General features: G+C 55.0%; 53 protein-coding genes, 1 tRNA gene and 2 pseudogenes (2 of these 56 running past the window's edge). 12 read left to right on the top strand and 44 right to left on the bottom strand.

Features of this window, described 5'->3' with window-relative positions:
* A protein-coding gene (gene pgl / locus H7R73_RS07345; RefSeq protein WP_103260499.1) for a 6-phosphogluconolactonase crosses the window boundary here: on the top strand, positions 1 to 517 show its 3' portion. The gene continues 482 nt to the left of window position 1, outside the view; only the last 517 of its 999 coding nucleotides appear in the window; the start codon falls outside the window, past its left edge; it ends in the stop codon at positions 515 to 517.
* Positions 518 to 580: 63 nt separating this feature from the next.
* Here the strand turns inward: pgl and H7R73_RS07340 are convergent, their stop codons facing one another.
* The 9 genes from H7R73_RS07340 to hemA all read right to left on the bottom strand — a co-directional run bounded on the left by H7R73_RS07340 (position 581) and on the right by hemA (position 9,704).
* The gene (locus H7R73_RS07340) at positions 581 to 1,321 is read right to left on the bottom strand and encodes a dienelactone hydrolase family protein (protein WP_103260500.1); all 741 of its coding nucleotides are present in this window, start codon (positions 1,319 to 1,321) and stop codon (positions 581 to 583) included.
* Between the two features lie 144 nt (positions 1,322 to 1,465).
* Complete coding sequence (locus tag H7R73_RS07335; protein ID WP_041213272.1) at positions 1,466 to 2,704, bottom strand: uracil-xanthine permease family protein; 1,239 nt, start codon at positions 2,702 to 2,704, stop codon at positions 1,466 to 1,468.
* A gap of 71 nt (positions 2,705 to 2,775) precedes the next feature.
* A complete protein-coding gene (locus H7R73_RS07330) occupies positions 2,776 to 4,050 on the bottom strand; it encodes an IS4-like element ISApu2 family transposase (protein WP_011191341.1) in 1,275 nt (424 codons plus the stop codon).
* A gap of 318 nt (positions 4,051 to 4,368) precedes the next feature.
* Positions 4,369 to 5,223, bottom strand: coding sequence for a 3-deoxy-8-phosphooctulonate synthase (kdsA, locus tag H7R73_RS07325; RefSeq protein WP_039039605.1), 855 nt, complete (start codon positions 5,221 to 5,223; stop codon positions 4,369 to 4,371).
* A gap of 11 nt (positions 5,224 to 5,234) precedes the next feature.
* Positions 5,235 to 6,035, bottom strand: a complete 801-nt coding sequence (locus H7R73_RS07320) for a SirB1 family protein (protein WP_103259730.1) — start codon at positions 6,033 to 6,035, stop codon at positions 5,235 to 5,237.
* Between the two features lie 11 nt (positions 6,036 to 6,046).
* Positions 6,047 to 6,430 carry a SirB2 family protein gene (locus H7R73_RS07315; protein ID WP_039039603.1) on the bottom strand — a complete coding sequence of 128 codons (384 nt, stop codon included), beginning with the start codon at positions 6,428 to 6,430 and terminating at the stop codon, positions 6,047 to 6,049.
* A gap of 42 nt (positions 6,431 to 6,472) precedes the next feature.
* Positions 6,473 to 7,306, bottom strand: coding sequence for a peptide chain release factor N(5)-glutamine methyltransferase (gene prmC, locus H7R73_RS07310; protein WP_103259729.1), 834 nt, complete (start codon positions 7,304 to 7,306; stop codon positions 6,473 to 6,475).
* Positions 7,306 to 8,394, bottom strand: a complete 1,089-nt coding sequence (gene prfA / locus H7R73_RS07305; RefSeq protein WP_039039601.1) for a peptide chain release factor 1 — start codon at positions 8,392 to 8,394, stop codon at positions 7,306 to 7,308. The genes prmC and prfA overlap by 1 nt, the downstream gene beginning before the upstream one ends.
* 50 nt (positions 8,395 to 8,444) lie before the next feature.
* Positions 8,445 to 9,704 (bottom strand): glutamyl-tRNA reductase, encoded by a 1,260-nt coding sequence (gene hemA, locus H7R73_RS07300; RefSeq protein ID WP_041212583.1) that lies wholly within the window; start codon positions 9,702 to 9,704, stop codon positions 8,445 to 8,447.
* Between the two features lie 125 nt (positions 9,705 to 9,829).
* On the opposite strand from hemA, the gene lolB reads away from it, so the two are divergent.
* From lolB to H7R73_RS07260, 8 genes are all read left to right on the top strand, one after another.
* Positions 9,830 to 10,408, top strand: coding sequence for a lipoprotein insertase outer membrane protein LolB (gene lolB, locus H7R73_RS07295; protein ID WP_042015579.1), 579 nt, complete (start codon positions 9,830 to 9,832; stop codon positions 10,406 to 10,408).
* A complete protein-coding gene (gene ispE / locus H7R73_RS07290; RefSeq protein ID WP_182951728.1) occupies positions 10,408 to 11,286 on the top strand; it encodes a 4-(cytidine 5'-diphospho)-2-C-methyl-D-erythritol kinase in 879 nt (292 codons plus the stop codon). Before lolB ends, ispE begins: the two co-directional genes overlap by 1 nt.
* A tRNA-Gln gene (locus H7R73_RS07285) sits at positions 11,266 to 11,340 on the top strand. Before ispE ends, H7R73_RS07285 begins: the two co-directional genes overlap by 21 nt.
* 239 nt (positions 11,341 to 11,579) lie before the next feature.
* Positions 11,580 to 12,527: a ribose-phosphate pyrophosphokinase gene (locus H7R73_RS07280; protein WP_010673845.1), complete on the top strand. Its 948-nt coding sequence runs from the start codon at positions 11,580 to 11,582 to the stop codon at positions 12,525 to 12,527.
* A gap of 248 nt (positions 12,528 to 12,775) precedes the next feature.
* Positions 12,776 to 13,372: an aminoacyl-tRNA hydrolase gene (pth, locus tag H7R73_RS07275; RefSeq protein WP_048207164.1), complete on the top strand. Its 597-nt coding sequence runs from the start codon at positions 12,776 to 12,778 to the stop codon at positions 13,370 to 13,372.
* A gap of 132 nt (positions 13,373 to 13,504) precedes the next feature.
* Positions 13,505 to 14,596, top strand: coding sequence for a redox-regulated ATPase YchF (gene ychF, locus H7R73_RS07270; RefSeq protein ID WP_010673843.1), 1,092 nt, complete (start codon positions 13,505 to 13,507; stop codon positions 14,594 to 14,596).
* A gap of 163 nt (positions 14,597 to 14,759) precedes the next feature.
* A complete protein-coding gene (locus tag H7R73_RS07265) occupies positions 14,760 to 16,013 on the top strand; it encodes a tyrosine-type recombinase/integrase (RefSeq protein ID WP_332107469.1) in 1,254 nt (417 codons plus the stop codon).
* Complete coding sequence (locus tag H7R73_RS07260) at positions 16,000 to 16,677, top strand: hypothetical protein (protein WP_171765854.1); 678 nt, start codon at positions 16,000 to 16,002, stop codon at positions 16,675 to 16,677. Before H7R73_RS07265 ends, H7R73_RS07260 begins: the two co-directional genes overlap by 14 nt.
* Before the next feature lie 170 nt (positions 16,678 to 16,847).
* On the opposite strand, the gene H7R73_RS07255 is transcribed toward H7R73_RS07260, so the two are convergent.
* The 10 genes from H7R73_RS07255 to H7R73_RS07210 all read right to left on the bottom strand — a co-directional run bounded on the left by H7R73_RS07255 (position 16,848) and on the right by H7R73_RS07210 (position 31,538).
* Positions 16,848 to 18,016, bottom strand: a protein-coding gene (locus tag H7R73_RS07255) for an IS3 family transposase (RefSeq protein ID WP_096106356.1) whose coding sequence is annotated in 2 segments (ribosomal slippage) — positions 16,848 to 17,755 and positions 17,755 to 18,016 — 1,170 coding nt in all. Because the reading frame shifts where the segments join, the coding sequence is not laid out codon by codon here.
* 148 nt (positions 18,017 to 18,164) lie between these two features.
* Positions 18,165 to 18,809, bottom strand: coding sequence for a hypothetical protein (locus H7R73_RS07250; protein WP_096106357.1), 645 nt, complete (start codon positions 18,807 to 18,809; stop codon positions 18,165 to 18,167).
* A 31-nt stretch (positions 18,810 to 18,840) separates the two neighbouring features.
* Positions 18,841 to 20,763 (bottom strand): hypothetical protein, encoded by a 1,923-nt coding sequence (locus H7R73_RS07245; RefSeq protein WP_197971177.1) that lies wholly within the window; start codon positions 20,761 to 20,763, stop codon positions 18,841 to 18,843.
* Between the two features lie 119 nt (positions 20,764 to 20,882).
* Positions 20,883 to 22,448 (bottom strand): peptidoglycan-binding domain-containing protein, encoded by a 1,566-nt coding sequence (locus H7R73_RS07240; RefSeq protein ID WP_197971176.1) that lies wholly within the window; start codon positions 22,446 to 22,448, stop codon positions 20,883 to 20,885.
* 11 nt (positions 22,449 to 22,459) lie between these two features.
* Positions 22,460 to 23,896: an ATP-binding protein gene (locus H7R73_RS07235; RefSeq protein WP_182951593.1), complete on the bottom strand. Its 1,437-nt coding sequence runs from the start codon at positions 23,894 to 23,896 to the stop codon at positions 22,460 to 22,462.
* Between the two features lie 3 nt (positions 23,897 to 23,899).
* Positions 23,900 to 26,392, bottom strand: coding sequence for an Hsp70 family protein (locus H7R73_RS07230; RefSeq protein WP_096106359.1), 2,493 nt, complete (start codon positions 26,390 to 26,392; stop codon positions 23,900 to 23,902).
* Positions 26,389 to 26,760 carry a hypothetical protein gene (locus H7R73_RS07225; RefSeq protein ID WP_042047760.1) on the bottom strand — a complete coding sequence of 124 codons (372 nt, stop codon included), beginning with the start codon at positions 26,758 to 26,760 and terminating at the stop codon, positions 26,389 to 26,391. Before H7R73_RS07225 ends, H7R73_RS07230 begins: the two co-directional genes overlap by 4 nt.
* Positions 26,761 to 26,820: 60 nt before the next feature.
* Positions 26,821 to 26,982: a helix-turn-helix domain-containing protein gene (locus H7R73_RS07220; protein WP_096106360.1), complete on the bottom strand. Its 162-nt coding sequence runs from the start codon at positions 26,980 to 26,982 to the stop codon at positions 26,821 to 26,823.
* A 269-nt stretch (positions 26,983 to 27,251) separates the two neighbouring features.
* Complete coding sequence (locus H7R73_RS07215; RefSeq protein ID WP_197971175.1) at positions 27,252 to 30,173, bottom strand: type I restriction endonuclease subunit R; 2,922 nt, start codon at positions 30,171 to 30,173, stop codon at positions 27,252 to 27,254.
* Positions 30,174 to 30,800: 627 nt separating this feature from the next.
* Positions 30,801 to 31,538 carry a hypothetical protein gene (locus tag H7R73_RS07210; RefSeq protein WP_059936899.1) on the bottom strand — a complete coding sequence of 246 codons (738 nt, stop codon included), beginning with the start codon at positions 31,536 to 31,538 and terminating at the stop codon, positions 30,801 to 30,803.
* Between the two features lie 129 nt (positions 31,539 to 31,667).
* Between H7R73_RS07210 and H7R73_RS07205 the strand changes: the two genes are divergently transcribed.
* A complete protein-coding gene (locus H7R73_RS07205; RefSeq protein ID WP_096106361.1) occupies positions 31,668 to 33,242 on the top strand; it encodes an AAA family ATPase in 1,575 nt (524 codons plus the stop codon).
* Between the two features lie 6 nt (positions 33,243 to 33,248).
* On the opposite strand, the gene H7R73_RS07200 is transcribed toward H7R73_RS07205, so the two are convergent.
* The 5 genes from H7R73_RS07200 to H7R73_RS07180 are packed head-to-tail and all read right to left on the bottom strand — an operon-like array spanning position 33,249 to position 35,709.
* Positions 33,249 to 33,518, bottom strand: coding sequence for a hypothetical protein (locus tag H7R73_RS07200; RefSeq protein WP_017936950.1), 270 nt, complete (start codon positions 33,516 to 33,518; stop codon positions 33,249 to 33,251).
* Positions 33,505 to 33,981, bottom strand: a complete 477-nt coding sequence (locus tag H7R73_RS07195; protein ID WP_096106362.1) for a putative molybdenum carrier protein — start codon at positions 33,979 to 33,981, stop codon at positions 33,505 to 33,507. Before H7R73_RS07195 ends, H7R73_RS07200 begins: the two co-directional genes overlap by 14 nt.
* Positions 33,978 to 34,394, bottom strand: a complete 417-nt coding sequence (locus tag H7R73_RS07190) for a hypothetical protein (RefSeq protein ID WP_059936908.1) — start codon at positions 34,392 to 34,394, stop codon at positions 33,978 to 33,980. Before H7R73_RS07190 ends, H7R73_RS07195 begins: the two co-directional genes overlap by 4 nt.
* Positions 34,391 to 35,035, bottom strand: a complete 645-nt coding sequence (locus H7R73_RS07185; protein WP_069953369.1) for a hypothetical protein — start codon at positions 35,033 to 35,035, stop codon at positions 34,391 to 34,393. Before H7R73_RS07185 ends, H7R73_RS07190 begins: the two co-directional genes overlap by 4 nt.
* Before the next feature lie 17 nt (positions 35,036 to 35,052).
* A complete protein-coding gene (locus tag H7R73_RS07180; RefSeq protein ID WP_096106363.1) occupies positions 35,053 to 35,709 on the bottom strand; it encodes a hypothetical protein in 657 nt (218 codons plus the stop codon).
* Between the two features lie 144 nt (positions 35,710 to 35,853).
* Here H7R73_RS07180 and H7R73_RS07175 point away from each other — a divergent pair, with 144 nt between their 5' ends.
* The gene (locus H7R73_RS07175; RefSeq protein ID WP_096106364.1) at positions 35,854 to 36,093 is read left to right on the top strand and encodes a helix-turn-helix domain-containing protein; all 240 of its coding nucleotides are present in this window, start codon (positions 35,854 to 35,856) and stop codon (positions 36,091 to 36,093) included.
* Between the two features lie 140 nt (positions 36,094 to 36,233).
* On the opposite strand, the gene tnpC is transcribed toward H7R73_RS07175, so the two are convergent.
* The 6 genes and pseudogenes from tnpC to H7R73_RS07145 all read right to left on the bottom strand — a co-directional run.
* Positions 36,234 to 37,868, bottom strand: a complete 1,635-nt coding sequence (tnpC, locus tag H7R73_RS07170; RefSeq protein ID WP_096106365.1) for an IS66 family transposase — start codon at positions 37,866 to 37,868, stop codon at positions 36,234 to 36,236.
* A 48-nt stretch (positions 37,869 to 37,916) separates the two neighbouring features.
* Positions 37,917 to 38,282 carry an IS66 family insertion sequence element accessory protein TnpB gene (tnpB, locus tag H7R73_RS07165; RefSeq protein WP_041205730.1) on the bottom strand — a complete coding sequence of 122 codons (366 nt, stop codon included), beginning with the start codon at positions 38,280 to 38,282 and terminating at the stop codon, positions 37,917 to 37,919.
* On the bottom strand, positions 38,282 to 38,584 hold the full coding sequence (gene tnpA / locus H7R73_RS07160) for an IS66 family insertion sequence element accessory protein TnpA (protein ID WP_048228294.1): 303 nt from the start codon (positions 38,582 to 38,584) through the stop codon (positions 38,282 to 38,284). Before tnpA ends, tnpB begins: the two co-directional genes overlap by 1 nt.
* 427 nt (positions 38,585 to 39,011) lie before the next feature.
* A complete protein-coding gene (locus tag H7R73_RS07155; protein ID WP_197971174.1) occupies positions 39,012 to 40,133 on the bottom strand; it encodes a replication protein RepA in 1,122 nt (373 codons plus the stop codon).
* Positions 40,073 to 40,285: a helix-turn-helix transcriptional regulator gene (locus H7R73_RS07150; protein WP_017245590.1), complete on the bottom strand. Its 213-nt coding sequence runs from the start codon at positions 40,283 to 40,285 to the stop codon at positions 40,073 to 40,075. Before H7R73_RS07150 ends, H7R73_RS07155 begins: the two co-directional genes overlap by 61 nt.
* Positions 40,286 to 40,734: 449 nt before the next feature.
* Positions 40,735 to 41,406, bottom strand: a pseudogene (locus H7R73_RS07145) (polysaccharide biosynthesis protein); the annotation flags it as partial.
* Positions 41,407 to 41,510: 104 nt separating this feature from the next.
* Here H7R73_RS07145 and H7R73_RS07140 point away from each other — a divergent pair.
* Positions 41,511 to 42,932: an IS66-like element ISKpn15 family transposase gene (locus H7R73_RS07140; RefSeq protein WP_043155065.1), complete on the top strand. Its 1,422-nt coding sequence runs from the start codon at positions 41,511 to 41,513 to the stop codon at positions 42,930 to 42,932.
* Positions 42,933 to 42,939: 7 nt separating this feature from the next.
* Here H7R73_RS07140 and H7R73_RS07135 read toward each other — a convergent pair.
* The 14 genes and pseudogenes from H7R73_RS07135 to rfbB all read right to left on the bottom strand — a co-directional run.
* Positions 42,940 to 44,224, bottom strand: a pseudogene (locus tag H7R73_RS07135) (polysaccharide biosynthesis protein); the annotation flags it as partial.
* Positions 44,225 to 44,259: 35 nt separating this feature from the next.
* Positions 44,260 to 45,285, bottom strand: a complete 1,026-nt coding sequence (locus tag H7R73_RS07130) for an MraY family glycosyltransferase (RefSeq protein ID WP_096106367.1) — start codon at positions 45,283 to 45,285, stop codon at positions 44,260 to 44,262.
* On the bottom strand, positions 45,285 to 46,241 hold the full coding sequence (locus tag H7R73_RS07125; protein ID WP_096106368.1) for a UDP-glucose 4-epimerase family protein: 957 nt from the start codon (positions 46,239 to 46,241) through the stop codon (positions 45,285 to 45,287). The genes H7R73_RS07130 and H7R73_RS07125 overlap by 1 nt, the downstream gene beginning before the upstream one ends.
* Entirely contained in the window at positions 46,241 to 47,035 is a 795-nt protein-coding gene (locus tag H7R73_RS07120; RefSeq protein WP_213092095.1) for a glycosyltransferase, read from the bottom strand. The genes H7R73_RS07125 and H7R73_RS07120 overlap by 1 nt, the downstream gene beginning before the upstream one ends.
* Before the next feature lie 5 nt (positions 47,036 to 47,040).
* On the bottom strand, positions 47,041 to 48,126 hold the full coding sequence (locus tag H7R73_RS07115) for a glycosyl transferase (RefSeq protein ID WP_197971173.1): 1,086 nt from the start codon (positions 48,124 to 48,126) through the stop codon (positions 47,041 to 47,043).
* Entirely contained in the window at positions 48,123 to 49,232 is a 1,110-nt protein-coding gene (wecB, locus tag H7R73_RS07110; RefSeq protein ID WP_096106370.1) for a non-hydrolyzing UDP-N-acetylglucosamine 2-epimerase, read from the bottom strand. Before wecB ends, H7R73_RS07115 begins: the two co-directional genes overlap by 4 nt.
* A gap of 11 nt (positions 49,233 to 49,243) precedes the next feature.
* Positions 49,244 to 50,320: a glycosyltransferase family 4 protein gene (locus H7R73_RS07105; RefSeq protein ID WP_096106371.1), complete on the bottom strand. Its 1,077-nt coding sequence runs from the start codon at positions 50,318 to 50,320 to the stop codon at positions 49,244 to 49,246.
* Positions 50,307 to 53,009 (bottom strand): glycosyltransferase family 4 protein, encoded by a 2,703-nt coding sequence (locus H7R73_RS07100; RefSeq protein WP_096106372.1) that lies wholly within the window; start codon positions 53,007 to 53,009, stop codon positions 50,307 to 50,309. The genes H7R73_RS07105 and H7R73_RS07100 overlap by 14 nt, the downstream gene beginning before the upstream one ends.
* A 12-nt stretch (positions 53,010 to 53,021) precedes the next feature.
* Entirely contained in the window at positions 53,022 to 54,326 is a 1,305-nt protein-coding gene (locus tag H7R73_RS07095) for an ABC transporter ATP-binding protein (RefSeq protein WP_096106373.1), read from the bottom strand.
* On the bottom strand, positions 54,316 to 55,125 hold the full coding sequence (locus H7R73_RS07090) for an ABC transporter permease (protein ID WP_080756316.1): 810 nt from the start codon (positions 55,123 to 55,125) through the stop codon (positions 54,316 to 54,318). Before H7R73_RS07090 ends, H7R73_RS07095 begins: the two co-directional genes overlap by 11 nt.
* A gap of 1 nt (position 55,126) precedes the next feature.
* Positions 55,127 to 55,666: a dTDP-4-dehydrorhamnose 3,5-epimerase gene (rfbC, locus tag H7R73_RS07085; protein WP_096106374.1), complete on the bottom strand. Its 540-nt coding sequence runs from the start codon at positions 55,664 to 55,666 to the stop codon at positions 55,127 to 55,129.
* Between the two features lie 62 nt (positions 55,667 to 55,728).
* Positions 55,729 to 56,607, bottom strand: coding sequence for a glucose-1-phosphate thymidylyltransferase RfbA (gene rfbA / locus H7R73_RS07080; protein ID WP_096106375.1), 879 nt, complete (start codon positions 56,605 to 56,607; stop codon positions 55,729 to 55,731).
* Positions 56,608 to 56,718: 111 nt separating this feature from the next.
* Positions 56,719 to 57,606 (bottom strand): dTDP-4-dehydrorhamnose reductase, encoded by an 888-nt coding sequence (rfbD, locus tag H7R73_RS07075; protein WP_096106376.1) that lies wholly within the window; start codon positions 57,604 to 57,606, stop codon positions 56,719 to 56,721.
* A protein-coding gene (gene rfbB / locus H7R73_RS07070; protein WP_096106377.1) for a dTDP-glucose 4,6-dehydratase crosses the window boundary here: on the bottom strand, positions 57,606 to 57,671 show its end. The gene runs 1,020 nt beyond the window's last position; 66 of the gene's 1,086 nt are visible here — the last part of the coding sequence; its start codon lies off the right edge, out of view; the stop codon is at positions 57,606 to 57,608. Before rfbB ends, rfbD begins: the two co-directional genes overlap by 1 nt.

The raw sequence follows: 57,671 nt of genomic DNA, 5'->3' as shown, positions 1-57,671 counted from the left end.
GAGGCTGGTTCCCCATCCCTTGGGGGACATTCACACCGCCCCCGGCGCCGGGCCCCGCCATCTGGCACTGCACCCGGACAACGGCGATCTCTATTGCCTCAACGAACTCGACGCCACCCTCAATCGCTACCACAGGGAGGCGGACGGACAGATAGTGGCGCGCGAGAGCCTGGACATGCTGCCCCCAGGCTATGAGGGGGAGCGCTGGGGCGCCGACCTGCACCTGACCCCGGATGGACGCTTTCTCTACACCAGCGAACGGGCCAGCAGCCTGCTCACCCTGTTCGGCGTCTCCCCCCAGGATGGCGCCCTCACCCCCCTCGGCCACTTCCCGACCGAGGCCTGTCCCCGGGGCTTTGCCATCGACCACAGCGGCCACTGGCTCATCGCGACCGGGCAGCAATCCCACGAGGTGGCGCTGCATGCCATCGACCCCGAAAGCGGTCTGCTCACCCCGGGCCCACGGAGCGAGGTGGGCAAGGGGGCCATGTGGGTGAGGGTGCTCGCCCTCCCCTGAGATGGCGAAAAACGGGCATAAAAAAAGCCATGGCACTGCCATGGCCTGCGTGAACCGGCCCCCTCAGGAGCCGGTCACCTCCTTCAGGAAACCGGTGAAACGCTGCCAGGACTTGGCATCGGCATCGGCGCGGTAGTTGTCCGAGCCAAAGACGCTGAACGCGTGGGGAGCGCCGCTGTAGCTGGTCGCCTCGTGCTTCACCCCGGCGCTCTCCAGCTCGGCCACCAGCGCCGCAAACTGACCCAGAGAGATCGCCTCGTCGGCGCTGCCGTGCTGGACAAGCAACTCTCCCTTCACCTCTTTGTAGTCCTGCCCGGCCGGGGTCTCCAGCCCGCCGTGTACGCTCACCACCCCCTTGAGATCCGCCCCGCTGCGGGCCAGCTCCAGCACGGCGGCGCCGCCGAAGCAGTAACCGAGGGCCACCGCATTGTCGAGCCGCCCCCCCTGCCTGCCCGCCTCCGCCAATCCTCCTTGCAGCAGGGAGCGCATCCTGGTCCTGTCCTGATAAAGGGCCCCGGTGAGGCGCTTCTTGTCTTCCACCGTGCTCGGCCTGACCCCGGCACCGAACAAATCTACGGCAAAGACACTGTAGCCCAGGGCCACCAGCATCTCGGCCCGCTTGATCTCGTAACCGTTGAGCCCGTCCCAGTCGTGCACCAGCACCACCAGAGGGGCCTGCTTGTCGGTACCCGCCAGGTAATAGCCCTCGAACGGCTTGCCTTCGACCTCGTAGCGCACCGCACCGGCCTCGGCCGCGCCGCTCCCCATCAGCCCCAGCAGGGCCAGGATCCATGCCCTCTTCATCCTTTCGTCCTCTCCCGTCAATGGTGCCCCTGAGTGTAGCCGCTTCACATGGGAGGCCGGGTTCAGTGGTACGCAGGCAAAGAAAGAGAGGCCACCTGAAGGTGGCCTCTTTTTCATCATCTCAACGTACAGCAAGCCAGGCGCTTAATCCTTGGCGCTCTCCATGGCACCCGTTTCGGAGTGCTGGGGCAGGATGAGGTTCAGCAGGATGGCCGCCACCGAGGCCAGCCCCACGCCCGCCAGGGCGAAGTCACCGATCTTCATCTCCAGGGCGCCGACACCCACGGTCAGGGTCACCGCCACGATGGCGATGTTGCGGGACAGCCCCAGATCCACCTTGGACTCCACCAGGGTCTTGAGACCGATGGCGGCGATGGATCCGAACAGCAGCAGCATGATGCCGCCCATCACCGGCATGGGGATGGAGGTGAGCAGGGCGTTGAACTTGCCGAAGAAGGCCAGAATGATGGCGAACACCGCCGCCCAGGTCATGGTGACCGGGTTGAAGTTGCGGGTGATCATCACGGCGCCGGTCACTTCCGCATAGGTGGTGACGGGGGGACCACCGATGAAACCGGCGAAGCAGACGCCGATGCCGTCACCGGCCAGGGTGCGGTGCAGGCCGGGATCCTTGGTGTAGTCCTTGCCGGTCACGCCGCCGATGGCCAGCACGCCGCCGATGTGCTCGATGCAGGGGGCGATGGCCACCGGCAGCATGAAGAGGGCCGCGGCCCAGTTGATCTCCGGGGTCTCGAAGTGGGGCAGCGCCAGCCAGGGGGCGTTGACCATGCCGTCGAAACTCACCTGGCCCATCAGCACAGCAGAGACATAACCGGCGATGACACCGCACAGGATGGGGATGAGCTTGATCCAGCCCTTGCAGAACACGGCGGCAATCAGGGTGACCGCCAGCGAGATCCCCGCCAGAGTCAGCGCCGTGGTGGCAGGCACCACCTGCTCACCGCCGGCACGGCCCATGGCCATGTTGCAGGCTACCTGGGCCACCGACAGGCCGATCACCATGATGACGGGACCGATGACCACGGGGGGCAGCAGCTTGTGCACGAAGCCCATGCCACGAGCGCGGATGATGGCCGCCAGGATGAAATACATGAAGCCCGCGGCAAACAGACCGAACATGGTGGAGGGCAGGCCCCAGGTCTGGGTGGCATAGATGATGGGGGCGATGAAGGCGAAGCTGGAGCCGAGGAAGATCGGCACCTGACGACGGGTGCAGAGCTGGAACAGCAGGGTGCCTACACCGGCGCCAAGCAGGGCCATGGAGGGGTTCAGACCGGTGAGCAGGGGCACCAGCACCATGGCACCGAAGGCGACAAACAGAATTTGCAGCCCGGCGACGCTTTGCTTGACCAAGGAAAACATGGGTATCCTTAATTTTTTGATAACTGACAGGGATATTTGACACTTTTCAGTCATCACACATGTACAGAACCTTAAGCGGCAAGCGAATTAATAATACCGTCTAACGTGTTGTTTTGCTTGGATTTTCTCTGCCTACTCTTTTTGCCGTTTTTGGATAAATACACCATTGCCCACTCCAACTTCTCTGTTATTTCCTGCCACGCACCATGGATGATGCTCGCCAATATCGGCATTAACCAAAGCGCGCTGTTTTTGGCAATCTTCAGCATCGATAACTCCGCGCTGCCAATCAGCGTCAGCGCCAGCCGACGTTTGACCAGCAAGGCCAGCAAACTAGCCCAGATCAAGCCTTCCGCTATCGCTTTTTGTCGTGTCGCGAACGCCTTCAACCGGTTATGTGATTTCAGCTCTTTGAACAACAGTTCGATCTGCCAACGGCAACGATACAATGCCATCACCTTCTCGGCTGGCCATCGCTCACGCGGAAGATTGGTCATCCATATACAGAACCGTTTTTCCTCTGCAAACCAACGTCTTATGAGTCGATATTTATACTTTCCCGAACTCACATCCAGATCCAGAACCTCGGCTCTGCAGCTTCTCCGATCGATATCCTTGAGCTTTTTTCCGAGTAACTTGGGCATTTCCCTGCCGTCCTGTCGGTAAGCTGCCTGTACTTTGGGATTGAGATTTTGACTCCCTCTGACCAGATAGCTTCCTTTGGCTTTGGTCACATCAGCAAAGTACTCGCGGCTGATGTAACCGGCATCCGCCAATAACAGTTTGTTATTTAACGAATTTGCGGCCGGAAGATGCTTGCGCTCCGATTCGGTATCCGCCGTGATACTCATCGATATCGGCGACTGGTCCAGCAAGGACATGGTCATATGACACTCTACCGCAGCGGGGCTGTGCTTATTGAATCGGCCCGGGAAATGTTCTGCCAATTGCGGATGTAACGCGAATGACGACCCGTCCTGCAGCAGTACCTGCTCAAAGCCTGCCAGTCCGTGGGCGTCCGGTAGACACTCCTTGAGGCGTAAGGCGATGGCTCGTTCAACCAGTGCGCGCATGAACAAGGGAAAACCCTGCTTGCGTAACTGGTTGTGAAAGGGTTTATACGCTATTTGGTCAGTATCATGGAGCTGCAACGCATTGAAATGGCGATGCAAACCAGCAATACCATCCACCTTGTCGCAACCAAGCCCTGAGAGCAGAGCCGGGAGTAGTCTCGCAGGCTGGATATCCCGGAGTCGCTGACAAAAACCGGTAAATTTACCGATCCGGTTGAGTTCAGAAGAGCTAAGAAGTTGCTTGAGGTACTGGGTTGCATTGATAATAGTCATGGCTTCGGGCGTGTCGGTTTTTTTTTGCGATTAAATCAGATCACAAACGAAGCCTTTTTTCTATCTATTTCAATTGGTTGTAGCTAAAGATCCTGTACATGAGGGTTATCTCACCCGCTTCATACCTTTTTTCCATCCTGACGGTCGCTACTTTTGCATGTCATAAGAAGCAAATAAGAGACATCAATCACGCAACATATTTAACATCATTAACACCACGAAAACATGGTCGCAATGGGCGCCGAAGAGCACCAAATGAAAATGACGGAAATAAAAATGCCCCGCATGGCGGGGCATTTTTGATAGTAAAAATCGCGATCAGGCGGAGGTATCGAGGGGCTCGAAGCCCTTGACGAGATCGTCGATGGCCTTCATCTGCTTGAGGAAGCCTTCCAGCTTCTCCAGCGGCAGAGCGCTCGGGCCGTCGCAGCGGGCAATTTTCGGATCCGGGTGGGATTCGATAAAGAGACCGGCGAGGCCCACCGCCATGCCGGCACGGGCCAGCTCGGTCACCTGCTCGCGGCGACCGCCGGAGGCCGCTCCCAGGGGATCACGGCACTGCAGGGAGTGGGTGACGTCAAAGATGACCGGATAGCCGCCGGTGCTCTTCTTCATGACGCCCAGGCCCAGCATGTCCACCACCAGGTTGTCATAGCCGAAGTTGGCACCGCGCTCGCAGAGGATCAGGCGATCGTTGCCACACTCCTCGAACTTGTCGGTGATGTTCTTCATCTGGCTTGGGCTCAGGAATTGCGGCTTCTTGATGTTGATGACGTTGCCGGTGCGGGCCATGGCCTCTACCAGATCGGTCTGGCGCGCCAGGAAGGCGGGCAGCTGGATGACGTCGACCACCTCGGCGACCGGTTTGGCCTGATGGGGCTCATGCAGATCGGAGATCACCGGCATGCCGAAGGTCGCTTTCAGCTCCTGGAAGATCTTCATCCCCTCTTCCAGACCCGGGCCGCGATAGGAGTGGATGGAGGAGCGGTTGGCCTTGTCCCAGCTCGCCTTGAACACGAACGGGATGCCGAGCTTGCTGGTCACTTCCACGTACTTCTCGCACACCGCCATCGCCATGTCGCGGGATTCCAGCACGTTCATGCCGCCGAACAGCACGAAAGGTTTGTCGTTGGCGACGTCGATCTGGTTGACCTTGATATTCTTCTGTTCCATCTCAGGGATCCTTAATGGAGGGGCTTGGGACTGAGGTCCAGGGTGGCCAGCTGGGTTTTCAGCACATCGGCCACGGGATCATCAGGGCATTGTTCAATAAAGTATTCGAAATCGTCGGCGGCAAAGCGCGGGCAATCGAGTTGCTCATAGATGAAACCCCGATCCCGCGTCTCCAGCGGATCGCCGGGCTTCATGCGCAGCAGCAGCTCGCTGCAGCGCAGCGCCTCCGTCATGCGCTCCTCGCGCAGCAGGGCGCCCTTGCTGACATTGAGCAAGCGCTCGATGATCTCCCACTGCCCCGATGGCTGCAGATGATCATCGCTCAGACTCGCCAGGTTCCCGAGGGCACCGCGCAGCAGCAGTTCGATGCGGTGCCGGCTCAGTTCATCACCGTTGAAGGGGTCCACATAGACCTCCCCGTCCAGACCGGCAAAACTCAGGAGGAAATGGCCGGGGAAGCAGATCCCCTCCACATCCAGCCCTATCTTGCGACCCAGCTGGATGAGGAGGATGCCGAGACTGACCGGGATCCCCTTGCGCCTTGCCAGCACCTGGTCCAGATCGCAGTTGGCGGACGAGAAGTAATCCTGCCAGTCGCCACGAAAGCCCAGGGTCTGGTAGAAACCCTGCAACAGCTGACGGCGCACCTCGTCGCAGTCTCCCTCGGCAATCGTCTCGTCCAGCCAGGCATCGAGGCGGGCAAGCTCGGCCTCTCCCGTGCCGCCATGGCCCCGGATCTCGTCGCTCACCGACAGCGCCAGCTCGGCCAGATCGTGAGCCTCGAAGTCGGTCCACTCATCCACATGTATCATCGTCATCCTTCCTAGCCGAACAGGCTGGCCTGCTTTTGCACCGCAAGCTTGGCGATAAAGAAGATCCACCCCAGTGCGCCCAGGAAGGCAAACCAGCGGATGCCGTTGCTGCGGGCCAGACGCAGCGCCATCATGGCCAGAAACGCCACCACCAGGATGGACGTCAGCTTCTCGGCCAGCCAGGGAATGGCGTTGTTGAGGGGGTTGAGACCCAGCACCATGCAGAGCAGCACACCGGAGAGCACCACCAGGCCGTTGAGCCAGCCGCTGATCTTGAGGGTGCGGGCGCCCCCTGCCAGCGCGGAGCCGGTCTGCAACCAGTAAAAGCGCAGGATAAACATCAGCACGGCCCCGGCAATCAGGGTGAGGTGCAGATGCTTGAGAACAACATACATAAGATTTCCTTGAACAGGGGCAGACCGGGCCCGCCCGTCATATCACTGAGCCAGGCGCCCCAGGGTCACCCGCTCGTTATCGCCGTAATCGCGCACGGTTTCCACCTGGACGTAGCCTTGTTGCAGCAGGAGTTGACGCACCGCCTCCCCCTGATCCCAGCCGTGTTCCAGCAACAGCCAGCCACCTGGCACCAGATGGGCGGGCGCCTGGGTGACGATGAGGCGGATATCCGCCAGCCCCTGCTCCTCCGCCACCAGGGCGGAGCGCGGCTCGAAGCGCACGTCCCCCTCGTGAAGATGGGGATCCGTCCCGTCGATGTAAGGCGGGTTGGAGACGATCATCGCAAAGCTCGGTGCATCCGAGAGCGGCGCAAACCAGCTGCCGTCGCGCACCTCGATGGGCAACCCCAGGGCGGCGCTGTTGGTGCGGGCCAACGCGGCCGCGGCCGGCATCCTGTCCACCGCCCATACATCGGCATCCGGTCGCTCAGACTTGAGCGCAAGGGCGATGGCACCGGTGCCCGTGCCCAGATCCAGCAGGGCGCAGGGGCCGCCCGGCAGGCGGGCCAGCGCCTGTTCCACCAGCACCTCGGTATCGGGGCGCGGGATCAGGGTGGCCGGGCTCACTTTCAGCGGCAGCGACCAGAACTCCCGCTCACCGATGAGGTGGGCAATGGGCTCACCATTGAGGCGACGGGCAAGCCAGCCCGCCAGGGTCGCCTGCTGGGCGGCATCGAGCTCGTGCTCCGGCCAGGTCATCAGATAGCTGCGCCGGCAATCCAGCAGATGACAGAGCAGGGCATCGGCGTCGGCACGGGGGGATTCCCCAGAGGCCAGGGTCGCCATGATATGGGCACGGGCCTGCTGGATCTGCATCAGTTGCTCTCGGCCAGGGAGGCGAGCTGATCCGCCTGATACTCCTGCACCAGGGGGGTGATCACGCAGTCCAGATCCCCTTCCAGGATGTCGCCCAGACGATACAGGGTGAGGTTGATCCGGTGCTCGGAGAGACGCCCCTGGGGATAGTTGTAGGTGCGGATGCGCTCGGAGCGATCTCCCGATCCCACCAGGTTGCGGCGGGTGCTCTGCTCGGCGGCGCGGTGGCGCTCATCCTCGGCCGCCTGCAGACGGGCGGAAAGCACCGACATCGCCTTGGCGCGGTTCTTGTGCTGGGAGCGCTCGTCTTGGCACTCCACCACCAGCCCGGTGGGCAGGTGGGTGATGCGGATGGCGGAGTCGGTCTTGTTGACGTGCTGGCCGCCGGCACCGGAAGCGCGGAAGGTGTCGATCTTCAGCTCGGAGGGGTTGATCTCCACCTGCTCGGCTTCCGGCACTTCCGGCAGCACGGCCACGGTACAGGCGGAGGTGTGCACCCGGCCCTGGGATTCGGTCTCGGGGACTCGCTGCACCCGGTGGCCGCCGGACTCGAACTTGAGGCGGCCGTAGACGTGCTCGCCGTCCACCTTGGCGATCACCTCCTTGTAGCCGCCGTGTTCGCCGTCATTGCAGCTGACGATGGAGACACGCCACCCCTGACGCTCGGCGTAGCGGGAGTACATGCGGAACAGATCCCCCGCGAAAATGGCCGCCTCGTCGCCACCGGCACCGGCACGGATCTCCAGATAGCAGTTGTTGTCATCCTTGGGGTCGCGCGGCAACAGCATCACCTGAAGCGCCTGCTCCTGCTCCTCGAAGGTCGCCTTGGCGAGCGGCAGTTCCTCCTGCGCCATCTCCCGCAGCTCGGCATCCTCTTCCTCCAGCATCAGCCGGGTGGTGTCGAGGTTCTCTTCGGCCTGGCGGAAACGCTGGAAGGCGTGAACGATATCTTCCAGCTGGGCGTATTCCCGGGTCAGGGCGCGGTATCTGTCCTGATCCGAGGCGACACCGGGCTCCCCGAGCAGGGCCTGTACTTCTTCATGGCGCTCGATGAGGCCTTCCAGCTTTCTGATCAATGAGGGGTTCATGACTCTTGGATTCTCGATGGAGGACGGGACGGCAAAGGGCCGTCCCAACACTATGATTCTTGTGACAATCCCAGCACCTGACGCAGTTGGGCCAGCTTGTGGCTATCCCCCTGAGCGGCGGCCTGGCGCAGGGCCTGGGTCGGTGCGTGGATCAGCTTGTTGGTGAGGCGATGGGCCATGGCCTTGAGCGCCTGCTCGGCATTTTCACCCTGTTGCAGGGCCAGCAAGGCCCGCTGCAACTCTTCGTCGGCGACCTGCTGTGACTGATGGCGATAATCGCGAATGAGATCCACCGAGTGCTGGCTGCGATACCAGCCCATGAACTCGTCGCGCTCTTCCTGCACGATGAGTTCCGCCTCGGCGGCCGCCCGTTTGCGGGTCTCCAGGTTCTGCTCGATGATGCCCTGCAGATCGTCCACCGTGTAGAGATAGGCATCGGAGAGCTCGTCCACCTCGGCTTCGATGTCGCGGGGCACGGCGATGTCCACCAGGAACATGGGCTTGAAACGACGCGCCTTGAGCGCCCGCTCCACCATGCCCTTGCCGATGATGGGCAGGGGGCTTGCCGTGGAGCTGATGACGATGTCCGCCTCGTGCAGGTAGTCCGGGATCTCTTCGAGCGTCATTACCTGGGCACCGAACTCCTCTGCCAGCAACTGGGCCCGTTGCAGGGTCCGGTTCGCCACCATCATCCGGGTCACGCTCTGCTCGCGCAGGTGGCGGGCCACCAGTTCGATGGTTTCGCCGGCGCCCACCAGCAGCACCTTGGTCTGGGAGAGATCGGAGAAGATACGGCGGGCCAGGCTCACGGCGGCGAAGGCCACCGACACCGCGCTGGCGCCGATCTCGGTGTCAGTGCGCACCCGTTTGGCCACCGAGAAGGATTTCTGGAACAGGCGCTCCAGGGATCCTTTCACCGCATCCGCCTGCTGGGCGTGGGCGTAGGATTGCTTGATCTGCCCCAGGATCTGCGGCTCCCCGAGCACCAGGGAGTCGAGGCCGCAGGCCACCCGCATCAGGTGGCGCACAGCTTCCTCGTCCTGATGCCGGTAGATGGCGGAGAGCACCTCGCTCGCCTCCAGCGCGTGGAACCGCTGCAACCAGTTCAGCACCTGCTCCCCCTGCCCCTGCTCCAGACTGCAATAGAGCTCGGTGCGGTTGCAGGTGGAGACAATCACCGCCTCGCTGACGCCAGGCTGCTCCACCAGCTCACGCAGGGCGCGATCGATGCGGTCCGGGCCAAAGGCGACCCGCTCCCGCAAGGCGACACTGGCGGTGTTGTGGTTGATTCCGAGGGCAAGCAGACTCATGGGTGGGTGATGATCGTTTCATGCACAGGGTGTAGAGGCCGACAATTGTACGAGAAAGGGTAAGTCTTTAAAAGCAATACGGCCGCCCCTTATACTGTCGCAAACCTCATCTGCGGAGCTCCACCTTGTTGTTGCGTATCTTCTCCCTCGCCTGCCTGCTGGTGCTGGCGGGCTGTACCACCACCCAACCCCAGCGGGATCAGGTCAACTGGCAGCAGGAGCGCGCCCGCCTCGAACGCCTCACACACTGGCAGTTGTCGGGCAAAATGGCCATCATCACCGCCCGCCAGAAGGGCAGCGCTCGCCTCAACTGGCAGCAAAACGGCGACGACTATCGCCTCAACCTCACCAGCCTCATCGGCACCCATATTCTGGAACTCTCCCGCACCGGCGGCGAGGTGACTCTGCTCGACAACGACGGAAAACAGCACCAGAGCCAGGATGCCGAGCTCCTGGTCTATCAGCTCACCGGCTGGCACATTCCGGTGGCCGGGCTGCCTGAGTGGATCAAGGGATTGCCGGGGCAGGCCGAATTCGAGCTCAACCCCGATGCCAGCCTCGCCAGCGTGCGCGACGGCCAGTGGCAGATCGTCTACGGGGACTATCGGGATCAGGACGGCTATCGCCTGCCCCACCTGCTCACCATGACCGGGCAGGAGAGCCGTCTCAAGCTGCAGATCAACGAGTGGACCCTGACACCATGATGCACGACCAGACGCCGATCCGCTGGCCCGCCCCGGCCAAGCTCAACCTCTTCCTGCACGTCAACGGCCGCCGCCCCGATGGCTACCACGAACTGCAGACCCTCTTCATCTTCCTCAACCACGGCGACTGGCTCGAATTCGAGCCGATCCCCGGCAGCGACCAGCTCACCTTGAGCCCGGCCATTCCCGGCGTGCCCGATGAACAAAACCTCATCATCCGGGCTGCGCGACTGTTGCAGAGCCGGTTGGCCAGTCCGCAGGGAGCCCATATCCGGCTGGAGAAGGTACTGCCCATGGGCGGTGGCATCGGGGGCGGCTCGTCGGACGCGGCCACCACCCTCGTGGCCATGAACCACCTCTGGCAAGCAGGCTTGAGTGAAGAGGAGCTGGCCGAGCTCGGTGTGCTGCTGGGCGCCGACGTGCCGGTGTTCGTGCGGGGCAAGGCCGCCTTCGCCGAGGGCGTGGGGGAGCGGTTGCAACCGGTCGAGGTGCCGGATGCCTGGTACCTGGTACTCAAGCCCGATTGCCATGTGGCCACCGCCGCCGTGTTCCAGGATCCTGACCTGCCCCGCAACACCCCCAAGATGACCCTGGACAATCTGCTGGCAGGAGAGTGGAAAAACGATTGCGAACTGCTGGTGAAAAAGCGCCACCCCGAGGTTGCCAATGCGCTCGGCTGGTTGCTAGAATACGCGCCGTCAAGAATGACGGGCACTGGCGCCTGCGTCTTTGCTCGATTTGAAGACGAAATGGCTGCTCGGAAGGTGTTGGCAAGAGTGCCGGAAGGCTGGGATGGGTTTGTCGCCAAGGGCGAGAACATATCACCACTCTTCGTCACTTTGCAACAAGTGAGTGATTGGGGTATCGCCAAGCGGTAAGGCAGCGGGTTTTGATCTCGCCATTCCTAGGTTCGAATCCTAGTACCCCAGCCAACTCTCTCCTTGTTGAGGCCGCATCGGGAGGTGTTGACCTCGTCGATGTGTCTTGGGCCAATCTGACGCGATGACGCTCAAGGTGGATTCCCGTCCACCCACCCTGCGGGTGATGAGACGCCATCCTCGACATCGCCCAGAGACCTTGTCCGTCATCTTGCTAAATCGTTTGCCCCCAAACGATACGGGTCTAAAATCAGACTCCCCACATACTGGATGCAACCCCGAGGTTTCAAACCGTGCCTGACATGAAGCTGTTTGCTGGTAACGCAACGCCGGAACTAGCCCAGAAGATCGCAGATCGCCTGTTTATCAAACTCGGCAATGCTGCCGTAGGTCGCTTTAGCGACGGCGAGATCAGCGTACAGATCAACGAGAATGTACGCGGTGGCGATATCTTCATCATTCAATCCACCTGTGCCCCGACCAACGACAATTTGATGGAATTGATCGTCATGGTGGATGCACTGCGTCGTGCTTCAGCTGGCCGTATCACTGCCGTTATCCCCTACTTTGGTTATGCCCGTCAGGACCGCCGCGTCCGCTCCGCCCGTGTGCCCATCACCGCCAAGGTCGTCGCAGACTTCCTCTCCAGCGTGGGTGTGGACCGTGTGCTGACCGTTGACCTGCATGCCGAGCAGATCCAGGGCTTCTTCGACGTCCCCGTCGACAACGTGTTCGGCAGCCCGGTGCTGCTGGAAGACATGAAGGCCAAGAACCTCGAATCCCCCGTGGTCGTGTCACCGGACATCGGTGGCGTGGTCCGTGCCCGTGCCATCGCCAAGCTGCTGGACGACACCGACATCGCCATCATCGACAAGCGTCGTCCCCGTCCGAACGTCTCCCAGGTCATGCACCTGATCGGCGACGTGGCCGGTCGTGACTGCGTCATCGTCGACGACATGATCGACACCGGCGGCACCCTGTGCAAGGCGGCCGAAGCGCTGAAAGAGCGTGGTGCCAAGCGCGTGTTCGCCTATGCGACCCACCCTGTCTTCTCCGGCACCGCCGTTGAAAACATCAAGAATTCGGTCATCGACGAGCTGATCATCACCGACTCCATCCCGCTCACCCCGGAGATGAAGGCAGTCGGCAAGGTCAAGCAGCTGACCCTCTCCTCCGTGCTGGCCGAAGCGATTCGCCGCATCAGCAACGAAGAGTCCATCTCTGCCATGTTCGAGCATTGATAGACCCTGTCGTGACAAAAACCGCCGAATGGCGGTTTTTGTTTTTTGGGTGCCTGGCGCCAGCCCCCAACCTCCACTCGGCAAGAGACGAAAACCTCGGACGAGCCACCCCACCCGAGCCCTTCTGTCCGGCTTTTCCCCGACCTTGCCGCGCTTTGGTTGAGTGATCGCCACTCGACGGCTAGAATATTGCGTCCCATTGCCCCGGGTCATCCGCCCATGGCAAGTAGCGAGTGAAGACATCAAGCGTGACAAGTCAAATCAAACTGATTGTCGGGCTGGGTAATCCCGGCCCCGAATATGCCAAGACCCGCCACAATGCGGGGGCCTGGTATGTGGAGCAACTGGCACGCTGGCACAATGTCAGCCTGCGCGAAGAGCCCAAGTTCTTCGGCCACACCGCCCGCTTCCTGGTAGACGGGCAGGATGTGCGGCTGCTCATCCCGAACACCTACATGAATCTCTCCGGCAAGGCCGTGGCGGCGCTCGCGCGCTTCTACCAGATCGCCCCGGAAGAGATCCTGGTGGCCCACGACGAGCTGGACCTGCCTCCCGGCATCGCCAAGTTCAAGCAAGGGGGCGGTCACGGCGGCCATAACGGCCTCAAGGACATCATCGCCAGACTGGGCAACAACAATAACTTCTTCCGGCTGCGCCTTGGCATCGGCCATCCGGGCGCCAAGGAGCTGGTCGCCGGCTTCGTGCTAACCAAGGCGCCCAGCAGTGAGCAGAGTCTGATCGAGGCCGCGCTGGACGAATCCCTGCGCGCCACCGACATCCTGTTCAAGCAGGACATGACCAAGGCCATGAATCGCCTGCACAGTTTCAAGGCCGAGAAAGTCTAGGCCTTCAGCCTGCATCGCCAGGCAGTTCAAGATGACCGGCCCCCTGGCGAGATCCCTCGCCTCGGGGTCAAGCAACACGACACGGGCCGCCCGCGCGGCCCCTTGAAGCATCCATCAACAAGGTAACAATCCATGGGTTTTAAATGCGGTATCGTGGGCCTGCCCAATGTAGGCAAATCCACCCTGTTCAATGCGCTGACCAAGGCCGGCATCGAAGCCGCCAACTTCCCGTTCTGCACCATTGAGCCGAACACGGGTGTGGTCCCCATGCCGGATCCCCGCCTCGACCAGCTGGCGGCCATCATCAATCCGCAGCGTGTCGTGCCGACCACCATGGAGTTCGTGGACATCGCTGGCCTGGTGGCCGGTGCCTCCAAGGGCGAAGGCCTTGGCAACCAGTTCCTGGCCAACATCCGTGAAACCGAAGCCATCGGTCACGTGGTGCGCTGCTTCGAGGACGAGAACATCGTCCACGTGGCGGGCAAGGTCTCCCCGGCCGACGACATCGAGGTCATCAACACCGAGCTGGCCCTCTCCGACCTGGATGCCTGCGAGCGCGCCATCAATCGCCAGTCCAAGCGTGCCAAGGGCGGCGACAAGGATGCCAAGCTGGAAGTGGAAGTGCTGGAGAAGATCAAGGTTGCCCTGGAAAACGGCCAGATGATCCGCGGCATGAAGCTGGACAAGGATGAGCTGGACGCCGTCAGCCACCTCAACTTCCTGACCCTCAAACCCACCATGTACATCGCCAACGTGGCGGAAGATGGCTTCGAGAACAACCCCTACCTGGATCAGGTCCGTGAGATAGCCGCCGCCGAAAACGCCGTTGTCGTGGTCGTCTGCTGCGCCATCGAGGCGGACATCGCCGAGCTGGACGACGAAGACCGTGCCGAGTTCATGGCGGATCTCGGCATCGAGGAACCGGGCCTGAACCGGGTGATCCGTTCCGGATACGAGCTGCTCAAGTTGCAGACCTACTTCACCGCCGGTGTGAAAGAAGTGCGCGCCTGGACCATTCCGGTAGGCGCCACCGCCCCGCAGGCCGCAGGCAAGATCCACACCGACTTCGAAAAAGGCTTTATTCGCGCCCAGACCATCGCCTTCGACGACTTTATCACCTACAAGGGTGAGCAAGGCGCCAAGGAAGCAGGCAAGATGCGCGCGGAAGGGAAAGACTACATCGTCAAGGATGGCGATATCATGAACTTCCTGTTCAACGTCTGAGTCAAATAAGCCATTTCACAAGATTTCATCAGATTACTCTGAAGTCCTAAAATAGCGTAAAAACCCCGGAATACCGGGGTTTTTACTTTCTAGAGATTGCATAAGGCTACTCTACCTTACCATCTCAAAGTGACTACATTGGTGTATACAAACATTGAACTGAATGACGAATGGTGTATATGATAATCCTATCATTCATCTTCTCAGATCCCGTAATACCATGCTGACAGATGCCCACTGCCGTGCTGCTAAGCCAAAGGAGCAGCTTTACCGCTTGAACGACCTACGTGGCCTCTACCTTGAAGTGAAGCCCAACGGAGTGAAAGCTTGGCGTTACCGCTTCAAGCTCGCGGGCAAGGGCTCATGGTTTGCACTCGGCGATTACCCTCTCGTCAGCTTGGCCGAGGCACGTGCCAAGTGCGATGAGGCACGTAAGCTGGTCAAACAAGGGATCAATCCCGTTCAGAACCGGCAGCTGGAGCGCCTAAAACGCGAGCACGATTCCGCCAATACCTTTGAGGCAATAGCTAAAGAGTGGCTAGCTCTGCGGGACTGGGAGGAGGTCACCAAGAAGCGTCGCCTGGATATGCTGGAGCGGGTTGTTTTCCCCAGCATCGGTAAGCTACCGGTAAGAGACATAACACCAGCTCACGTTCTCGATATCCTAACTAGGACAGTGAAGCGTGGCGCACCGACAGTTGCAGCCGAAGCAAAGCGCACCATGTCCGGCATTTTCGAGCTGGCGGTTGCAACCCTACGAGCAGATACCGATCCGGTATGGCCTGTCCGGAAGGCACTACCTGCCAACAAGACGCAGCATAAAACCGCACTGACTACTACGCAGATCGGCAAGCTGCTCAATGACTTCGACAACCACCGCTGCGGCTATCAGGTGAACTTCTGCATCCAGTTGATGTGGTGGACACTGGCGCGTCCCAGCGAAGCGGCAGAAGCGGAATGGGCTGAATTTGATCTCGATGCCGCGCTTTGGACGATCCCAGCCCGGCGCATGAAAGCCCGCCGCGAGCATTTGGTGCCGCTGCCGAAGCAAGCCGTGGATATGCTGCGCCGCCTGCACGCCATCAGCGGCGAGCGGACGCACCTATTTCCCGGCAGGGATGACCGCAACAGGCCGATGTCGGTGCACTCGATCCGGCAGGCGCTCAAGGTGCTGGGCTGGAGCGGCACCTACAGCCCGCACGGCACCAGAACCACGGGCAGCACCCGTCTGAACGAGATGGGCTACCGCGCCGACGCCATCGAAGCGCAGCTTGCCCATGCGGAACCCAACTCGGTACGCCGCACCTACAACCATGCCACCTACCTCGAAGAGCGGCGAGACATGATGCAGGCATGGGCAGACAAGCTCGAAATCTGGAAGCGGGAGAGCACAGGTGAAGTCAGTGGAACACAGTGAGTACCTGCCCGACACGGAGGCAGGACGCTCACTATTCAGGGAGCGCCTGATTGCAAAAATTCAGCAACATCGCGATTTCAAGGCGCTGCCACACCAAATTCGGTCGGGCTTCTTTGAGGAGTTAGCTGAACTCACCCTCTTCGGCACCAACAACTGTTCGGTGGAGACACATAGCCCTAGGATACGCAAGCTCGAAAAACTGGCCGACAGTTATCGCCGGGTTGCCAATAGCATTGCACTGCTTTCGAAAATAGATGAGCTGCTGCTCGATGATGCCTTTCAACACAGCATGCCTTTGCAACAGCAAGAGAAACTGATGCGACTGCTGGCTACCCAAGTTGATGGCCTGATAGGCGGGATGCGGCAGACGTCTACCAGCACGTCTGAGCGGCTTTTGCTACGACTGCAGGGCGCGAGCTTGCTGAGGCAATTAGACAAGCTGGGAGTCGCCTGCAAGATCAACAATGACTTTCAGAAAATCGACCAAGATGATGTGGCGCACCGCGAGGAAAGCGAGGGCGTGCAACGCTTTCTGCCGGATCTTTCGCAAGGTATGACTCTCGCCATGCTCTGCGCCATGCTGATTCTCTTCAATAACGGCCAGATCGTTGAATGGAGCTATTGCCGCAGACTGCTGTTGGAAGGGAAAAGTGCTTCCAGGTAAGCGTAGATTGGATCAATCCCCAGCGTCAGTGGCTCAAAGCATTCGCCGCTGCCGCGCCATGACGAACAATGACGTGCCCGGTGATGCGCGCGCGAGACTGAACCACCTTGTCGACCGGCGGCGGGACCGGGCCGAAGCGGCTAACACACGTACGATCGTGTCTGTAGTGGTCAAAAATTCCCGGACACAGAATTGAGTTTTTCTTCCGCAACCGCCGGCGGTACGAAGCCGTTGTGCTGATGCGGCCTTATCCAGTTGTACCGCTGCATGAGGTAGCGGCCGATGTCCTGCTCGGCCAACGCTGTCGTGATGTAACCCACTGTCGGCACCCACTCCGTTTTCAGGCTACGAAACAGCCGCTCCATGGGCGAATTGTCGTAACAATTTCCCCTTCGGCTCATGCTCTGAATCATCCGATAGCGCCAGAGCCGTTGGCGGAAACCCCGGCTGCCATATTGGCTGCCCTGGTCGCTGTGAAACAGCACGCCTTGTGGTCTGCCACGCATCTCGTAAGCCCTGTCGAGCGCTTTGACGACCAGTTCCGCATCAGGCTTGGCGGACATCGCCCAACCCACCACTCTGCGGCTGTACAAGTCCAAGACCACCGCCAGATAGCTCCATCGACCCTCTGCCCAGATATACGTGATGTCGCCACACCAGACCTTGTTTGGCGCAGCCACGGTGAACTTGCGATCAAGCACATTGGGAATATCGGGGCGCTCGACCGTGGCCTTCTTGTACGCATGAGAACCGGGCTGTTTGCTGATCAGTCCTTGTTCCTTCATCAATCTTCTGACTCTGAAACGCCCGACGTTAACGCCTTCATCCCTCAGCATGGCAACCAGACTGCGACTGCCCGCTGAGCCACGACTTTGGTTGAACAGCTCGTTGACACGACTGCGTAGGTTCACTCGGCGGACATCGATATGACGCCGCCGGGCCAAGTGGGCGTAATAACAAGACCGGGGTAGCTCGAAGACTGAACACAACAGTTGAACAGGGTAGTGCTTTACCAACTGCCGAATCGACTTCAACGTCTGCGCCCGTGTTCCTCGGCCATCAAGAGCGCAGTGGCCTCCTTTAATATTTTCTTCTCAAGCTCCAGCCGGTTGATACGGGCCTGAAGCTCCTGAATGGTCTGCTGCTCCGGTGTGAGCGCCTTGGCAGTGGGCGTAACGCCCCCGCGCTCCAGCTGCAACTGGGTAACCCAGCGGCGCAATAAGCTCTCACCTACATCGAGAGATCTGGCGGCCTCGGGACAACTGTAGCCTTGGTCGAGCACCAGGCTGGCAGCCTCTCGCTTGAAAGTCGGGGTGAAGGTACGTCGTTGTCTGCTCATCGAACACCTCTGTATGGCGAGCATTCTCGCCCTAAATGGGTGTCCGGGGTTAGTAGACCACTACATAGTTTTCAGCCAGAACTGGCCCGGCCTGAAGGGTGATCAATGCGGCAAGCGTGGCCAGCAGGGTCTTCTTCATTACCACCGCCTATTGGGTCTGGAAGCTCGACAAGCGGCTTTTCACGAGGTCGAGCTTGGCCTTGTGGGCCAATGGCCTGTTGAAAACACGATTCTGGATTTGGTCAGACACCTTGCTGATGGCGATGTACGCCATGCTCAAGCCAGACTCCCGCTCAGACGCCTTCTTCTCGACGAAATCGTATGGGAAATTCTCGCAGAACTTGTGGAAGCCGGAGAACTGCGCGACATCCTTCGTGAATCGGAAGCCGTCTGGGGTAAGGCGCGAGCGCCGTGGATGGTAGAGGTCAACGAAAAAGATGAACCATCCGCTTCCGTCGAATGTCACGGCCTCGAACACGTCCACTTTATCGATGGCCCCGAGGCGATGAAAAAGGATGCGCTGCCCCGACTGCGTTTCGAGTCTGGACAGATATGCCAGTTGACCGATAGGCCCGTTAACCGGGATCGGGTTCGTCTCAGTAAAGCCAAATGGCCCAGAGCCGTTTGGGTCCTTGTCGTAGGCAGGCGCAGATTCCAGCATCGCCTTCATCATTGGATGAGCGAGCTCCAACTGGAACTTTTCGTCATCCAGGATGCGATGGATGTGCGCAAGCGCCTCTCGTAACGCCTTGTCTTCTTTGTTGCCCCCGAAGAGGTTTGATAAAAATCCCATATAAGCTGCCCCCAAAGTCGAATGGATTACGTCATTGCAGCAGTTCGCTCAGTCGGCGCAGTCCGGGCTTCTTGAAAGCCATGCGAATGAGCTGCTCCATGATGTGCGTGTTTGCGACGTGAATGTAGGAAATGCCGACATTGGTTTTCTTGTCGTCCTTGGACCCGATGCAGAACGATCCATCAGCATTCCATATCTGCACCTGCCCCCACGTGCACCGCACCCTTTCATTGGCACCCAGGAATTTGTGCTTCACCAAGGTGATGCCATCGTCGTGAAGGAGTGCGTCGCCGAAGTACAGGTCCCGCCCATCCTTCAGCGCTTCCAGCATCTCACCCAGCAGGCGGACGCACACGGCTCGCCAGAGCTTGTCAATGAACTTGCTGTAGATGTCCTCTTTCTTTAGCTCGACAACCGCCTCGGAGCGTTTGTCTCCGAAGGCAATGGTGTAGGTCGTCCCTGTCGGCACGCCGTTGACGGAGTGGCGCACGCCACCCCAGCGAACTCGGGTGATCGAGTCCAGAGAAAAACTCTGTCCTTTCCACGAGATGCCATCGGGCGAAATGCTCAGGGTGTCCTTGAACATCACACCAATTTCAGCGCGGTAGGTGATCTCACGCGCCCATTCGTCTCTGCGTGCTACCGCTTGCTTCCGCTCATGGAAGATGTCGGCAAGCGCATCCGCATCTTGCGCAACGCGCTCAGATACTTCAGGTAGCTCGGCAAACAACTCTTGAAGCAGGCCAGTCAGCCGTTGGGCCTGCATCAACATGTCATGCGTGTTGAATAGGTCGATGGCGAGGCTACGTATCTCGTAGGCCAGGTCACGGCTTGCTTCATGATCGATGCCGCGCGCTTTGGCACTCAGCTGGATAGGCTGTGCGACCTTGTCCCAATTACGTGCCACGGCATCAAGCTTGTCCACATACGGCTTGACGGCTGCTTCACCCGAGTTCGCCGAGTCACGGGCGGCTTTGATCAGCTTGTGGACGTTCTCAGCTTCCTTCTGCAGAAAGCCCTGGGTTTCCACTTCGTAGCTATCGACGAGGTCATCGATCAGTTCGGGCGCGTGATCCTCGCCGCCCAACGTAACCCCCTCCACTGTGTCCGTCATGACCTGGACGAGCGTCGTAGGTGGCAACCTGTCGAGGGCGTCCTTGATGGCGTTGCGATAGTACCGTTTACGTTCCGCCAGTTCGGCTTCGATCTGGTCGAGCGCGCGCACTTCCGGAAAGCCGGACACAGCCCGATCTTCATTGATGTCGCGCAGCACCTCCTCGGGGTTCAGTTCCTCGGCGAGGTAGGCAGCCTCCACAATGAACTCGGCCAGATCTTCCGCATCGTGTTCGCCATCCACCGCCTCGAAGGCGGCGGCGAGCAAATTCAAGTGTGCAAGCGTGGGCAGGCCAGACTCCTCCCTGACCGCCATAGGATCATGGAGCAGGTTTTCAACGAGCTGGGATGCCTTTCGCGGAGAAACGCCGGGAAGCCATGCGATCTCCGCGCTCAACCTGGTGCGTGGATTCGTTAGATCAGAGCGTGCCTTCTGACAGACATCGTGGTCCAGCTCCAGTGACTTCTCTTCTGCCAACTCAACGATTCGCCTGCGGTCGTCGCGAGTGGTCACATTGAGAATCGCGAAGGGCGTCTGATGGAGCGCGGTTGTCTTCAGTGTGCGTTGAGCTCGGGCTCGCGGAGATGGGGTATTCCGGGCCGATTGCACAGGAGGCACAGCGGTTGGGCGGGAGGACGCCGCTGTTGGCACTGGCACCGCCGAGGAGCTAGATGCCGGTTGAGCGCCGAGCATCGCCATGAGCTGCGGGTCCTTCAGGGCTTCTTGAGCCTGAGCCAATGCATCCGATGGCACGGACAGCTTCAAATGATTGCGAAGCTCATGGCTGTAATGTGCCAGCTGCGTTCTCGATGAGAGGTGATCAGTCAGTACGAGCGACAAGGCCAGCTCTCCGTTTGATCGGGGAGTGGTGCCGCATCCAGTGCAGGCCAATAAAGCCCCGGCTTTCTCTGAGCCGCATTTAAAACAAATAGCCAATGTCATTCTTTAAACTCTCGCCGTCAACGCAATTTATTGGCTTCACGACGCAAGCAGCCGTAATAGTCACCAGGACCGCGGTATTGCCGGTCGTAATTACAGGCATTCTCAATTGATGTTTGTTCAAACTGTGAAAACCGTGACAGATCAGGCCTTCCTCGGCTTGAATCAAGCTTCTGAAGCTCTCGTCGAAGGCAGCTGTAATAGTCACCTGGTCCACGATACTGCCGATCGTAATTGCATGCGTTTTCAATGGCCGTCTGCTCCCAAGGCGTTGCTTGAGCAAGACTAGGCTTTCCCGCTGTGCTTCCGAGTTTTCCCAGCTCTCGTCTCAAACAACTGTAGTAATCACCCGGGCCGCGATACTGTCGATCGTAATTGCAGGCATTTTCAATTGCCGCTTGCTCCGATTGGCTGGCCCTCGAGAGATCTGGCTTTCCAGAGTGTGCGCTCAACTTCGTAAGTTCGCGACGCAGGCAGTTGTAGTAGTCCGCTGATGATCTGTACTGTCTGTCATAGTTGCAGGCATTCTCAATCGACACCTGCTCTGAAGGATTGGCCGCCGAGAGATCTGGTTTACCACTTGGTGAAGTTCGCGACGACTGGGTTGATGGAGCATCGGTCATTGCCGGCGGAGAAGAAGACCTCGAGGGGGGAGTTATGGTCGCCGTTGACCGAGAAGGAGCACGTTGCAGTTGGAGCAGCAACGCTTGATCTGCGACACCCGTGGCGGCCACCCCCCTGTCTTGCTGAAAAGCGATGATGGCGGCACGAGTGCCCCTTCCCAACAGCCCATCGGCGGGGCCGGCGTTATAGCCAAGCTCATTGAGCTTTTGTTGAACGGCACGTACCGTCTCATCCGCCGCAGGACGCGCTGGTGCTGGTGCCGACAGGGAACCTGTGGATGGGCTTCGAGCGAATCGGCTCCTGCCTTCCGCCTGAAGTTGGCTTCGGTACGGCTCGACATCGCGGCGCGCGCTTTCCAGAGCACCGCTTCTGTAGCGGAAACTGCCGCAGCGACTGTTGTAGTCGGCCACCATCGCATTGAACCGATCCACATCGGAGTCGCTGTAGTTGTTGAGAACGGCCTTAGCAGCATCCATGCGGATGTCTTCGGCCAGACAGTACCTGATCTGCGCCGTCGAAAAAACGAGGTCTTGTCCAACCGGTGGTCTTGTTTCTTCCGGGCGCGATGGCACTTGAGGTTGTGCCGGAGCAGCCGAATAGGTCGGTGCTGTGTTGCCTGCAGGCGGGGTATAGGATGGTGCCGGAGAGGAGGGGCTCTTGTCTGCTTCCCCGATGAGCCAAAGCACCCCTATGACGGCGGCGATACCCAGCACCCACTTGCCCGTGGATGAGCCAGAAGACGGCGGCGATGGCGCTTGGTAGGGTTGCTGCTGCTTAGGCTGTGCTTCCTGCTGCTGACTTTCTGGAGCTGAACGGCGCTCGGCGTTAGACGAGGCACCGGCGGTCTCAGCTTCCTGCTTGGCAGGAGGCGGCAGAGACGTATCGACGTCGGACACGAGCGAGGAAAGGCCAGCGAAGCCTTTGCCTTCATTTTTCTTGTTGTTTTCTTCCTCCGCTGCCACCAGTATCTCCCTTAGATAAATCCTATGCTCCGCTTTTCGCTGCCTTCACGTTCCCGTGCAGGTGTCGTGCGCAAAGCTGCCAGCAGGCTGGCCTGCTCCAGCCTGTCCTTGCCCGAGCGTGCTGCGAGCCTCGCGCCTTCCCGCACAACGAAAGCGACGTCAGACAACGGTCGTCCCGCGAGTTCTTGCGCCAGCGGCTTGGAGTCCACATCGGACTCCTTTGGCAAAGCAGACAACAGCTTGTCCAGGAGCGACTGCACCTCGATCTCGCTTGCAAAGTCCACCTTGATGACATGATCGAAGCGTCCCCGGCGCTGGATGGCGGGGTCGATCATGTCGATTCGGTTCGTCATCGCGATGATCAATACCTCGTTCTTCACGGCCTCCGGGATGCGCCGCAGGAACTCAGCCACCTCTTCGACGCGGTGATGGCCCGATCCCATTTCGCGGTCAGCAAGAAACGCCTCCATCTCGTCGATCACGAGAACTGATGGCGCGTTTTCCATCGCCTTGTCGAACACCTGTGCGACCTTCTTGCTGGTCTCGTGGATGTACGGGCTGGCCACGCTGGATGCGTCGATCTGGAAGCTTGGCCACCCGAGGAAATCAACGAGTCGCTCGACCGCGAAGGTCTTGCCGGTGCCTGGAGGGCCGGACAGGATCACTGCTGATGGGAATTCGATACCGAGCGCCTTGTAGCGGTCGCGGTGCAGAATGATGTCGACGATGTGCTCGTTGAAGAAGGTCGCAAGTTCGGGACGCCCGGCGAGTTCGAAGACCTTGTTGGGCTCCGGCTCGGCGCGTTCGACTTTCTCCACCTTCTCGACGGGAGCAACTTCCGTCTTTTCGGCAGGAGCCGCTGGCTTGCGCTCCAGCGGCATGATTTCCGCGACTTCGAAGCCTGCCGCCTGCACGACATCCTTCAGGTGGCTCGCGCCCAGCCAGCTCATGGTCTGGCGGAGACGGCGGAAGGAAGTGGCCGGAATGCTGGTGCCGCCCGTCAGCCAGTAGCCGAGCACGACGTCATCGCCAGCTCTGGAGCTGATGCTGTAGGTTGGCAGCAGCCGCGTGATCTTCTCAACGTAGAGCGCATCCTGGAGCGCCGAATCCGCATCGATATCGCGTGTAGCCTTCAACGCAAGAGCAAAGGCGAGCGCCTCGGCCTTGGTGTCGGGTGATTTCGCCTCGCTGACCGGGCACAGCGTCTGGCTCGGACCGCAGGAGATGGACCGAAGCTGTTGATCGCCGAACTGGAAGGCGTTGAAGGTCCCGTCATCGATCAGCCCGGCATTTAGCCAATGCTCCGCCAGTGCGTCGCGAACGACGAGCGCCCGCCCACCGCCTTGGGTCTCAAGGATCTGCCAGTCCGCCCCTTCAAACAGGGCGACGCGCGCCTTCGCACCGTCGGGCAACTTGAAACCGATGGGAAGCCACGCGTCGAGTGCCATGGGTCAACTCCGCACGATGTTCGCGCCAGCAAGCATGTCGTCCTCACCCGCAGAACCGATGCGGATGGAGTCGAGATGGGCTACTACAGCACGAAGCTTGTCGATGTCATTGGCCTTCAACGCCTCCGCTCCCGCAGCCACCAACTGGGCATGCTCGCGGGCATCAGGGAAGAGGTAGGCATCCTCGGCCAGCCACTTGAAGCGCTCGATGACGAACCAGTCCTGGCGCCACAAGATCATGAAGCTGCGACTGCGCAGATCATCCAGGTGCGACTCGAAGTCGCCACTAGGGCTGCCAATCGCGCGCTGCGCCGTCTTGACCAAGTTGTCGAAAGACGAGGCTTCGGTGGGTCTGGCGTGCTGGCGCACCACCTTGTCGAAGAAATCGACTGCCTTGTCCAGTTCCAGCTGGCGAATGTCTTTTAGATGCTCCTTGCGGGTCAGCGCCAGCAGCCGCTTGGCCTCCTGGACGTGATCCATCGCCTGCTTGGCCGTCTCGGGGTCGGCCTCGTCAGTTTTGATGGTGCTCGCTTGCTCGAGCTTCTCGCGGGCCTGCTCAAGACGTGGGTCATAGACCTTGGACGCCATCTCGTCAAGCCGCTGCAAGGTGTGGTCCGACTGCTCCTGGATGTTCTTCGCTTGGTTGGTGTAGTCGACCTTACCTTCCTGACTCGAGTAGAAATTATGGCTACTCTGGAATGAGCCACTAATGGATGGAACCGAAACCTCTAGGAAAATATTCCCAGAATCGCGCACCTCATACTCACAAATAAGGTCAGCGCCCGCCGCGATCACGTCATCATCAAAATCCGTTCCGCTGATCTTGAACAGGCCAATGAAGCGATTGTCGTGGATCGTGTCATCTATATCACCCTCCCAGAGTTTAAAGTTAAGAGAGCCGGGACTGCCTGCCTTTAGTGACTCTCCTGCCTTGAAAATCTCCTTGCCTTTTTTGGGCAGCTGATCCCCCTCCTTGACAATATTCACAAGGATCGACCTCCCTCCAACTTTGTTGCGTGCCTCAATTCCAATGGAGTGCGACGCAGGAATTGCATCGATGCTAGCGGCGGTGCGTGCAATGACAATCTTGTCTTCACGCAGCGATACGGGCCCGCCGTTGGAATCGAACACAAACACCTTGAAGGTGTTGTCGCCAGGCTTGGTCAGGTTGAGTTCGATACCTGCGCCATCCTTCAGGGCGATGCGTCCGGAGGACCACCCGGTGTCCAGACTGTCGATCTGAAACTCGACTCCAGCCGGAGCAGAACTTCCCAGTTTGGCGACGATCTTTGCCTTCGAGTCGGGCGTGCGCGCGATGTAGTTGAACGACAGATCAAGCGCGCCACCGGCGCTGATGGCTCCTCGGGCGCTCTTACGCCCACGGCTCTGCGACGCCCAATCGATGGACTCGGCGAAGACCGCTGCGCCTTCCGCAACGGCGGTCATCGGATTCACATCGGTGGACGGCGCGATACCGAGTTCGAAGGCCACCTTGTCACGCAGATTCTTGTACTGTGCCGGACCGCCCACAAAGACAATGCGCTCAATGTCGTGTGGGCTCAGACCTGCCTTTTCTATGCTCTCGCGAGTGGCTTGGATGGACTCATCAACCTTGAACGCAATCAAGTCGTCGTACAGACTCCGGTTGATAGGAATATCGAGATAGATCTCTTCGCCAGCTTGGTCGCGCACGCCGAGTTCATTCTCAGCAAGGCTGATAACAGATTCGTCGCTTTGCGATAGTGCAATCTTTGCCTTTTCAGCCGCCCAGGTCGCAAGGGTTCGCAATGACTTGTACTGCGAATTGGACGCCAAATCTTCTGGTAAATCAAAGTTCTCGAGCAGCCACGGCTTGACTACGTTGTCGAACAAGATGCGGTCGAAATCGCGTCCACCGCACATAGCTATGCCGCCGTGGGCGAGCAAGTTCACTCGGCCGCCAATGCTTTCAGCAATGGCAACATCCAGTGTGCCGCCGCCAATGTCGTACACGACAAAGATGCCATCAGTCTTTCGCTGCCGCATGACGCTCATCACGGCGGCCACCGGTTCTTGCATCAAGGCTACTCGCCCGAGCCCAGCCGCATCAGCGGCAGCCATCGTCGAGTCCTTCTGCATCTGGTTGAACGCGGCTGGAACCGTAATGACCGTGCCGGTATCGCCATCGCCCCGGATCTCTTCCGGCAGGTAGCCGTACAGCGCACGCAGCACCTCGGCAGAGCATTCCTCTGGCGTCATGGTGAGGTTCACCGCCGGCAGCTTCACCGGCGTGCTCGTACCCATGAGCCGCTTGAATAGCACTGCCGCGTTGTCGGGATTGCGTGCGGCGTTGTTGTAGGCGCGCGAACCGACGTACTTGTTGCCACGCCGGTCGATGAAGATGGCCGACGGCGTGACGTCATGCTGTTCTGGACTCTTGTAGAGCCGGATCGACTCGCCGTCGAAGGAGCAGATGGCACTGTTGGTCGTGCCTAGGTCGATACCGACATACTTCATGCTTCCACCTTCCTGAGCATTACCGTGCCTTGTTTGCGCAGGCCGTTCGGCCCCATGATGATTGGCTCCACCATCTGATCGACGAGCAACACGTCGTCAGGGCCGAAGTCCCCGAGGTTCAATGCCGATGCCGCCATGCCAGCGTCGTAGGGCTGCCCCTCGACGTTGACCAGCTTGAGGCCACTCGAGTCGAGGCTCTCCTCGACCTTCTTCTGGAAGTAGCGGAGCTGATTGACGTAACGACCCGACTCACCCGCATCGAGTTTGCTGACGACCTTTCCGAACAGACGCGAGAAACGCCAACTCTCGACAGCGATGTCGATCAGGGATTGCTCCATCTGCTCACTGCTTTCGGCCTGCTGGGTCATCAAATCCTCCTGTGGTTACGTCTTATCGGCTTTTCCGCCCTGCGTTTGCTGCTGAATCCATTAAGTGATCTCCGCCTTGGAGAACCGCCATGTCCCACCAACCTTGAACGCGGGGATCTTTTTGGCTGCGGCCAGCCTGTAGATCGTCCGGTCCGTGACCTTTAGGAACTCTGCAACCTGTCTGAGGGTGAGGATCTCCCCCTCGTCGGCACTGGATGTCATGGTCCTGACCAATCGTGATCAATTGTGGGTAAGATAGTACAATCTTTTCATGATCATAACCACATGCGTATGGCGTACTGACCCAGCCTGAAAGGCCGGCCCAGCGCGCCAGGTGCATCAAACAACGATCCTCATCTCGTAGCCGTTCCCCCAAATTCCTTCTGCAAGAAATCGCGGCATCTGATCATCTGTACCGCCATAGCTCGCGCCGACGAACCAGGTCGCATGCGGTGCACTATCTATCGTCTGAGTGGTCATCCCCCGCCCCTTTAGTAATACTGCCGGATGTAGCTGTAGGCTTTCTCGAACAGCTCCTCATCCGCGTGCAGCTTGTATTTGAAGAGGGCCTTGCGCAGTGCCTTCTTGACCTCACGCTCACCCGCCTGAGTCCCTTGCCAGCCCGGGAAGCGGACCAGTCGCACGATCTCGTCGATGTCCGCCACAACGCGTTCGACCATGATGGGCGTCTCGGCGGTCTTCACCTCGTTGAACAGCTCGGTCAGCGCCGCCTTGCCGCGATCCTCGTCCTCTTCGGGCGGGACCTCCTTCTCGGCTTGCAGCGTCTCCTTGGCGATCTCCAGCAACTGCTTCAGAAACTCGACGCTGTTGATCTGCCCGGATTCGAAGCGGTCCTTCAGCGCATCGAGCCGCTCCGACAGCTTCTTGAACTTGGGGTTGCCGCCATGCCCGCGCAGCCGGCGCTTGAGCTTGATCTCGATCTCCTTGGCCTTCTTCGGGTCAGGGTTCGACAGCACAGCCTCCAGCAGATCGGCGTCCAGCACCAGGGTGTCGAGGTCATCCCGCACCGCGTCGACATGCACGTTCTGGTGGATCAGCTCGATAGTCTTGGCGCCCAGAGAGTGCCAGATCAACTTGCCGTGGCCACTGGACGGCTGCACCGACTGGTACACCTGAGACAGCCACTTATAGTCCTTCTCGAAGGGGCCCAGAACAGTGTCCGGTGACAGCGCCTCCCAGATCTTGTTGAGCACGCTGTACTCAGCAGCAAAGTTGTCTCGCACCTCATTGTTGGGCAGGCACTGTTGTGCAGCGATCAGGCCCTCATAACCTTGCAGGGTGCGATCACAGCCAGTGAAGTAGGCCAGACATTTCTGCATGGCTTCGGGCAGCTTGTCCTTCAACTCCTGGATGTTGCTGACCACCTGCTTGACGCTCTGGTCGTCGAATTCCAGCGCCGCTGCCACGTCATCGAAGATGCCGAGGTAGTCGACGATCAGACCATGGGTTTTCTGCTCGGAGTAGGTACGGTTTACCCGGCAGATGGCCTGGAGCAGCGTGTGGTCACGCAGCGGCTTGTCCAGGTACATGGCCTGCAAAATAGGCGCGTCGAAGCCGGTCAGCAGCTTGGCCGTGACGATGATCAGCTTCAGCGGGTCGGCCGGGTCGAGGAACCGGTCCAGCAGTCGTTCTTCTTCGTCGCGGCTTCGGTCGTAGGGCGCGTACTCCGGGTGCTCCTTCTTGTCCGCCGCCTGCACCGACATGACGATGTCCGTGGCCTCGGGCGGCAACAACTTGTCCAGCTCGGCCTTGAATAGCAGGCAGGATTCCCGGTCGAAGGTGACGATCTGGCCCTTGAAGCCGTTGGGCTCCACCTTGGTCTGGAAGTGCTCGACGATGTCCTCGCACACCTTGCGGATGCGCTCAGGCGTCTTCACCAGCACGGCCATCTTGGCGGCGGTCTTGGCGAGGTTGTCCTTGTCGAGATCCGACAGGCCGCCGGTCAGGTCTTTGTATGCGGCATCCAGCGCTGCCTTGTCGATGTGCAGATCGATCAAGCGCGGTTCGAAGTGCAGTTTCAGTGTGGCACCGTCGCGGATCGACTCCTCGAAGCCGTACCGGCTCATGTAGCCCTTCTCGTCCTCTTCGGCACCGAAGGCATAGAAGGTATTGCGGTCGGCACGGTTGATCGGCGTACCGGTCAGGCCGAACAGAAACGCGTTAGGCAGGGCCTCGCGCATCTTGCGGCCCAGGTCGCCTTCTTGCGTGCGGTGGGCTTCGTCCACCAAGGCAATGATGTTGCTGCGGTCGTTCAGGCTGCCGGTGGCCTCGCCGAACTTGAAGATCGTGGTGATGATGATCTTGCGCACGTCCTGCGCCAGCAACTGCTGCAGTTTGTCGCGGCTGTCCGCCTTTTCCAGATTGGGAATGTCCGCCCCGGTGAAGGTGCCGGTGATCTGGCTGTCGAGATCGATCCGGTCCACCACGATCAGCACAGTGGGGTTCTTCAGGCCGGCGTGCATGCGCAGCTTCTGCGCGGCAAACACCATCAGCAGTGACTTGCCCGAACCCTGGAAGTGCCAGATCAAGCCCTTTCTGGGGTAACCCGCCAGCACCCGCTCGACGAGCTTGTTGGCCGCTTCAAACTGCTGGTAGCGGCAGATGATCTTGATGCGCTGCTTTTTCTTGTTGGTGGCGAACAGGGTGAAGCCGCCGAGAATGTCCAGCACCACATGCGGGCGCAGCATGCTCTCGGCCGACAGCTTGAGGGATTTGAGCGGGTGGTGCTGGCCATCGTCGCCATCACCATCCAGATGCCAAGGGCCCCAGTCCTTGACTGGTAGCCCGATGGAGCCATAGCGGTACGCCTTGCCCTCGGTGGCCACCGAGAACACGTTGCAGACGAACAGCTCGGGTACGAACTTCTCGTAGTCGTCGTGCACCTGCACCGCAGCGTCGACCCAGCTGATGCACTTCTTGACCGGCGTCTTGGCCTCAATCAATACCAGTGGCAGCCCGTTTACCAACATCACCAGATCAGCCCGGCGTTCAGTGGAGCCGGCGCGGTAGGTGTACTGCTGGGTGACGATGTACTGGTTCTGCGCCAGGTCATCCAGGTCGATCAGCCGCACCGGCACATGCTCGTTGTTGGGGCCGAAGGGCATCGAGCGCTCGCCGCGCATCCACGCGGTCATTTCCTCGTTGGCGCGGATCAGACCATCCGAGCGCACCGACAGCACGATAGCGCGCAGCTTGTAGAGCACTTCATCGGCGCGGTCGGGCTGAGCAGCAATCTCGGGGTTCAGACGGGTCAAGGCATCGCGCAGCCAGGGTTCGACCAGCACTTCCTGAATCTGGCACGGCACGTCAGCCGGGGCGGAGTAGCTCCAGCCGATGCCTTTTGGGCTGGGACCATAGCTAGCTTGAGGTTCCTGGGCGGTGTTGGCCGGCATTGTTATTGGCTACTGTCGTTGTAAGTTGAATGTGGCTGCATGGGGCGCAGTGCCACACTGTCACCACCATGGCTACACACTGTCGCCACAGGGTGACCACACTGTCGCCACAGGGTGACCACACTGTCACCACCATGGCTACACACTGTCGCCACAGGGTGACCACACTGTCGCCACCATCCTTGCCACCCATTCAACACATTGTTCGCACAAGGCTGCCACGTTGTTGCCAGCATGCCGCCACACTGTTTACACAGTCGGCCGGCAGCCCGGTCTGATCGCACAGTTAATTTTTGCTGGTCACAAAGGCTCTTGCCACGTTACTCCCCATCACATTTGGGCGCGACATGTATGACGCAGTGTGTTTGATGATACGACGCAATGTTGGAATGTACGTTGTGCGACGTTAGAAAGATCGTTAAGCACACTAGATATAACGTAGTATTATGTTGGTCATCACATCATTTTTTTGCGCCCCAACACAACACCATTAGGAAGAACGTAGCGTGACGTTAGAAAGAACGTAGCGCCAGATGGGGAGTAACGGGGCATGTGACCAGCTAAAAGTCATGCGATCAGCGCAGCACGATTTGAAAACCCAACGGATGGAAACAGCGCATTTTTTGCTTACTCAGTTGGCGGCATGTCCGCTTTTCCGCTGCTGCGGAAATGGCTATCAACCAGCTTGGCGATGTCGGCAGGCTGGGCTCCTGTCTTGAGCGCAAGGCACAGCGCTTGTTCCAGCTGCTGCCACCCCCGTGATGACGCGACATTGCTGCCAACCGTTTCGGTCAGACGGAACATCAGCCCTTCCAGCAGCTCTTCGTCACCCACGTCCGCTGCGGCCTGCTCCGCCAGCGCCAAGAGGACGTTGTGTGCTGATGCCAACGAGTCGATTGGCACCCCGGCCAATGCTGCAGGGGTGGTGATGACACGATCCACCCTGACGACTGTCGCCAAATCAAGGGCTTGATCGACGCCCGGCTCGATCTCCATGCGGATCAGCACATCGCCAGCCAACAGAAAGCGCGTCTTAATGAGCCCCGGCTGTTCATCCTGAAACAACCACACTGGCTGCGTGTTGGCCAGCAGCGTGCCTAGTACAAGCTTGCTGTCATCCAGCGCCCCGCGATCATGCCAAGGGTGCAACACGTCGGTACGCAGGCGGCCGCCTTCCACACCGAGGTGGTGCAACAGGCCGACCAGTCGTTTGGCGGAGATCACCTGCTCCTTGCCACGCAGCCAGACCGAGAGGTTGGCAGTGCGGATACCGGTGGCCTCGGCGATCCGCCCCAGCGTTTCCCCGCGCAGTCGTATCAAGGCAGCGGCAAGGGCTGGCAATTGTTCGTTGGTAAGGCTTGGCATATCGGGCTCTGCGAATTCACTGTAAATCACTATAAGACTTATTGGCCGACAAGACGAGCGCGCGGAGTTTGGCGATTCGTGTAAATTGGCGTTATAGTAAATTATAGTTAGATGTTTTGAGAGGCCATCATGCGCAAGCCGAAGCAAATCCGTCCGTTGCGCCTGCGGGAATACGAAGCTGCCATTACTGCGCTCAAGGAGCAGCATCCCTGGCTTGCCCGGCAGATCGTCGAACCCGCGCCGGGGCATCTGGCTTTGGTAGCACATCTGTTTGCCCAGGTGGAATGCCTGCTGCCGCCCACAGTGCTCGCACTCAAGGGCTCACTGTCGGTGAGTTGCAACCGGGATCGCCTGGTCATTCATTACCAGCCGCCGCGACGCCACAGCGAACGTGCAGCGGCAGTGTTCGATCTGATTGCCCAGACCAAGCACCTTTCGCTGCAACAATGCCCCGTCTGCGGCGCACAGGTTATCGGGGACGGCATCCGTCCCCAGCGCTGCCCGCAACATGACGGCATCCAAGGGTTGTTTGCCGAAGAAGTGCGCCGCAGCCGCCAGCTCATCGTCGAACAGGGGGTACAGCAGGTGGTGCACGATCTGGGCAAGGTGACGACCGAAGATGTACGTGCCGCCGTGGCGGCTGAAAATGAGCCGGTCTTGAGTGAAGCCGAACCGGAGCAGGTTCAGGAGCAGCCGACAGAAGCCGCTAAATCAGCGCCCTTGCCGAGCATCGTCTTTCTCGATGAAGCCGGGCTGGAGGCGTTCGTGGATCGCCACCGACCAAAAGGCGACGACAAGTTCAAGCGCGCACAGGCGATGGCAGAGCGGATCAAGCGGGCGGGCCATGGCAGCCGCCAACTGGGCCTGCTACCCCCGGACTGGAAAGCCCTGCTGGATGAGTTCGCGCAGGCTTTCCCAAACTTCCATGAACTGGCCGAGCTGCTGCGTGATCACTTCGCCTTGTCCAGTCTGGGCGATGGCCGCGTGTCCTGGCCTGCCGTGTTGCTGGTCGGCCCGGCGGGCATTGGTAAAACCGAGGCGGCACGCTGGCTGGCCGATCAGCTCGTGCTGCCGTTTCGGGTCTTCGATATGGCGAGCACGCAATCGAGTTCGCCGCTCGCCGGTTCCGAATCATTTTGGAGCAATTCCGAGCCAGGCCAGCTCTTTGAGCTGTTGGCCTACCAGCCACTGGCCAACCCGGTGGTGGTACTCGATGAACTGGACAAGGCCAGTAACGGCAGACCGCAATACGATCCGCTGGCAGCACTCTATACCTTGCTGGAACCGCGCAGTGCGCGGGATTTCAGCGACTTGTCGATCCGCGACTTTGCCATTGACGCCAGTCATGTCAATTGGATGGCGACCGCGAATGAGCTGGAGGCGATTCCGGGGCCGCTACGCTCACGGCTGACGGTGTTGCACATTCAACCGCCCAGGCCGGAGCAGGTCAGAAGCATCGCGCAGTCGATTTACAACCGACTCCGCGACGAGTCGAGCTGGGGCACGGCCTTTGTCGAGCGACTGGATGATGATGTCCTGTCCCGCCTGCAAGCCTTGCCACCGCGCAGTGTGCGTCTGGTTCTGCAGCGGGCCTTGGGTTCGGCAGCTCGTGATGACCGAGGAATCGTCCAGGTGCAAGACATCAGACCGCCGGTCGAGATCAACCGCCGTGGCGTTGGCTTTGTCAGCGAGGGCTGGAATTGAGGTTGCTCAGCGTTGTCCGGATAGCCAGGCCGCACCGGCGGCCAGTGCATCGGCCTCGCTGGGGTAAGTGGTCGATGGGCCGCTGATGATGCAGGGCTTGGTTTCGCCGTCGCCTTCCACCGTCCACAGCTCCCAGGTTCCGTCATTTTTCCAGCTAGGGATGGCGGTGTAGGGTTTGTCTTTCAGCGCAGCCAGCGCGGCATCCACTTCGGGGCGAATCTGCAACTCACCCGAGTAGATATAGGGTGTCGCGCAGCGGGCATCAGATCGGCTCATGTTCCTTGCTCCAAAAAAGCTCCAGTAGTGCGCTCGCCTGCAGGTAGATACCGGGGTTGCGTGCTTCACTCGGGCCAGCAATGTTGAGAATAGCGATGGAATGGCTAAGCAACCAGTCTTGCCATGCCGCCAACAGCTCTTCTGCAGGGTCATGCAAATCGCACTGCAGTAGCGGCTTGCCGTGTCCCGTCGCCAGATCGCGAGTGAGCAGGCTGCCACCTTCGATCCTGTCCCGGTAAATGATCAGTGTGGCATCAGCGTCCAGCACATTGCGTTTGGTGCGCTGGCGATAACCGCTGGATTCGGTCTCCATCAACTGGTAGCGAGCATCCAGTACGCCATCAGCGGCCCGTCGGCCTGCCGGGCACCAGCCGCCGTGCGGAATCTGCCGGGCAATGGCGAAATCCAGCGCCGCCCGGTCTACGCCGGTCTGGCCGCCGGAGAGGATGCGCTGAATGCTCACCCTTGCTCCGTTGCGGCGACCGTGCAAGTCACTTGAACCTCTGCGCTGGGCTGATCTGCCGAGAGCTGGCCGATGCGCCCGCGCTGGCTGGCAAGCTTCAGTTGCTTGCGCACCTGTTCCAGGCTGCGTTTTTCAATGACGGATGTATAGCTCGCACCCAATTCACCATCCGGGTCGATGAACAGCTCGATACGCGTCACCGGCAACCCGAACACTGTGAAGCTGCGTGCCGGTGTCAGCGACCAACTGCCGGGAGCATTGGGCGCAATGCCGTCCAGTACGTGCAACGGCAAGGCTTGACGGCATTCCACGGCGGCGACGATGGCTGGCTCGATCCGCAACCAGTGGTTGAGGTCTGGGGCAGTGCCATCCATCAGCACCACCGGCATGGCTGCCAGTAGCAACGCTTTCATCCCTTGATGTTCCTGATCCAGAAGCGGCGGTCATCGACCGTGAAGTTGGGGTCATAGCCGACCAGCGTCAGCAACGAACCGACATAGTAAAGGCCGAACTGATTCATCAGCCAGCGCTCCATCGCCGGGTCGCTGGGCAGCTTGCTGTACGGTGGGGTTGGCCCGTCGCTGCGAACCTGACCGCTGGTCTTGCCGGAGATGGAAAAGCTCTTCCAGGTCAGCACGAAGTTGTTTGACTGTTTCGGCAGCTCCGGCGCGCAAAGCGACAGATTGCTGAAGCGCTCGGAGCGCTTGGCGTCGTGCCAGAGCACTGCGTCAAAGTGAATGCAATCGCTGGCTTTGAGCGTGAGGCTACGGGTCAGGGTCATCTGATCAGCCGGAATTTGCAGATTGCTGATCACCACCTTGGGCCACTCCGGGGCGCGACCGTCGGTAGACAGATTCTGGCGCAAGGCGTTATGCAGTGGAGTGCCAAGCAAGCTGTTGCGATTTGCTGCGCTTGCGGGCGTAGCCGCTTGCGAAAGGCTGCTCCCAATCGATTTTCCCAAGCCGTTCATGGAATCCAGTGCGCCTTGCATGTCGGGTGTGGCACAACCTGTCAATACAAAAGGCAGAAGCAGCAAGCTCCGGTAGTGTTTCATCGCAGTTCCTCGCGAGGTTATCCGTTAAAGAGGGCATTGAGCCGGGCGCACCAGGTTTCCGCCGCCCGACGGCTCATGGGAAAACTGAGTACTGGTCGTTGCGGATCGGCGGTTTGCAGCTCGATGGCGAAGTCTTTCGCGCGTACCGTGCGCTCGAAGGTCGGCACGCTCATGCCGCTGGCGTTGACCTGACGGCTACCGCCGTTCATCTCCATGCTCTCGACCTCGCGCCAGGTCATCCGCCAATCAAGCAGCCAGGAGAAGTCGTGCAGTTTGTATGCGTCATTAACCACATCACAGGCCGCGATCTTGCGATTCTGAGAGTCAAAAACAAGGAATGCCGGTGCGGGATAACCCAGGAGATGTCCAGCATCGAATGACAGGCCCTGCTGGCCGTTGATCCTGGCGACAAGGGCCTGACAGCTGGCCTGCAAGCGCGCGAGAAAGCGGAAGGACAGCGTGAAGATCGCCAGCGAAATCAGTAGATAGAGCATCAGCTCACTGGTCAGCAGCTCCCAAAGCGATGTCTGTGACAGGCGCGCAGGCCCCACGCCGAACATCGCCAGAACAAAAATCAGCGTAAAACCAGCGGCAGCGAGACCTGAAAGCCCTGCCACCGGAACAGCAAGCCCCGCAGCTGCTCCCATCCCCGCAGTCTTCCAGACGCTTGCCATACGTCATTTCCTCCATTTTGTTACTCATAGAGGCCATTTTATGGCGCCTGCATTCAATTGTCACTCATAGTGCGGGCACTTATCGGGCGTAGCCCTATAGAGAGGGTACTCATAGAGTCATTTCTCTTTAAAGAAGAGAGAAATATGGCCCTTGATCCCCGACTACGCTTCGGCCTGAAGCTGATAGAAATCAGAAAGACCAGAGGGTGGTCGCAAGAACGCCTGGCACTGGAAAGTGGCTTGGCGCGCAGCTACCTAGGGGGTGTTGAGCGTGGGCAACGCAACATTGCCTTACTCAACATCTTCAAGCTGGCCGAGGCGCTGGGGGTGGAGCCTTCAGTACTGCTGGAGGCACCGGCTACCGGACAGGAGCCTGCACCGTAACATCGTAGCGTTACGTTATCGTAGCGTTACGATGTCGTCTGAAAAGGGTGAGTGCTCCGGGCAGGGCCGTCGAAGGAATATTGAAAACAGCCGACGCCAAGTAGCCCTGCTATTTTTAATGTAAGCGCCGCTAAATCGACCTACTTGCCTTCGTTGTATTGCGCCACTTTTTTTGCAATGGGCTCCAGCGGGACGTTCCAGGGTAGCAGGGCTTCGAGTTTTTCCAGGGTATCGGCCTCGCCGATCTGCGCCAGCACATAGTTGATATACGCTGATGGCTCCAGGTCATTTGCTTTGGCTGTCTCCAGCAACGAGTAGCAGGTCGCGCTGGCCTTGGCGCCTTGCGCGCTGTCGGCGAACAACCAGGCCTTGCGCCCCACGGCGAACGGGCGGATCGCGTTCTCCGCCAACACATTGCTGATGTGTAGATCACCCCGCTCGCAGTAGCCGACCAGATAGGGCCACTGCCCCAGCGTGTATTCCATCGCCTTTCTCGTCAGCGAGCCTTTCATCACCTTGCCGACGTTATTGTCCAGCCAGGTTTTGAACTCCGCCAACAGCGGCATGCTACGCGTCTGCCGTGCCTGATAGCGTTCGGCATCACTGCGCTCCTTCTGCTCCCGCTCGATGGCATAGAGTTTACTTATGTACCCCAGGGCTACATCGGCCTTGCTGGCACCGGACTTGCTCTTGCCCTTCGCAACGGTCGGCGCGGCCTGGGTCGCTTCGATGAATTTGCGCCGCGCATGATCCCAGCAGCCAATCCGGGTGAGACCGCTCTGTTTGCACACCTGGCTATAGCCAGAATAGCCATCGGCTTGCAGTACGCCGCTAAAACCGTCCAGCAGGCGCACGGGTACGCTTCCGGCGCGCGACGGATCATATTCAAATAACACAGCGGGGCGGCCCGGCGGACCACCGCGGGTCACCCACATCCATTTGTCCGATTGCGCAGTTTTGCCCTCTTCTTTGAGCACCTGGATCCGCGTCTCGTCGGCTTGCAGGTACGTCGCGTGGTTCTGCTCCTCGCGCAGCAGGTTTATCAATGGCTGGAACACCTCGTCCAGCCGGATGATCCAGTGGGCCATGCTGGTGCGGCTCACCTCCTGCCCCAGGCGCTTGAACATCTGCTCCAGACGGTACAGTGGCAGGCCATCGGCATACTTAGAGGTAATGATGTAGCCCAGCAATGACGGCGTGGCGATACATTTGCCCAGCGGGTGTACGGGGCGGTTGGCCGCGAGGATCACCTCTTCGCCATCACGCTCGAACACCGCCTTCTCTTGCCAGATCTCCAGCACCTTGAGTTGAGCCGGAATGAACTGCAACTCCTCTTTGACCTTGGTAAAGAACACCTTGCTGGCCCCGGCTTTCTGCTCATCGCTGAGGGTGAGTTCGATGCGCTCGCGCAGCAGTGAGGCGGAGAAGCCACGTTGACGCGGCTTGGCCTTTGCTTCGGCAGTGTGCGGCAGGTCATCGGGTAACTGGGCCAGCAGGGCGTCCATGTCCGCTTCCAGCTCTGCCTCATCAAAGAGCTGGAGCTGATGAAGTTTCTCGCTGCTGGCGGCAAAGCGCTGGATCCTGCGCAGACGCAGCAGCTCTTCGAGTAACAGGATATGGGCGTCACGCCGCTGGATAGCCTCTTCTTTGGATTGAAGAGCTTCGTCTTTTAACGCCAACTGTTGCTGAAAACCCGCAATAACCGCCAACAACTCAGCGGCGCTAAGGCCACTGAGATCAGGTGATGGGGTGAGGTTTTTCAGCGTCATTTTCATGAGGAAATTATAACAAAAACAAGGCGGTAAAGCACGAGGTTGGCGGTATTAAAGCGTCTCATAATGCAGTGTTTTATGGCCCTGCATCAAGGAGATATCGTAGCCATCGAGCAACCAGTTTATCTGCTCGGAAGAGAGGGAGAGTAGCTCATCGGCAGACGATGGCCACTTGAATTTCTCCTCGGCCAGCGCCTTGTAATAGAGCACAAAGCCGTTGTCCTCCCACATCAGACACTTGATCTTGTTGCGGCGGCGATTGGTAAAGGCATAGAGGGCACCGGTGAACGGGTTGTGCCCCAGTTGCTGCTCGACCAGCGCCGCCAGGCCGTGGGCCTGTTTACGAAAATCGATAGGAGCCCGATAGAGGTAGATCTGCGGCATGGTCAGTGCCGGACGCAAGTAACGAGGGCGCATTACAACTGCCTCATGATAGCGCCGAGCAAATCGATATTGCCCGGATGTAACCCGGAGAGAGTGATCCCGTTGGGTAAGGTGAGCGTCAAGCCGACTTCGGTCCCGACAGGAGCAGGCATGGCTACTCTGACAAAGCCAGGAAGAGAGTCCGAGTCTACAGGCTGTTCGAGCTTTTTACGCCAGTAAGCAAACTGGTGATAGACCAGTGCCTGGCTTTTGCAAAAGGCGTGGCCGGAGAGGCCGGAGTCAAGCCAGGCGGTGATCTGCTGTCGCCAAAAATCAGCACGTTCTTGAGTGGTCATAGTGAAAATCCAGCGAAGAGGTAATGGATTTCAAGTGTGACGAGCTGATTTTGGGAAAAAAAGATGCCGATTCAAGGGCGCTTACTTTTTAATAACGAGTAGCCACGCAGCGACCGGAGGGAGCGAAGGATTGCCCACAGCCGCAGAGCGGCAGCTACTAGGTTTTTATAAATACTAGAAAAACCTAAAAGCAGAGCTACTAGGGACAACCTCGCCATTTCGTTGAATCCCAGTCCCTGCGGGGCTTGCAGGCGATTCCGCACGTCGGCCTTGACTAGCGATGTCACGTAAAACGGCTAGAGATGTCACGTACCGATGACTAGCGATGTCACGTGGACAATTTACAGAAATGGCACCAAAGCCAGCTCTGGCAAGGGTTTCCGTCTTGCTAGTGATGTCACGTGGACAGCCCGAAAAGCCCACAGGCTTATCTCCTCCTCTTGGTCGCTGCGATATGCAGGCGTGCAGGGGTGAGGATCAGGTGATCTTTCGTTTCCTCGATGTGGTTCCGAGCCTCGGGATAGAACAGCAGCGCTTCGTTTAGCCGGAGGCGGAAATTGGTCTTGAAGTTGGCCAGCCCCTTGGGAGTATTCGCATAGCCAGAGCCGAACTGCATCATCAGGCCAGTCCATGGCACGTGAACAAGCCGTTTGCCTCCTTTGCTTGCCCCAACGTTCAAGGTGAACATGCGGTAGACCAGCCATGTGTAGATGTCCATCGCCAGAGGCGACTTTATGAGCGCACGTAGTGCCTCCATCTTGAGTGGCACGGGGGCGCTGATCAGACGTTTAAAAAAGTCTGTGCTCAAGGTGATCGAGCTTTCCCATGCCCCTCGTCGCACCGTATCGCGAGAGCTCCAGAAGACGAACGCCTCCTCCGCGATGAGGATGTTTCTGACGTGCAGCGCATCGCCATCTGCACCACCGACGGTAATCATCGAATGCACCAGCCGCAAGCTCTGGTCACGCACTCGCGCGATGTACCGGCCATCATTGTGCAGATCAAGACTTTGCAAGAATGCCGCCTGGGAACGCCCAAGCGATAGATCGGGACTACCTGTGCGAACGGCTTCAGTACACAGCCACGCCAGCAGCAGGCGCGGCAGCCCGCCATACGGTACGCCATAGTCGGGGTTGGCTACGATGGAAAGGCTCAGCTTGCCCGTGCCGCGTTTGAAATGGTTGGTCTTGGGGTCTGTATGAGGAAGCGTGGCCTGCGCCAGAAAGTGTGCGATGTAGCCTGTAGCGCCTGCGTTGCGGGCCTGCTCGATCTCCAGCTCCACAGCTTCGTCGATCAAGTGGCGTATCCGTGGAGTCAATGCATGGGCGGCGTCGTGCTGCTCTGCCTGCTTCGCCACCTCGGTGGCATTCTGCCTGATCCGCTCCAGCGGATCGCGCTTGAGCGTGACTTCTGCCACACCAGCGTCCAGCAAATTGCCCACGCTGCGCATCGCCAAGTCCTGACCTTTGACCTGCGAGATCGCGGCGATCAGGGATGGACAGCGTTGTTGCTGGCAGTACGGGCGGCAGCGGCCTTCTGTCCAAGCCATGTATCAATCTCGTGCTCCAGCCATCCGACAACCCGCTTGTTGATCTGGATGCATACCGGGAATGTCGGATCATCGCGTGTGATCCGCCAGAGCGTTACGTCGTTGATACCGCCAAGCTTTTCGCAGACGGCCTTGCGGCGTAGAATTTTCATCGTCCTCACCTCCTGCACATTGAAAGTCGATGCAGGAAGTTTCAGATGGCGACCCGGCAGCGGTCACGGATTCCCAGAAGGGAATTTTTGCAGCAAAAAATCCGACGGCTGCGATGCAGGACAGGCAAGCGATGCACGGGCCTCGCTCCGGGTAGCAGCGGCCAAAGTGTATATGGAAGTGACTACAAGATGTAGTGATAACAGAGACAATGCCGCTACCACACACGCTTTCCTGCTAAACTTCCTGTTCAATGTTTAATGTTTAATTTACAAATTACATTATAAATCAATTTATTATGCACTGAACATTGGGTTGATTTTACTTTGGGGACACAGCTGCGTACACAGTTTGAATCGCTAGCACTACCCCAAAATAGACCAACTTGATCTAAGCCCATCCAAATACGGATGGGCTTTTTCTTCTTTATCCACCGGCTTTAAACATGAAATCAGCGGTTGGCAAGCAAAAAATCTATGTTATGAAGGGGAAGCTGAACGACATTGTTACTTGCTGATGTCTGCTGTTTGGCCAGCCACACCAGATCACAGATGCCATCTGTTGGCTCGAATGCGGTGGGTGCATGCAACAGAATTTCTCTTACCTGCTGATGGTCAAAATGATGGCAGGCGTCGTCCAGCGCAGCTAGCATAGTGCGCAGCTGCTTCCATGGGAGCCAGCGCTCTTGGGCCATCATGATCCTCGGATGCTCAGTCCCTCGGGCATCATCACCGATGAGCAGTTCTTCATAGAGCTTTTCACCCGGTCGTAATCCAGTCACCTCGATAGCGATATCCCCATCGGGCCTTTGTTCATCACGCAAGGTAAGTCCGCTGAGCCTGATCATGCGCTTAGCCAAATCCATGATCCTCACCGGTTGCCCCATATCCAGCACAAAGACATCCCCGCCCTCCCCCATGGCACCCGCTTGGATCACCAACTGGGCCGCCTCCGGAATCGTCATAAAGTAACGAATGATGTCGGGATGCGTTAGGGTAATTGGCCCCCCCTTGTTTATCTGCTGTCTAAACAATGGAACCACGGAACCGGAAGAACCCAATACATTTCCAAAGCGAACCATACAAAAGCGAGTATTGTGTTTTTCACGTGTCAAAGCCTGCAAGTAAGTATTCACCGGAACAGTATTGACACAGGAAAAATGAGACGATCGTCTCTTGATCCCACTTTCCTGCTTGCTTGATCCTGCTCCTTAGATACGCTCCCCCCATGAGCAAAAACACCATGCATTCCGCGGGAATGCCCACCACTCTGGAGCAGGCCAACGAGCTGATTTATAAGCTCCTCGACCGCATCGCCGAGCTGGAGGACCGCCTCAATCAGCACAGCGGCAACTCCTCCAAGCCGCCTTCCAGCGACGGCCCCGGTGCACCGCCGCCGGCCCGCAAGCGTCCGGCGTCCGGCAAGCAACGGGGGGCGCAGCCCGGTCACAAGGGACATCGCCGCGAGCGGCATCCGCTTGATGCCCGCCTGACCCTGGTCCCGCATTACCCTGCCGCCGATTGCGCTTGCTGTGGCGGGGACATGGTGGCCCATGCCAAACCCTATCAGGTTCATCAGGTGTTCGAGCTGCCCGAGGTGAGCTATCTCGTCACCGAACACCAACTGTATCGTGCGACCTGCTCACGGTGTATCGGCACGACCCAGGCCGCACTGCCAGACAACGTCAGCAGCAGCCAGATGGGGGCCAATCTGCTCAGCTACATCGCGCTGCAAAGCGGCCAGTTTCACCAGAGCGTCAGCCAGATACAGCAGCAGCTCAAACAGCATTTCGGCCTGAGTTTTAGCCGGGGCGCCATCAGTGAGGCGCAGGGGCGGGTGAGTGCCATGCTCACCCCGACCTACCAGGCCATCAAGCAGCAGGTGCAGACGGCCACCCACGTTCATGCCGATGAGACCCGGCATCAGCGGGGTGGAGAGCGCCGCTGGATGTGGCTGGCGCTGAGCAAGATAGCCGTCTGCTTCATGACGGCCTATGGCCGTGGTCAGGAGGCGGCCAAGCGGCTGCTGGGCGCCGAGTTTGACGGGGTGCTGGTGACCGACCAGTACGCCGGCTACCGGTTTATCGACGCCGACCAGCGGCAACTGTGCTGGGCCCACGTGGCCCGCAATCTCGCGGCCATCGCCGAGAGTAGCGAGCAGTGCAACCAGCCCATCGGTGCCCGGTTGGTCTTGCTGGCGGATGCGGTGTTTCGTACCCGGCACCGTTGGGAAAGCGGTGCGTTGAGCAAGCAGAAATACCTGCGCAGGCTCGCGCGTTACCGGCAAAGCTGGCGAAGCCAGTTGGAGCGCGGCGCCCTGTTGTGCAGCAAACGCTACCGTGGACGATGCCAGTTGCTGCTGCGGGATGACGAGATGCTGTGGCGGTTTATGACTGACGACGAAATAGCGCTGACCAACAACGAGGCGGAGCGGGCGCTGCGTGGCTATGTGCTCTGGCGCAAGGGTAGCTACGGCGTGTGGTCTCACCGGGGCGAGCTGTTTCGCCAGCGCATCCTGTCGTTGGTGGAGACCGGCAAGCGATTGGGCCGCTGCCCACAGGAGTGGTTGAGGGCCGTGGTCAGGGCGTGCATCGAGAAGACAGATTATCCCATCCCGGCAGAACTGATGCCGTCAACCCCGTCCTGGTGAATAGATACGCCTGCAATACCAACTCGGCCAGCCGCTTGCTCGCTCCCATGGTATTTGTCGGGCGAACCGCTTTATCCGTTGAGATCAGTACGAAGGTTTCAACGTCCGCCTCAATAGCTGCCTGAGCGGCATAAAGAGTGCCAAATACATTGTTGCGAACACCTTCGATGATGTTGAACTCAACCAGCGGTACATGTTTATAGGCGGCCGCATGGTAGACGGTCTGGATACGAAAGCTCTGCATCACTGTCCTTAAGGCGATGCTGGCGCTGCACTGACCCCAATAACGGGACCAGCTTAGTTTCGATGCCTTCTCGGTGACACTGTTCATGCAGATCTTTATGCAAAACATAAAGGGCGTATTCAGTTAGCTCGAACAATACCAGAGTGGATGGACGACACCGCAAAATCTGCCGACACAACTCGGAGCCAATGGATCCTCCAGCACCGGTAACCATGACAGCCTTGCCGGCTATGTTGGCTTCCAACAATCCGCTCACCGGTTCTACCGGATCTCTACCTAGCAGATCGTCGATGGACACCTCCTTGAGCTGATCAATGCGGGCAGAGCCATTGACCAGATCAGCCATCCCGGGGATGGATAAAACTTCACATGAGAGGGATTCAAGCCCATTGATCACTTCCTGGCGTCGAGCCCTTGTACTACTCGGCATGGCCAACAAGATCTTCTGCACCCCGTGGTGGTCAATCAGGGTTGGAAGTTGGGCACTATTGTAGACAGTACACCCTTGGATCACGCAGCCCTGTTTAGCAGGGTCATCGTCAACAAAGGCAACAGGATAAAATTCATTGCCTTGCAGCAAAGCCATTTGCAACTGACGCCCGGAAGAACCAGCACCGTAGATCAATACTTGGGTACGCGCCAAACGAGTGGTATTCAAAAGCGCCCGAAAAAACAGCCGCACACCACCGACAAGCAGCACCAGAAATGAGAAGTAGATGATCGGTACGGTTCTAGGTAGGAATATATCGAAGTAAAACGCCGAAATGACAAAGAAGCTGGCCGAAAGAAATGCACCCAGTGAGATTGTCCAGAACACCCGAAAACTAACGTATCGCAATACCGCTTTATATAGGCCCAAGCGAATAAATAAGCCGATACTGACGGCAATAATGGCACTTAAAAGGGCCCAGTGATGAGGGCTGTCGATTGGCCAGCCCCGCTCTAGTCTGATCCAGTATGCCCCCCAGAATGCCATCGTGATCAAGATGATATCTACAATGACTGAGACTGCTCGTTTGCTGGCGCGCGACAACGAGCCTAGGCACATCAGTAACCAGTTACCACCAGGAATAATCCGATTTCTCACTCTGGTACTCCTGCATTCAAGTGATACGCAAGATAGGCTAACGGTAAGTAGGCTATGGCCAAACCGATGACCCCATCGAGATAGCCCAATGCAATCATGGCCGCGATCGGAGCAAGCCAGATGCTATTTATGAGAAGCACAGCCAATGTCACGTTTCGATGGTTATTCCAGCGTCTCACCAAATATTGATAAGCATGGGTGCGATGAGCCTCACTCAGGCGACACCGCAGGCGATAGCGATTCAGCAAGGTCCAGGTGGTATCGACCACAAAAACCCCAAGCATGACGAGCCATGCCCAGAGAAATTGGGGCGCAGAGGCGGCATCAAGCAGCATCAAGGAAGCCAGCATCAAGCCAAGAAAACCACTGCCACCATCCCCCATAAAGATCGTTGCCGGTGGAAAATTCCAGCACAGAAAACCTGCAGCAGAGATCCCCAGCAGCAGAGTCAAAGCCGCGCTCGCCCATGACGCCCCCACTAGATGATGGAATAACACCATGAACAGGCAGACGATAACAGCCTCTCCCGCCGCTAGGCCGTCGATCCCATCCATAAAGTTGTAAAGATTGATAAACCAGATCACTCCCAACCAAGCAAAAACATAACCAAACCAGGCGAGATCTAGCTGCCAGCCCCAAAAGCTCAGTTCTGGCAAGCCATCAACAGCAAATACCACCAAAGCTGCCGCAATGCTCTGCACAATCAGGCGAGTTCTGGGCTTGAGAGATGTGTGATCATCGATAAAACCAACCAGTGCAATGCCCAAGGCCGCAGCCCATATCAATGCGAAACTGCCATAGGATATGCCAAGCGAGATCGGTATCAGGGCGAAAACCAGAGGCACGGCCAGCAGAAAGGTCGTGACGATGGCCATTCCGCCACCTCGCGGTGTTGGTACCTGATGCGAACTGCGATGATTGGGTTGGTCAAGCAAGCGGGTCTGGGCGTAGCGCCTGAGCAGGCCGGTCATGGTGATTGAGAGAAAAAGACAAAACATCAACAACAAAACAAATGCCAGCATCAAGACGACTCACTATGGATCGACGCCATCAGAGATAGGGTCTGAGAGAGCGAATAGGGTGCCGACCATTGTAATCGCCTCTGAGCCTTACCGGTATCCATTTCCAGAGAGTCATAAATCCGTTGCAGTTTGGAATCAATCCCCAAACAACGGCCAAGCCCTCTTATCACTCCAGGTGGGAGATAAAACAGCCGACAAGCAACCCCTTCTGCATCAGCAATCGCCGCCAACAACTGCGATGTCGACACCGCGACCGGATCTGCAACCAGAAAGACTTGGTTCACTGCGGCAGGATGTTCCATCGCATGGGCAATGAAGTCACACAGATTAGGCAACGCCAACAGGCTGCGCGCATTATTCAAACGGGCAAAAGGGAGCGGGATCCCTTTGCGCACCCACGTCATCATGCTGGCAAAGTTAGCCTTCACCCCTTCCCCGTAAATAAGAGGAGGACGAATGATGGTTACCGCCATACCACACTCTTTCGCGAGTGCCATCAGCCCCTGCTCCGCCTCATACTTCGAGCGTCCATAGGGATCTTCTGGCGGACTCTGCACATTCTCATCAAATGGCTTGCCTGGCTCGGTGTGCTCGCCATTCACTTTGATCGAGCTAATAAAGATGAAGCGCTTCACCCCTGCCTCAGCAGCCTGCCGAGCAAGCGTGAGGGTGCCCTCTGTATTCACCGCTCGAAAAGCCGCCAGGGGATCTGTCGCGGTATCTGACATCACATGCACCCTAGCTGCACAGTGAACAACCACATCCACTTGTTGCAATTGGGCTGTCCAGTTGGCATCCGCAGTCAAAGAGGGAGCCTGAACCTGGTACGAAGCAAGCGGGGGACTTCGCACCGCACCTTTCACATTAGCCCCCAGACTAAGCAGGTGTTGACAGACCGCCTTGCCTACAAATCCGTTGGCACCTGTTACCAAGACTGTACTTTTGATATCTGCCATTACCACCAACGCCAACCGTGAATATTGAAGAAAGTCACCATGGAACGCCCAAACATCCAGATATGACGCCAGCCTTTGCGCGATGCATGACCACCGTGATGGACAACCTTCACCTGAGGGACATAAGCAATCCGGCTGATCTTTCCTGCCCGCAAACTGATGTCAAAATCTTCAAAATAGAGGAAGAAGCGAGGGTCAAACCCTCCGAGCTGCTGCAGAATATCTGTGCGAAACAGCATAAAACAACCACTGACAATGGGTGGATCCCACAGCACGTCATGATTATTAAGCTGATCTGCCATCTCATATTTTGCCAAGCGCGTCTGAAATAACTTCTTCACAAACGCGGGAGCAAAACCGCGCAGCAATAAATCAAATACGGTTGGATAGCGTTTGCAAAGCCCCTGTACCTCACCATCTTCCCATGTAGCGAAAGGCGTCAATAATCCGCAATCCGGATGTTGCTCCATAAATTCAAACGCATTTTTCAGTGCATCTGGAGCAACTTCAAGATCAGGATTGAGGATAAGGTGGTATTTTAAACTGCTATCATATCGCATGGATTGGTTGTGTGCGATCCCAAAGCCAGGGTTATCATCACGGCCAATATATTTTATTGAGTTAAAGAATTGGATGGATTCTATATATTCTTTAATTTCTTTTGATGGTTGACTACTATTATCAATAACAACTAGGTTAGTGGATAAATCATGATAATTAAATGAGTTCAACGCATCAAAAAACTTATCAAAAACCGTACCTAACAATATCTTATCAGGATTAAATAACACCATTGATATTAAGAGCAACGTTGAAAAACCTCATCAAACAACACAGCGAAACGATCACTCCATCTGGGCACTCTTGCTTTCATATGGTCATGCGCGAAAAATAATGTCCCGCTAGGTATAGAATAATGACAATTGCTTTTATTTATAATCTCTCTATGATGCCAAACCATTTCGCCAAAGTTAGTCGAGAGAATAGGTATTTCTGCAAGCGCATATTCGTAGTATTTTACTGGATCAACAAACCGGGTAATCTCGTTGATAACAAAAGGGATGATTGCCACATCAAATTTCGAGATTTCTGACATGACTTGACTATGAGGTATGGCACCTTTCAAAATAACATTTTTTGGCAAACATGTCGGGAGTCTGCTCTTGACAGGGCCAAATAGATGAACAGATGATGTTGGATTTAAATTGGCTAGCTCTATTACCCATTTCCAATCAAACCAACTAGCAATCGTCCCAATGTAACCAAAAACATGCCCCTGACTTTTGTCAACATCTTGCTCTTTAGTTACCCCATCAGCACAGGCATTTAAAACTAGCAACTTTTTATCATGAATAAACTTGTCATATAACTCATGGCTAGAACACATTATGATATCAACCTCTTTGATGAGATTAGCTTCCATTAGAGCCATGTGTGTTCTAGATAGGCCATGATAAAAAGATGGAAAGTCATCCATAGCATCATAACAGGAGAAGTCCCAGCCTCTTGCCTTGAGTAAGGCAAGAGAAAGGCGACATGGCTTACCTATAACAATACCAGCCTTTTCCGTTCCGACAAACTCAAGAATTGAGTTAATTAACTTATTAATACGACTACCATTGAAGAAATAAAATAATATTTCAATAGGTTCTAAAGGCATTAAAGAACCAGCCGAAACAATCTGCACATGCTCTATGTTTGCAAGACCTGATGGTTCCGGGGCATGGCGCCCCGGAAGAATATCTCCAAAATTAGGAAATCGGCTTGGATATGGCTCAACCCATAGTAACTCATCAACTCCATACTTAACTGCCATTTTCGCAAAAAAGTGGGGACGTTGATTTATACTACGCCAAGGTACAGGTGATATATATACTAGTCTCATATTGGCTTGCTATTAAAGTAATTTCTTACTATTTCTACAATACGCTTGCTAGCATTACCATCGCCATAAGGCGATGCACCAATTGCCATCTTATCGTATGCAACTCTATCGGATAGTAACTGAGATGCCTCACGAACAATATCTATTGTCTCTGTACCTATTAATCTGACAACCCCCTCTGTTACGGCTTCAGGACGCTCTGTGTCACGACGCAAAACCAGTACAGGCTTACCAAGCGCCGGAGCTTCCTCTTGAACACCACCTGAATCCGTAAGGATAAGGTATGCGGACTTCATCGCTGTCACAAATGGACCATAGTCAAATGGCGAAACTAGCTGTATACGCTCATGGCCACGAAGATAACGGTCAGTAACCTCACGGACATTCGGGTTGGGATGCACAGGGAAAAGCACATAAATATCTTCGTGCTTTTCTATTAGCTCCAAAATCGCCTTACAAATATTTACTATTGGTTGACCAAAGTTCTCTCTTCGATGAGATGTTACTAATACAATTCGCTTATCTTTAGGAATCTCGATACCAAGATTAAAGTCGGTCTTGGCTGTTTCCAGTAGTGCATCAATAACTGTGTTTCCAGTTACAATAATCTGCTCTTGTGAAATTCCCTCACGAAGCAGATTTTCTCTGGAAACGGATGTTGGTGCAAAATGCAAGCATGCCAAGTGGCCAGCTAGAACTCGATTTGCCTCTTCAGGGAAAGGAGAATATAGATCATGAGTTCTTAGCCCAGCCTCCAGATGCGCAAATGGTATCTTTTTGTAAAAGCATGCAAGAGCGGTAACAAACACTGTTGTTGTATCACCCTGAGCTATAACCATGTCGGGCTTTGCCTCATCCAGCGTTTTATCTATGCTCAACATTAGACGTGATGTCAGCTCTGGTAGCGTTTGTCCCGGAGTCATCACATTAAGGTCATAGTCCGCTTGAATATTGAATAGGGCAAAAGCTTGATCTAACAAATCACGATGCTGAGCCGTTGCCAGAACAATAACATCAAAGTCATCAGCTTTCTGCAAAGCTTTAACCACTGGTGCCATCTTAATTGCTTCTGGCCGGGTTCCAACAACACACATTATTCTTTTCATACATGCTCCACTTACATAATTTCTTGCCAATCTAACATAAACTTATCAGATGAAAATGTATTCCTCAGTAAGAGCATTTTCTCGTAGGCCTGAATATAATTATCAGCTACTGATGCTAATTTTAGACACAAGTCTGTACTATCCCCCAAATTATAAGTAAATTCATCAGAGTAATCTCCGACTAGCTCTTTATGGGCATCAATATCAGATAACAGCACAGGTATCCCCATACAAATTGCTTCCGCTGCAGATAAACCGAAGGATTCACCAACAGAACATGAAACAAAAATACCTCTTGATTTGTGGATCGAAAAGAGTAATTTTTCACTTTTTGAAAAACTTATCTCAGGCAATATAAGCACACGCCCCTCAAGCCCCCTATAAGATATTTCACTAAAAATATCAATATCTGCACCAAGAGGTCCACATAAAATCATAAAGTATTCATTTCTTCTCTCTTGATTTAATTTATAAAAAGCATCCAAGGCCTCAAGTGGATTCTTGTGCTTATCAAGTCTAGAAAAGAATAATATTGGCTTTAAACTATAGCAACTAAAAATATATTCATAAAGTTCATCACTCGGTACATCAACTATATCCCAGGGCACGAAATTTTGTATCGTTAATATTTTATGTTTATTTTTTCCATTTATAGATAAAAAATCTGCTAATTTTCTCTTGAAAAGAACTGAAGGAACAATGATCCCACAACATGATATTGGTAGTCTGGTAAGATAATCCCAGCCATGCTTATAAGTAGTATGACATTCTACATAATATTTTATTTTATTCGTATCACAAAAATCTATTGCCGCCTCGAAATCAATACAAAATACACAGTCGTAATTTCCATCTCTAAGAGCAGACAAATCACTGACCTTAGCCTTACACAAGGAAGACAACCCATAGTCATCCATAACCTTATTCAAGGGTGCCAATCCACCAGAATCATGAGTAAATATAATATCAATACAATTAACAACTATTTTTTTATTTCTTGAAAAAGCAAGAACTCGATTAATCAGAACTCTTTCAACACCACCAAATGTAGCCCATGGATATACAAATGCAATTTTATTCATGGTCATATAGACGTCCTATTCTTTTATTTTTTGAGATTTTTTCCATATATTCAAATCTAGCATGCCATGATGTTTTCAGTAAGAATTCATTTATGTCTTTTTTATTAACTCTGAGTTTCAGCTCATCTATATTAACTTGTTCAAGTCGTTCTTTATCAACATCAACAACAACCGTATTTGGATATGATGACAAATGTTCTATTCCAGTAACAATTACATCAAGACCAAAAAACAAATATTCATATATTTTTATCGGATCAACAGCTTGTGACAACTTTCCCTTCTTAAATGGGATGAGACCAATGGACCAATGCTTGATATGCTTATGCAGATCCTTTGGATAAACCTTCCCATGAAAAAATATATTACTGTGCTTTTTGAGTGCGTCATGAATATAATCAGGCTCGCCATAGCCAATAATATGAATTTCATATTCTTTATTATCCAATGCCAATCTAAATATAAAATTCCAATCAAACCATGCATCTGTGAGATGGCCTACGTAACCAATTTTTTTTGCATTTCTATCGGCGATGAATTTATTATCGCCAAGTACTATTTCAGAATATCCATTACCAAGAACATCTATATCTTCTCTAATGAATGAAAATTTCTCTTTCAAAGAGGGTGCAACACAAAATACGCTATCAGCCGATAGAAGTATTCCTTCCTCTATGTCTTTTTTATACCAAGGCGCCTGACCTGCGAGATTAAACTCCTCCCACTCATCCATTATGTCATATACAATAGAGAAATTATTTCTGCGTAAAACATATGAAATATCGAGGAATATTTTTGCTGGCATAGTAATCAAAAATATTGCTTCACCAAAGTAATAGTTTATATTGCTTACAGCGTTCGTAAACTCATACAATGGAACCTGATATACCTTGTCATAAACTAAACCACATCCTTTACTAAGTTTTTCATTGGGAGACCATTGCCAGGCAACAAATAACACAGTAAATCCTAGAGCTGAAAACTCTTTCGCTGCATTAATAGGCCTCTGATTTACAAGTTCATCAAATTCAAACCCACAAGGAACAATTAATAATTTAGAACTATTTTTAGCCGCCAATAACCAATCTGGCTCACATACAGAGCATTCTTCCGTCGTGACATCTTGATACAAGTTAATATTTGATGCATTGCTAAGTAATTTCTTTTGGACATATCGATGTCTATACCTATCAAGCTTCAGTCTTAACCATTCAGGTAAAGACCAATACATGTTTTTTAGGGCTACATATCTTTTGTTTTTATCAAAAAGCCATTTTATATTTAAAAATAAGGATTTCATTCTATTAATCTTTATGGATTTATTTTTAACATTCTTATGTTCTAAATAAGAGTGAAAAGTCTTCAATGAGGCTTCAATTCTTGACAGCTTCTCTGCCACTCCCTCATTATGAAATTTATTAGTGATATTAGCATCATGAAGTCGTTGTGACATAGTCTCTTCGAGGTCATGGATTCGCTGGTATAAGTGGTCAATATTTCTACGAGTTGCGTACGTATATATCCCACCTAAAAAAATAGGTGAGGATATATACGACTCATCACTAGCGTTAGTTAAATTACTTGATTGTAGGTAATAATACAATGAATACAGCACTTCTGGTGCGGTAGTATCAACCTGACCTAGTTTAGTTAAATACGATGGCAATACTTTATTCACATCATAATTACAAACTTCAATTTCGTCTAAAATTTTTATATTAGTTAAATCACGCTCAAAATCCTCTTCCTCTATCGTACGTAATGATCGTCCTGAAAAATTACAAGTTTTAGCTTTTTCAAAAAGAGCGTTATTAATAATACCTTTGACACCATCGTAACCGACCAAAACAGATGGCATTCCAGCTATAATGCCCTCTAAAAGTGCTCTACCCATACCAGCCATACCAAAATATTTTTCAAAAAGCTCTGATGGTTTCGCAACTTCACCAATAATATTAACCCATAATAACTCATGAGATTTTATGTAATCAATTAATTCATCTAAAACAGGTCCATTACCAATGATGTCGACCTCATAAATTTGATTAGACTTAGATGCTAATTCTATAAAATGTATGATACCTGGTAACTTCTGAGCATCAATACGGCTTACGACTACCCATTTTTGTTTTGAGACATGAGCTATATTTTTATCATTCCTGCCTTTATTATTTAATTCATTAAAATCAAAAAAGTTAGGTAATATCATTCCATCTCTTCTAAAAAATGGCTCTGATATGAACTTCATTTCTTCGGATACATATAAAGTTAAATCAACAGAACAGCCTATTATATACCTTAGAAGATCGTTATATGATGTACCAGAGAAGGATGTTATCGTGCTTGGACCATGCACAGTTAAAACTAGTTTCTTGTTCTCTAATTTTGCAGCGAATACAGACGGAATTATACTACCAAATGGGTGAGCATGTACTACATCAATATTTTGCTCTCGAATGATATTTCTTAACTCATCAATTGTTTTAAGTAATTCATCCAAAGAGTTATTATGTGAAAGTTTTAGACCACAGTAATATTTATCAATTGATGCGTGTACTACCTTGTTTTCATTCGATTCCCCCGTAGCCAAATACAGCTTACAGTCTTTTCCATGTAACCAAGATGACATTGTCTCTATATATGTTTCCACACCACCATGTCTATAGCTTTCACTAACCATTAATATTCTATACATACTTCCTCTTTATTATGATGCTTTCAGAGAAACGTTAACGGGCAATGCTGCTATTCCCGACATGGTGGTTTTACCATGGAAAACCTTCATAATTAATACATCAGTTTTTTTATCTAAATACCGCATATCAGCATGACTGATTGACTCCGCTATTGCTAGCGTTACAAAATATGTTCCCTCACATAAATTTAAATTCAAAGCAAACTTGGCTATTGCTTTTTCACCAGCTCGCAGGTTATGGATGTTCATGTTATGATACAAGGTACTTGTTCCAAACACTGATACACCTTCGATAGTTCTAATTAGTATGCCTGCCTGCAGCTCATTAATATTTCCTAGAGAAGATATTTCAAACTCTACACTTGCGACTTCGCCGACACGATAAACCTCGCAGGGATTACTATTAGCATCGTAACATCCCCACTTAGTTATAAGCGCATCATTACTAAGTGATTCATTAGCATGATCAGAAATATCATCATTAATAACTGGCCGTGTCTCTTCTGGAACATTGACGACATTGGGTGAGGATATTTCATTTGGCAATAGCGAATTCAAATATCTAGCATATGTTTTTTCATCTGAGTAAAGTAACGCATGGTATTGATCGACAATTTCTTTTGCTGCTCCGATACCCTCAACATTACCTTTATTCAGTAAAACTGCTCTCTGACAGAATTTCTCTACAGTAGACGTTGAATGTGTAACTAACAATATCGAGCACCCATTTTCACGTAATGACTCTATATACTCAAAACATTTTCTTTGAAATTTTTCATCACCTACTGCAAGAGCCTCATCCACTATTAGTACATCAGGCTTAATGCATGCTTGTACAGCAAATGCTAACCTCACAGCCATACCACTAGAATATGTTTTAACGGGTTGATCAATATGATCACCGATATCTGCAAATGATTCAATTTCAGAAAACTTACCCTTCATTTGCTCATGAGTAAAACCTAAAATAGAACCATTTAGATATACATTTTCACGCCCAGTAAATTCAGGATTGAATCCAGAACCTAGTTCAAGTAATGCAGCTAGACGACCATTAACATTTACATCACCATCTGTTGGATTTAACGTGCCAGCAATGATTTGTAGCAATGTACTCTTACCACTTCCATTTCGACCCAATATACCAACTGTTTCTCCTTTATTGACTTCAAATGTAACATTTTTTAATGCTAAAAATTCTTTATGCTTTTCTTTTTTAATAGAAAAAAGACTTAATAGCCTTTCAAATGGACTTGAAAACATGTCATATTTTTTTGAAATATCTTTAACACTTATTGCTATGTTATTAGATGACATCAGCAAAGCCCTTCTTTGTAATCAAAAACCAAATATAACCAAATACCATAGTTAACAATGAAATAGCTGTGTATAAGAAAAACTCAAATATATTTAGTCCATTACCGAATATCATCAGATCTCTAGCTGACTCAACTATAAATGTAAGGGGACTGAGCTTCATAAATACCTGATATGATTCTGGCAACATTGATACAGGATAAAATATAGGGGATAAATACATCAACACCATTACTGCAACACCAACAATCTGAGTTACATCTCTTACATATACAGAAAGTGAAGATAAAAACCATGACAACCCTAGGACCATCATGGCAAAAGGAATGAAAATTAACGGCATTAATATAAATGTCGCATGTGGCATACCAAAGAATATGATATAAAAAATAATCCACACAATGAGACTAATAACAAAATGAAAGAAAGAAGACAGTAGAGATACTATAGGTAATATTTCTATTGGGAAAACTACTTTTTTAACGTAATTTACATTGGATGTAATTAAAGTTGGAGCTCTTGATATGCAATCAGAAAAAAGATTAAAAAATATAAGGCCACAAAATAAAACTAAAGCAAACTCCGTTTTAGAGCCTTCACCTCCAGACCATCTAGCTTGAAATACAACACTAAAAACAAATGTATATACAGTTAACATTAACAGAGGAAATATAAATGACCACAGGACTCCGATCAAGGAACCTTTGTATTTAGATGCTATATCTCTTTTAGTTAATGATACAATAAGATTCCAGTTTTTAACAAACAAGAAAATAAACTTTAAAATTAAATCTTTCATCTTAAGATCCAAGGTCGAAATCTGGTGCTGTTTTGTCTTTATCCGAAATAATAAGGGTATGCACTTCCCCCCAGCTAATATTTAGCTTTCTATCATCCCATCTAATGGCTCTCTCATATTTTGGGTTATAATAATTTGTTGTCTTATATTGGACTTCAGCAAAGTTTGACCTAACATAAAATCCATGAGCAAACCCTTCCGGGATCCATAACTGCCTCTTGTTTTCTCCAGAAAGATGAATGCCAACCCATTGCCCGAAGGTTGGTGAGCTGTTGCGAATATCTACTGCAACATCAAATACTTCACCCGCCACGCAGCGTACCAGTTTGCCCTGAGCATGAGGAGACAACTGATAGTGTAAACCACGTAGAACCCCTTTCGAAGATTTGGAGTGATTATCCTGCACGAAATTCACCGAATATCCTACCGCCTCTTCAAATAGCTTGTGATTGAAACTCTCGAAGAAAAAACCTCGTTCATCAAAAAATACTTTTGGTTCAAAAATATGCACATCTGGAATCGCAGTCTTGATTATATTCATTTTTCTATCCACATATAATTCAATCTTATGGGGGTAATATTTTTCTTCCCCTCTGTATCACATCAGGCATTATCAATCATCCTTAATAGATATTCCCCATAAGCATTCTTTGCACATAGTTTAGCCAGCTTACGAACCTGCTCAGTACCTATAAACTTTTGGCGAAAAGCGATTTCTTCTGGGCAGGCCACTTTCAACCCCTGACGAGTCTCAATAGTCTTAATAAAGTTACTCGCTTCAATCATGCTCTCGTGGGTTCCGGTATCAAGCCAGGCATAACCACGGCCCATCATGGCCACCGACAGATTGCCTTGCTCCAGATAGGTACGGTTTACATCGGTGATTTCCAGCTCACCACGCGGCGAGGGCTTCAGGCTCTTAGCTATCTCCACCACGCTGTTGTCGTAGAAATAAAGACCTGTCACCGCATAGTTGCTCTTGGGCTCCAGTGGTTTCTCTTCCAGTGAAATAGCGGTGCCTTGCTTATCAAATTCCACCACCCCATAACGCTCAGGGTCATGCACATGGTAGGCAAAGACGGTTGCACCACTGTCTTTACTTGCTGCCGCTTCCAGTTGTTTCTGCAGGTCGTGGCCATAGAAGATGTTGTCGCCCAGCACCAGTGCACAGGGGTCTGAACCGATGAACTCTTCGCCCAGAATAAAGGCCTGTGCCAACCCGTCCGGACTTGACTGCACCTTGTATTGCAAATTCAGGCCCCACTGGCTGCCATCCCCCAGCAGTTGCTCAAAACGGGGGGTATCTTGCGGGGTACTGATGATCAAAATATCCCGAATACCCGCCAGCATCAGGGTGCTCAGCGGATAGTAGATCATCGGCTTGTCATAGATGGGCAGCAGCTGCTTGCTCACAGCCATGGTGACTGGATAGAGACGGGTGCCAGAGCCACCGGCCAGAATAATGCCTTTACGTTTGGTCATGATGCTTGTTTCTTATTTTTAAATTGCAAAAGAGGAGGTGGCTTGTGGCCACACCTTTCTGCTTTATCCCTGTCAACCAGAGATGTATTCAGTACATCCCTGGCCTGTGATTTACTTGCCGAGGATCTCGGTCAACATCCGCTCTACACCGACGGTCCAGTCCGGCAGTACCAGATCGAAGGTGCGCTGGAATTTGCTGGTATCCAAGCGGGAGTTATGAGGGCGTTTGGCCGGGGTCGGGAAGGCGCTGGTCGGCACTGCATTGAGCTGTGTCACCGCCAGTTCAACCCCGGCCTCTCTGGCTTTGGCAAACACCAGTTGGGCGTAGTCAAACCAAGTGGTGGTACCGGAGGCAATCAGATGGTATAGCCCGGCAACCTCTGGTCTGCTCTGCGCCATGCGGAGCGCATGAGCGGTGCAATCTGCCAGCAATTCGGCACCGGTCGGGGCACCGAACTGGTCATTGATGACCGACATCTCGCTACGCTCCTTGCCAAAACGCAGCATGGTCTTGGCAAAGTTGGTGCCACGGGCAGCGTAGACCCAGCTGGTGCGGAAGATCAGGTGGCGCGAGCACAGGGCTGCAGCCTGCTCACCCGCCAGCTTGGTCTCGCCGTAGACGTTGAGCGGAGCGGTCGCATTGGTTTCAAGCCAAGGGCGCTCACCACTGCCATCGAACACATAGTCGGTGGAGTAATGCACCAACCAGGCACCCAATGCTTCCGCTTCTTTGGCTATCGCTGTCACGCTGGTGGCGTTGAGCAGCTCGGCAAACTCCCGCTCGCTCTCGGCTTTGTCGACCGCCGTATGCGCAGCTGCGTTCACAATCACATCCGGTTTGACCAGACGTACCGTCTCGGCCACGCCCGCCGGATTGCTGAAATCGCCGCAATAGTCGGTGGAGTCAAAATCAACAGCGGTGATGCGCCCCAGCGGCGCCAGTGCACGCTGCAACTCCCAGCCAACCTGGCCGGTTTTACCAAACAGCAGAATATGCATCAGGCACGCTCCCCGTAGTTCTGTTCGATCCAGGATTGGTAGGCACCGCTCTTGACGTTGTCCAC

The organism is Aeromonas sp. WP2-W18-CRE-05 (genome assembly GCF_014168615.1).
In the GTDB taxonomy this organism is placed as follows: Bacteria; Pseudomonadota; Gammaproteobacteria; order Enterobacterales; family Aeromonadaceae; genus Aeromonas; species Aeromonas caviae.
This window is presented reverse-complemented; position numbering and strand designations above follow the sequence as displayed.

Bases quoted from the DNA above. Each gene is read 5' to 3' on its own strand.
- H7R73_RS07340 (WP_103260500.1), bottom strand. From the start codon at position 1,321: ATGAAGAGGGCATGGATCCTGGCCCTGCTGGGGCTGATGGGGAGCGGC.
- H7R73_RS07335 (WP_041213272.1), bottom strand. From the start codon at position 2,704: ATGTTTTCCTTGGTCAAGCAAAGCGTCGCCGGGCTGCAAATTCTGTTT.
- H7R73_RS07330 (WP_011191341.1), bottom strand. From the start codon at position 4,050: ATGACTATTATCAATGCAACCCAGTACCTCAAGCAACTTCTTAGCTCT.
- kdsA (WP_039039605.1), bottom strand. From the start codon at position 5,223: ATGGAACAGAAGAATATCAAGGTCAACCAGATCGACGTCGCCAACGAC.
- H7R73_RS07320 (WP_103259730.1), bottom strand. From the start codon at position 6,035: ATGATACATGTGGATGAGTGGACCGACTTCGAGGCTCACGATCTGGCC.
- H7R73_RS07315 (WP_039039603.1), bottom strand. From the start codon at position 6,430: ATGTATGTTGTTCTCAAGCATCTGCACCTCACCCTGATTGCCGGGGCC.
- prmC (WP_103259729.1), bottom strand. From the start codon at position 7,306: ATGCAGATCCAGCAGGCCCGTGCCCATATCATGGCGACCCTGGCCTCT.
- prfA (WP_039039601.1), bottom strand. From the start codon at position 8,394: ATGAACCCCTCATTGATCAGAAAGCTGGAAGGCCTCATCGAGCGCCAT.
- hemA (WP_041212583.1), bottom strand. From the start codon at position 9,704: ATGAGTCTGCTTGCCCTCGGAATCAACCACAACACCGCCAGTGTCGCC.
- ispE (WP_182951728.1), top strand. From the start codon at position 10,408: ATGCACGACCAGACGCCGATCCGCTGGCCCGCCCCGGCCAAGCTCAAC.
- ychF (WP_010673843.1), top strand. From the start codon at position 13,505: ATGGGTTTTAAATGCGGTATCGTGGGCCTGCCCAATGTAGGCAAATCC.
- H7R73_RS07265 (WP_332107469.1), top strand. From the start codon at position 14,760: ATGACGAATGGTGTATATGATAATCCTATCATTCATCTTCTCAGATCC.
- H7R73_RS07250 (WP_096106357.1), bottom strand. From the start codon at position 18,809: ATGGGATTTTTATCAAACCTCTTCGGGGGCAACAAAGAAGACAAGGCG.
- H7R73_RS07235 (WP_182951593.1), bottom strand. From the start codon at position 23,896: ATGGCACTCGACGCGTGGCTTCCCATCGGTTTCAAGTTGCCCGACGGT.
- H7R73_RS07230 (WP_096106359.1), bottom strand. From the start codon at position 26,392: ATGAAGTATGTCGGTATCGACCTAGGCACGACCAACAGTGCCATCTGC.
- H7R73_RS07225 (WP_042047760.1), bottom strand. From the start codon at position 26,760: ATGACCCAGCAGGCCGAAAGCAGTGAGCAGATGGAGCAATCCCTGATC.
- H7R73_RS07220 (WP_096106360.1), bottom strand. From the start codon at position 26,982: ATGACATCCAGTGCCGACGAGGGGGAGATCCTCACCCTCAGACAGGTT.
- H7R73_RS07215 (WP_197971175.1), bottom strand. From the start codon at position 30,173: ATGCCGGCCAACACCGCCCAGGAACCTCAAGCTAGCTATGGTCCCAGC.
- H7R73_RS07210 (WP_059936899.1), bottom strand. From the start codon at position 31,538: ATGCCAAGCCTTACCAACGAACAATTGCCAGCCCTTGCCGCTGCCTTG.
- H7R73_RS07205 (WP_096106361.1), top strand. From the start codon at position 31,668: ATGCGCAAGCCGAAGCAAATCCGTCCGTTGCGCCTGCGGGAATACGAA.
- H7R73_RS07200 (WP_017936950.1), bottom strand. From the start codon at position 33,518: ATGAGCCGATCTGATGCCCGCTGCGCGACACCCTATATCTACTCGGGT.
- H7R73_RS07190 (WP_059936908.1), bottom strand. From the start codon at position 34,394: ATGAAAGCGTTGCTACTGGCAGCCATGCCGGTGGTGCTGATGGATGGC.
- H7R73_RS07185 (WP_069953369.1), bottom strand. From the start codon at position 35,035: ATGAAACACTACCGGAGCTTGCTGCTTCTGCCTTTTGTATTGACAGGT.
- H7R73_RS07180 (WP_096106363.1), bottom strand. From the start codon at position 35,709: ATGGCAAGCGTCTGGAAGACTGCGGGGATGGGAGCAGCTGCGGGGCTT.
- H7R73_RS07175 (WP_096106364.1), top strand. From the start codon at position 35,854: ATGGCCCTTGATCCCCGACTACGCTTCGGCCTGAAGCTGATAGAAATC.
- tnpC (WP_096106365.1), bottom strand. From the start codon at position 37,868: ATGAAAATGACGCTGAAAAACCTCACCCCATCACCTGATCTCAGTGGC.
- tnpB (WP_041205730.1), bottom strand. From the start codon at position 38,282: ATGCGCCCTCGTTACTTGCGTCCGGCACTGACCATGCCGCAGATCTAC.
- tnpA (WP_048228294.1), bottom strand. From the start codon at position 38,584: ATGACCACTCAAGAACGTGCTGATTTTTGGCGACAGCAGATCACCGCC.
- H7R73_RS07155 (WP_197971174.1), bottom strand. From the start codon at position 40,133: ATGGCTTGGACAGAAGGCCGCTGCCGCCCGTACTGCCAGCAACAACGC.
- H7R73_RS07150 (WP_017245590.1), bottom strand. From the start codon at position 40,285: ATGAAAATTCTACGCCGCAAGGCCGTCTGCGAAAAGCTTGGCGGTATC.
- H7R73_RS07140 (WP_043155065.1), top strand. From the start codon at position 41,511: ATGAGCAAAAACACCATGCATTCCGCGGGAATGCCCACCACTCTGGAG.
- H7R73_RS07130 (WP_096106367.1), bottom strand. From the start codon at position 45,285: ATGCTGGCATTTGTTTTGTTGTTGATGTTTTGTCTTTTTCTCTCAATC.
- H7R73_RS07125 (WP_096106368.1), bottom strand. From the start codon at position 46,241: ATGGCAGATATCAAAAGTACAGTCTTGGTAACAGGTGCCAACGGATTT.
- H7R73_RS07120 (WP_213092095.1), bottom strand. From the start codon at position 47,035: ATGGTGTTATTTAATCCTGATAAGATATTGTTAGGTACGGTTTTTGAT.
- H7R73_RS07115 (WP_197971173.1), bottom strand. From the start codon at position 48,126: ATGAGACTAGTATATATATCACCTGTACCTTGGCGTAGTATAAATCAA.
- wecB (WP_096106370.1), bottom strand. From the start codon at position 49,232: ATGAAAAGAATAATGTGTGTTGTTGGAACCCGGCCAGAAGCAATTAAG.
- H7R73_RS07105 (WP_096106371.1), bottom strand. From the start codon at position 50,320: ATGACCATGAATAAAATTGCATTTGTATATCCATGGGCTACATTTGGT.
- H7R73_RS07100 (WP_096106372.1), bottom strand. From the start codon at position 53,009: ATGTATAGAATATTAATGGTTAGTGAAAGCTATAGACATGGTGGTGTG.
- H7R73_RS07095 (WP_096106373.1), bottom strand. From the start codon at position 54,326: ATGTCATCTAATAACATAGCAATAAGTGTTAAAGATATTTCAAAAAAA.
- H7R73_RS07090 (WP_080756316.1), bottom strand. From the start codon at position 55,125: ATGAAAGATTTAATTTTAAAGTTTATTTTCTTGTTTGTTAAAAACTGG.
- rfbC (WP_096106374.1), bottom strand. From the start codon at position 55,666: ATGAATATAATCAAGACTGCGATTCCAGATGTGCATATTTTTGAACCA.
- rfbA (WP_096106375.1), bottom strand. From the start codon at position 56,607: ATGACCAAACGTAAAGGCATTATTCTGGCCGGTGGCTCTGGCACCCGT.
- rfbD (WP_096106376.1), bottom strand. From the start codon at position 57,606: ATGCATATTCTGCTGTTTGGTAAAACCGGCCAGGTTGGCTGGGAGTTG.